Raw genomic sequence first — 57,671 nt, forward strand, 5'->3', positions numbered from 1 at the left:
GTATCCATTCCTCATGTCGGTGTATTCGGGGTCTTCCAATTGTTCCTGCTCCATCTGCTCATCCAGCTCACTTTCCAGCATATTCTGGATCGTTCCTCCAAGCAGATCCTTCAGGGCATTTTGAATATCTTCTGCACTTTGAATGTCATACTCTTGCAGAAGTTGTCTTATGATATTCTGCTTTCCTTCACTCATCCCAGGTGTTTTTCTCGGTCTTCCCATAATTTAAAAGCCTCCTGTGTTTTATTCTATCACAGAAGGCTTTTACAGAAAATTTCTCGCAGTCTCATACCTGGTTTTAAATGCTATTGCCTGTTGTCAAAGGCAGGGTTGAAAGCATAATAATTTTTTGAATCAAGATTTTCCTGGACAACCCCCAAAGTCTCTCCGAATCTCTGGAAGTGAACTATCTCTCTTTCACGCAGAAACTTGATGGGATCTTTAACATCCGGATCATCGGCCAATCTTAAAATATTATCATAGGTTGTTCTTGCTTTTTGTTCTGCAGCCAAATCTTCCATAAGATCGGTTATGGGATCACCCTTGGACTGGAAATAAGTAGCGGTAAAGGGTGTGCCTGATGCGGCTACCGGATATAATGCAAGCGTATGGTCAACAAAATATGTGTCAAAGCCGCTGCTTTTGATTTCTTCTATGGTTAAATCCTTCGTAAGCTGGTAAATTATTGCGGATATTATTTCCATATGAGCTAATTCTTCGGTGCCTATATCTGTCAACACACCTTTGGCTTCCTTATAGGGCATGGTGTATCTTTGACTAAGATAGCGGAGGGATGCTGCAAGCTCTCCATCAGGCCCGCCGGTTTTCAGTTTTTTCTAGTTAGTGGCACAATGAAGGCAAGAATTTATGACCGGGCAATATAAAATGGGCTTTATATTGCCAAGCCCATTTCCTTGCTGCGCTCTGAGTGAAATCAGAAGCTATAGTGGGTTGAATGCCGTGGGGCATTATTACGAAACGACTGACAATCACTTATGTCATGCATTCCGGTAATGTTATGCATGCAGTCCATACTGCGCATGCTGTACATGCCGTGCATTCCATCCATACCATCCATCTGCTCATAGAATATAGTCAATGGGTCATCTTTTTCACAGCAGAATAAGACCTCTTTGGGAAAAGAACTCAGCATTATAGAAACTCCTTTTATACAGATTTATATTATATACTATGTAGAGAGTTGAATGTAGTTACCTATAATATAAATTATGTAAACAAGGATAATGAAGGACATGCAAATCCAACAATATTTTGCAAGCCTTTAAAATTAATAGAAATATATTACTTTACATATTACGCAGGGTATACAGATATATTTCAGTAGAAAACAAAAGGAAAACATAATGAGTCCATAATAATGGGGGGGAATCAGAAAAGTTTTACTTGAAAAAGCATGCAAGCATGTAAAAAATGTCCTATATAATACCGTAATTTGGTAATTTACAAGGTCAAATCTATGCGTTATGATGTAAGCATACATGTGACTGGTGTATATATCAAACCCGCCGGGAGAAAATAACTCCGGCATGGCGGCACTGGATTATTTCACTTTATATACTCTCTTTCGATGCAGTAGCATATTCTGTTTTACAACCATCCACATATTTTTGAAAGATTATTTACCCGAAAACTGAACCGGGTACCGAAAGCTTTGGACAGGCTAAAGATAAAAAAGCTTAATTGATTCTACGTGAAACTTCCGCTCAACAGGACTGTTGTTTTCTGTGGAGTTATGGTATTTAATGCTTTGGCTGATAATTCAATAGGTTTATGTAAATATTTATTGTTTTGTTCACAAGCTTATGATATTTTTCGTTTGCATTTTTGCATGCTTAAAGTTCGGGCTTATACTTCAATATTTTAACAATAAAGCCATAATGTTACAATTATGAGCATTTAATTATATGTATGATTTTTATGCTTGTACATGGCCTTTATTAAATAAGTCTTGTTGGGGGAGGTGTATGCTGGTTGTGTGAGCAAAATAGCAGCGGGTAGCTTAATGGGAAGGGAGTTAAAGCGAAATTCACTAAATATTCAAGTAGTATGTAGGTAAGAGATTATGAAAATTTAAACATTTTAGGAGGAGTATTATGTTTAAGAAAAAATTATTTGGATTATTTTTGGCAGTTTCAATGAGTTTAACTAGCTTGTTTGCTTTGCCATCATACGCAGCTACCGATTACTGGCAGAATTGGACTGATGGTGGTGGAACAGTACGAGCTACCAATGGATCTGGCGGAAATTTCAGCGTTACCTGGCAAAACTGTGGAAACTTTGTTGTTGGTAAAGGTTGGGGTTCAGGAAATGCATCAAGAGTGTGTAACTACAATGCCGGCCAATTTGCACCATCCGGTAATGGATATTTGACTTTCTATGGATGGACTAGAAACGCTCTTATAGAATATTATATTGTTGACAGTTGGGGTACTTACAGACCTACAGGAACATATAAGGGTTCTGTATCCAGCGATGGCGGCACTTATGATATATACACAACTCAAAGAGTTAATGCGCCTTCTATTGACGGAACAAAGACTTTCACTCAGTACTGGAGTGTAAGACAGTCAAAGAGAGCAACAGGAAGCAATGTAGCAATTACATTCAGCAACCATGTTAATGCATGGAAAAGCAAGGGAATGAATCTTGGAAGCAGTTGGTCATACCAGGCATTGTGTGTTGAAGGTTACCAGAGCAGCGGAAGCGCTAACGTAACTGTTTGGTAATAAGCGCCTGCAGGCAGGAGTCTGACGGGGTAAGCCCGTGCAGGAATAGTTGATAAGTCTTTAATCATTAAATATTATAAGATTTGCCGTTTCATAGCAGGCAATCTTATGGAATTCACAAAAATCTTACCTACATACTACTTGAATATTGAATTCAGATAGGATAGGTCAACGAAAGAACGTATCATATCCTATCTGAATAGCAACAGTCTCAATGTATGAGGCCGTTTCCGTGAGGAAAACGGCCTTCAGCAATGCAGAGACGATTTTATGCCAATGCTGGCCTATTACTTTTTAAGAATAGAGGAGACATATAAATGAAAAAAATTTTAATTTTACTTATAATTGCAGCTATGCTTGCGGTCAGTGCCTGTTCTCAGGAAGAAAAGGCCGATGGTAACTTTATATTGGTCAAAGGCGGGGCTTTTGTAAACAAAAAGTCCAATCTATACGGACAAAAAGTAAAAGTATCTGATTTCTATATGGGCAAATATGAGGTGACTCAGAAAGAGTGGAGTGCGGTGATGGGAAATAACCCCTCTGAATTCAAGGGAGATAACCAGCCGGTTGAAATGGTAAGCTGGTATGATTGCATTGAATACTGCAATAAACGGAGCGCCAAGGAGGGGCTTGAACCCTACTACATAATCGACAAGGACAATAAAGATCCCAATAATGTTAATGAAAGTGATGAAATAAAATGGACCGTAACCTTCAACCCGGGAGCTGACGGCTATCGTCTCCCCACAGAGGCCGAATGGGAATACGCCGCCGGAGGAGGCCAGAAGAGCCGGAGCTATACATACAGCGGCGGTGACAAAGCTGACGAGGTTGCATGGTATTGGAGAAATTCCGGAGACAAATATTTAACAGGAGACTGGAGTTGGCCGAATATTGAAGGCAACAAAAATAAAACAAAAGCTGTAGGTGAAAAAAAGCCCAACGAATTAGGTTTGTATGATATGTCGGGCAATGTAAGGGAATGGTGCTGGGACTGGTATGGAGATGAATTAAACGGCAGCAGCGGAGCTGTCAGGGTTTGGAGGGGCGGCGGCTGGCTGGGGGACGATCAGGCTTGTGAGTCAATCTACCGCGGCAACTATGAAGCATACAGCAAGGGCTACGATCAGGGCTTTAGAGTGTGCCACAACTAGACTGTATATGGTTTTTATAATTATTAAGAATAAAGCAGAAGAATATAAATCAAATAATATAAATCAGATAATATAAATCACATAAAAGTGGTGCCGCCTACAGCTTGTATATGTAGACGGCACCACTTTTGTGTGCCGCCAAATCCAAAATAATTCTTATTGTAGTGCTAGTTTTTGACTATTGAAAAGCTGTCGACTTTTGTCATGGTATCTGTTCTGTAAGTATCAAATGACAGGTTGCTGCCATTTATACTTATATATGAGAAGGTAGGAACTTCAAGCTGTGATCTGACAGCAGCATAGCTTGCCGGAGTTGTGTTTATTCCGTAATATTTGCTTCCAGATGCGGAATTCAGTGTAAAGTAGACAGTACCTGAAGGATTTGACAGAGCTCCGTTTGAATCATATGTCTGGGACAATTGGGGTACGTTGCCTTTCATAACATGGGTCCTGGTGTAGGAATGGTCATGTCCTGTAATTACAATATCTACGCCGGAATTGTCGAATGTGGGATAAAGTGCATTTCTGAGATTTATTATTGAAGACTCTAAAGCGTGACTACCGGAACCGTAAATATCATGATGGAACATTACTATTTTCCACTTTACACCTGGGCTGGCTTCAACGGCTTTCTTTACAAAGGCCTGATGAGTGCTTCCACTGCTGTTGTTTGTATTGAGCACCATGAAAAGTGTATTGCCATAAGTGAAGTAATAATCTGCAGAACCTGGTGAAGTAATTCCATAGCTGCTTGAAAGGTTTGGAAGATTAAAATGATAACCGTAATTTGAAGCGCCGTTATCATGGTTGCCCAGAGCTGGTGCGACAGGGAGGCTGGTTAGCGCCGGCGGTGAAAAAAAGCCGTTGTATTGGGCTTCGCTGTTATTGGTATTGACCTCGTCTCCCACTGTCATAATAAAGGAGGCGTTGGAAAATCGGGCAGCGGATTTTGTTATGGTGTCATTCCAGCCTGAAGTATCCGCAGACAGACTGCCTGCCCCGATCTGAGGGTCCCCGAATGCAAGGAAACCAAACTGTGTACTGGAACCCACAGAATAGAAATAATTGGAACTCCAGTTTCCATTACCATCTCCAAGGCGGTATACATATTCTGAAGACGGATATAGAGAAGTGATGGTTGCTTTGTTGCTGTAATAGCCGGAGGCCGCAGTATTGGATTTGCAGTAGAAGGTACTTGCCGAATCAACGGGGAAATCGGAACCTGACATTGAGGCTTTTGGCGCAATTTGTACAAGGCTTGAAGTTTTTGATGCGGAGTACCAGGAAAGATTCAGTTCCGATATATCCTTCCCCGGAGTCAATGCGATGTTTTGTGCGTTATAAGCTGCTGCCCGGGCTGGTAGCAAGGTCAGCAAGATGACTAAAACTACCGTTAGTGAAGTAATACGATATAATTTGGCATTCTTTTTCATTAATCCATCCTCCTGTAATTAAATAGTAAAAATGTAAATATAAGAAAATTATAAGTATAATATAGTTTGTGTATATTATACTGCTATTAATTACATGTAAATTCATTGTAAGCTTGCAGAATTATAAATCACATTTTTTTTATGCCGCTCATATTATCTTTATATGAGGTGAAAATATGGCTAAAGAGGATGTATTGGGTGAAGCAGTTGAGATGCTCATAAGAAAGGTGCTGGAACAATCTGTGCAAAAAAGCGCTGGTGCCGTTAGTGTTTCTGGTAATTCTTTGAAAGGGGAAAAGGTCGATGGATTATCTTCCGCCACTGGTACAAGCAAATAATCTTGAAGAATACAGTGATGTAAGAGAAACTTTAAAGGAAACCAATCTGAACGTGGGCGGATATATCAGAATTTCAACAAAAAAGGATAGCCAGTTGACATCTGTTGAAAATCAAAAAAAATACATAGCTGAGTGGGCAGGTATAAATAAATATAAAATAGCCGACTTTTATATCGATGTTAAAACCGGGGCCTACAGCTACCTGAGAAATGAAATGTCCAGGCTGAAAAATGACATTTCCCAAGGCAGGATCAAAGGAGTTGTGTGCAAGGAGATTTCAAGAACTTCACGTGATATTATGGATATTATTGAATTAAAAAGAAGCCTTGCTGCGCAAGGGGCTTTTTTTATTTCAATTAAAGAGGGTTATGACAGCCGGACCGATGACGATGAATTTTTACTGGTAATCCATGCGGGCCTTGCACAAAAGGAAAGAAAGACAACCAGTTCCAGGGTTAAAATCACACAGATGATTAAGGCAAATGAAGGAAAAACCAATGTTTCAAAACCCGCTCTTGGCTATAAACTGTCACGGGATGGCCAGCATTTGGATGTAAACACCGACACGTCAGAGGTTTATAGCTTGATTGTAAATAAGTTTCTTGAGGGCTGGGGCAGACTGAAAATATGCAAGCTGCTGAATTCCATGGGAGTCAAAACAAGCCGGGGAGGTGATAATTGGACAACCAATGCGGTGATGAATATTCTGACCAATCCGGTATATCTGGGAATAAGCATGTATAATGTTACGTTAACCGTCAGAGATGGCGCGGGAAGGGCGAAAAGAATGGTAAGGCCCCGAGAACAGTGGATAGTACGCGAAAATACCCATCCGGCCCTAATATCCGTTGAAAAGTTTGAACGTATTCAGCAAATTATTCAGGGAAGAAGAGAAAAAGAAAAAAAGGAATGGAGCTGCACCAGAAAATATTTACTCTCAGGGTTGCTTTACTGTTCCTCCTGCGGAAACAAGCTGTTTGGAGGCAAAATACCAAAAAATAATGCCAGGAACAAAGCAAAGGCGGACAGGACGGATGAAGACTATTACTTTTATTATTTTGACAGGAAGATTGACGGTATGTGCAAAAACAAAATATCGCATTTCAGGATGGACAGGGTAGACAATATGATAATTAAGGCCATACAGGAATTATTTCTTAAAGATAATATGATAGATGAAATAGTCCTGCGTAAAAGGTATATTTATGATTTAAATCTTGAAAAAGAAAAAAGAGAATGTGAGATTTTAAAAGACAGGCTTGAAAACATAAATTCAGCAGTAAAAAAACAGCAGTTGGCTTTCGAAGCAGAGGCAATTACCCTGGAGGAGTATGGAAGCAGATTAAGTGAACTGAGGACGCAAAAATGCGGACTGAACAGCAGGCTTCGTGAGCTTGAGCGAAAACTTCAGACAGCGGACAGCAAAGAGGAGCCTTACCTTGAAATAAGGGAGAAAGTCAAGAGCCTTATTCATAATATTGGCAATATGGATTATGAATTCAAGGAAGAGCTGGTTAGAAAATTAATAAAAAGAATTACAATATGTGATGACTATAATTTGACATTTCAATATACCTTTGAGGAATAGGCTCAATATGTTGTTAGAATCAGCCAATAGCAGCCGGGACGTGTTGAAGGACAGGCTGTAACTGGAAAAACATGAAATCCGGTCCACCCAGTTGAGATATTATAACCTTTGCCAGTTTGGCATTTGGACGTGCTATTTTAACCGGATACTGCAATTTCTTTTCATAAACCCACATTTATCATCCCTCACTTCCTGTTTCCCACGGCCACGGATTGTCAATCCATTGCCATGAAGATAAGTCATTATCCATATGATCCATAGTAATGGGACCAAATCTTCTGGTGTATTCTGATACCGCCTGGTGCTTTAATTCCCTGTATTGTTTGAAATATGCCAGAGCCGTACGATCGTTGGGATGCGTATCGAGGAACAGGCCGACTTCTACAAGTGCAAATTCGTAGGCCTGTACAAGCATCAACATCTTGTCACGGTCAGACAGCTTAAGCATAGCGTTGGCATTTGAATCTGACAAATTGCTTAAATTACTGGAATTGTCCAAATTACTGTTCAAATTGCTGTTCAGATTACTGTTCATGTGACTTTTTACGTTGCCACTCAAATTATTATTCACAACCTTTTACCTCCTCCAAAGAAGGGTTTATCCAGGCTGGGGAATAATGTACCCCTATTGAGACCGCCGAGGACTTCATAGGGTGTTTCCCATTCCTGCTCAGGAACATATGCCATGCCAACAACCATATTGCTGCATTTTGATTTTCGCTCATACGAATCACTGTATTCACTATATAGATTGTCTATTTCCGTCATATATTTCTCCTTTCCTAATCGTTATATGCTTATATATTCAGGATATGAGTTTTAAATATGTGGGGTTACATAAAATTTGAGATATTTATATTATTCATAATTAAATTCTGAATTTATTTGTTTTACTGAAAAATATATTTATTGCTTTTCACATGTTATGATATAATTATTTACAAAAAGGGGGGAATCAATTGGAAGAAAAAGTATATGAACTTTTAAATCGGATGTATTCCGATTTGTCTGAAAAAATTGGAAGTTTGAATGGAAAGGTCGAAAACATCGAAGGTAAGATTGAAAATATCGATGGTAAGGTCGAAAACATCGAAGGTAAGATTGAAAATATCGATGGTAAGGTCGAAAACATCGAAGGTAAGATTGAAAATATCGATGGTAAGGTCGAAAACATCGAAGGCAAGATTGAAAACATCGAAGGCAAGATTGAAAATATCGATGGCAAGGTACAAAATATCGAAGGCAGACTTGATAGTATGGAAGGCAGGCTCGGGAACATTGAAACTGAGGTGGCCGACCTGAAAAAAGTTGTACTCCGGATTGAAACCGATCACGGCAATAAGCTAAATGCTCTGTTTGACGGATATAAACAACATTCCGACAGATTAGACCGTATCGAGGCTCAGGTTTCCAGACAGGAAGAGTTTATTATTAAACGTGTAAAGTAAGCCATTTAATTCTTTTTTGTTTCTATTAGAGGTATATTATGGTAGTATAAACATATTGATCCTATTTTCTGACAGTAAAAGCTGGTGGGAGACTATATTATGAACCATATGAAATCTCTTCTTATCTATACTATTTCTCATTTTTCCATTGATCTGGCATGCTTTTATTTTCTTGCAGGTACTTTTTCACACAGTATTGGATATTCCAGACTTGCAATCGGTTTTCTTTTATATAATACAGTTGCCTTTGGAACTCAAACGTTCATTGGATATGCTGCGGATAGGGCGTCTTTTGAACATTGGAAAATTGCAATATCAGGCTGTGTAATGACTGCCATCGGCCTGAGGTTATCTTTTGTTCCATGGCCGGCATTGCTTGTATGTGCAGCAGGAAATGCTCTCTTTCATGTTGGAGGAGGCATAAATTCACTTGTCTATTCAGACGGCAGGATGGCGCGAAGCGGTATATTTGTATCTTCAGGAGCTGTGGGAGTTGTGCTGGGAGTACTGGCAGCCGGAGCAAATATTCCCCCTTTTCTGTTAATAGCAATACTGTTGCTATGCGGTGCGCTGGTATACCTGTTCTGCCGGAAGGAAAAAGACTGCCGTATATCAGCCCATCCAAGCACTGATTGTTACCTGTCCTCAATTACAGGTAATATAAGGGCCGTGATATTTTTATGTCTTATTTCCATTGTCATACGCTCCTTCACCGGTATGAATCTATCCATAAGCTGGAAAACAAGTACTTTTCTGACGGTTTTACCGGGACTGTGCGCCTTCGGCGGCAAATTTGCCGGCGGGCTTCTAGCAGACAGATTTGGTGCCCGAACAGTGGGGACAATGTCTCTGATAATATCCATTCCCCTGCTGTGTTGCTTCAGCAGCAATGTACTCTTGTGCAGCGCAGGATTATTTATGTTTAATATTACCATGCCGTTAACATTATGGGGAGTGGCTTCCAGGCTTCCAAACCAGCCCGGGTTTGCATTCGGATTAACTACACTTGCTCTGTTGGCAGGCAGTGTTCCCATATTTTTTCATAGACTTGATGGGAAATACAGTATTTTCATTCTTGCAGTACTTATGACAATATCGGCATTTTGCGTATTTCTCAGTCTGGGACCCTATAAAAAGCTTGATGACAGGAGGAACTCTGAATTTCTTAAAGGTTAAAAAGAATTAATATAGTAAAGGTGGAGGATTGATTATGTTTGAAAAAATGATTATATGCCAGCAAAACAGGCTGCTTGATGTGGCAGGAGGGGGGCTTCTGCTGGCTTTGGCCGCAGGAATTCCTTTGCTGCTGGTTATACTTGTAATTGCTGCTGTTATTATAGCAGTGGTCCTGATAAACAAATCAGCCGGGAAGGATAACAAAAATGCAAAGGTACATTTGACGCAAAAGGATCATGAGGACAATAAAGACTCGCAAATCAAAAAGAAAACTGAAGCAGAACAATGATATACATTTATTTTATTCTGGCTTTAGTATTGTCAATGTCTGTAGAATGCTTTACCGCGTTTTTACTGTACAGGTCAAGAAAATTGGCATACTGCATTTTTTTATGCAATCTATTGACCAATCCTCCGCTGAATCTTATTACTCTGCTAGTCCAAAAGGCTTGCGGCCATCAATGGTATCCTGGCTCATTGATGGCCGGAGAACTGGCTGTGGTAATCATAGAAGGATTTGTAATTAAAAAGCTATATGCCTTTGATGTAAAAAAAGCGCTGGTGCTATCCTTCATACTGAATACAGCTTCCTTTATAACAGGCTTGCTGATTTTATACCTTATGAATCAGCACAACAGTTTCCTCTAAAATATTTATGAAGGACTGGCATCTTTTGGTAACAGGGTTCATAGATTAGAAAGGTACACTATTTTTGAGTTGTGAAAAACCCTGTTCTTTGTGACTCAAAACCAATAGGGGGTGCCTTGCTTGATAGATATACTATTTTCAGCAATCTCTGACGGTCTAAACAACTTATTCCTCATGCTAGGCTACGTTTCAAATGTTAATTCCTTTCCTCAGCCCTTGAATTCTGAGGAGGAACAGTACTACGTGGAGGCTTACAGAAACGGAAATGAGGAAGCAAGAAATATCTTAATCGAAAGAAACCTGAGACTTGTAGCACATATTGTAAAAAAATACGGTTCCTGCGGTAGTGACAGTGATGATCTTATCTCCATTGGCACTATCGGCCTGATTAAAGCTATATCCACATTCAATATGGACAAAGGAACAAGACTGGCTACTTATGCTGCCAGGTGTATAGAAAATGCTATTACTCCATAACGGAAACAGTGTATTTATTGTGAACCCGGCCGGATAAAAGCCTGTTGCCAAAAATAATAAATGAATTTGTACCTGCCATACCGGCATATATTTAACCAGCAGGTAGTCTTAAGGAGAGCTGTCGTATGAAGGCAAGGAATTATACCTTGTATACCCATTATCCCGATTCCACTGAAGAGGTCAATACGCTGAGGGGCTTGCTGGGCATGGAATACTTGAAACTGATAAAAAGTTTTTTGAAAAATCTGGATATAAGCAGCAGTCAGAAAAAAGAGATAGCAATATTGATTTATGCAAGGATAAAAAGCAAATAATACAACTCCTAAAAATACAATTCTAAAATATTATAATTCAATAATACAAATCAACACAAAAGATTGTAAAATCTGTAATAATCAGCGGGCTGCCCCAATATTACTAAAGTATGAGCTTAGTAATTTGGGGTTTTTATGAAGGTAGCCATTTATTCTCGCAAAAGCAGGTATACAGGTCAGGGTGAAAGTGTTGAAAATCAGATCAATATGTGCAAGGAACACGGGATAAAATATCTGGATTGCAAAGAGGAGGATTTTTTAATATACGAGGACGAGGGGTTCTCAGGAGGGAATACCGATAGGCCCAGATTTCAGCAGATGCTCAGGGATGCAGGAAATAAGAGATTTGAAACTATTATTTGCTACAGGCTGGACCGGGTCAGCAGAAACGTATCGGATTTTTCTCATTTGATTGACCGGCTGGAAAAGCTGGGGGTCAGTTTTGTCTCTGTAAAGGAGCAGTTTGATACCACAAAACCTATGGGCAGGGCTATGATGTATATAGCCTCTGTTTTTTCACAGCTTGAAAGGGAGACAATAGCTGAAAGAATCAGAGATAACATGCTGCAATTGTCTAAAACCGGAAGATGGCTCGGGGGTACGACTCCCACCGGCTTTGTTTCTGAAATGGTATGCAGCAGGGAGGCAGACGGACGGGTGTCAAGAAGCTATAAACTTGTGGTTGTGCCCGAAGAGGCCCACATAGTCCGTCTGATATTCAGCAAGTACCAGGACTTCAAATCCATCACCAGGGTGGAGAAATATCTGGCCCAGAACCGAATCAATACCAGGAACGGAGCCGTATTTGGGAGATTTTCCATCAGGTTCATTCTTTCTAATCCGGTATATGCCATAGCTGATAAAACGCTGTATGAATATCTCAGCACAAACAATTATGAGATTTATTCCCATAAAGAGGAGTTTAACGGTGTAAGTGGTCTTATGGGTTATAACAAAACCAGGCAGAACGGCAATACCTCTGAAAGATACAGAAAGAGCAGCGAATGGATACTGGCTGTGGGACAGCATGAGGGCATTGTACCCGGTGAGGTGTGGATTGAGGCTCAGGAGCTGCTTATGAGGAACAGATCAAAGGCCTACAGGAAAGTCAAGAGCAGCACCGCCCTGCTGTCTGGTGTTTTAAGGTGCGCAGCCTGCGGCAGCTTGATGAGGCCTAAAGCAAGTACAAGACTTACCTCAAATGGCCAGCCGGTATTTTATTATATATGCGAACTCAAGGAAAAAAGCCGTAAGGCTCAGTGCCATATGGCAAATGCCAATGGCAATATGGTGGATGGCCTGGCCATTGGTGAACTGGAGCATATAATTGAGAAATACCCTCCCATTATTGATGAAAGGTGTCTTGGAGAAATGAAAAGCTGGTTCGGCGGTGATACTGGAAAAGATGAACTGCATCTGATGGAAGAAAAGCTTTTCAACACCGATTTTGAAATAAAGAATCTCATAAGAGTTCTGGCAAAAAAGGAAAATCCGGATATTGAAAAGTCTATTCTGGAGCAGTTGGGAAATCTTAATCTGCAAAAACAGACGTACATTGACGCCATTGAAAACCTGCTCTTACAAAGAGCGGAGAACCAGGCATATGCCAAAGCTCCGGAAATGTATGTGGGAAGCCTGTTTCCTCCTGGGCACATAATATGGGAACAAATGGGGGTGGATGCAAAACGGTCCATACTGAAAAGTCTGATAAACCGCCTGGAATGGGATGGCAGCGGGCTTAAGCTGTATTTGAATACAAAAGGCTGAAAATGTTGTTTGTTTCCGCATTGAAGGCATAGCAAATGAGATTCTAATGCAAATCCGAGCATCTAAAAAAATACAGAACGAAGTTTCCCTGCAGGATCCCATCGGTATCGACAAGGAGGGCAACGAGATAACCTTGATAGACCTGATCAGCAATGACTCCGAATCGGTAGTGGATGAAGTCGAACTGAAAATGCAGGTAAAGCGGTTGTACAGCAAAATGAAGGGTACACTTAAAAACCGGGAGAAGGTTGTTCTGGAGTTGAGGTACGGTTTACTGAACGGAACGAGTAAAACCCAGCGTGAAATAGCTAAAATGCTTGGGATTTCAAGATCGTATGTGTCAAGGATTGAGAAAAAGGCAATAAAGAAGTTGAGCAAGGAACTTAAACCTGAGGGCTGCCATTGATGGCAGCCTTTTCAGATGGGAAATAAGCTTTAAACGGTTGAAAAGGTTGTAAAAATCCACTCTCTTTTCACTTAATTATAGATAAAAACATTATGACTATTAAGTACTGACTGCTTTCATCCCCGGGGAGAATGAGCTTCCCCAGGATGAAGTGAGTTTTTAAGGGGTGGATTACTCATGGAGAAAATGCTTGTAAATGAAAAAAACGAAACAGCTTCAAAAGGTGCCGGCAAGAACCGCCAGAATGCCGTAGCCGGACAAAAGCCAGGCAGCAATGCCCTACAGGTTAAAAAAATTGTAGACAGGCTCTTATCTGCTCCTGAGACTGTTTCAGGTGAAGATTTTTTATTGGTACAGGCCGCATTGGGATACGGCAAGGCTAAAAGTCTTCTGGAAGAAGGAAAGCAGAGGAAAAAGCAATTGAGACACAATGAGGGTATGACTGGTAATAACACCGGCCTTCCCGAAAAATTGAAGGAGGGAGTTGAAAGCCTGTCCGGGTTTGATTTGAGTGAGGTGAGGGTGACCTATAACTCGCCAAAACCCATGCAGGTGGGAGCTGCCGCATACACCAGGGGCATGGAAATCCATGTGTCTCCCGGACAGGAGCAGTCGTTGCCCCATGAAGCCTGGCATGTGGTGCAGCAGGCACAGGGAAGGGTCAAGCCTACAGCTCAAATGAACGGCATGGATATAAATAATGATCCGGGGTTGGAAGCAGAAGCAAGCAGCAAAGGGGAACAGGCGGAAAGACAGGAGAAAAGCACCGGCAGCAGCAAGCTCATAAAACCAAATATTGGTGCTTCAATACCGGTGCAGATGAACTGGAAATGTAAAAGCTGCGGTAGAAAGGTCAAGGATGAAAGCCTGTCTGTATGTCCATATTGCAAAGCTGTCCGGCAGCCTAAGATTACGGAACGGCCTGAATTTGAAAAGAAAAGAGTGGCAGAGGTAATGGGAAGCCTTCCGGATGACACCAAAATACACCTTACAATAGCAACTGAGCAACAAATTGCAGAAGGCGGACTTAAAGCCGGCAGCTATTGGTTCCAATTGGGGGAGGTTAAAAGTTACACCGTCAGGCATTTGCAGGAAGCAGGCATTAAAGCCCAGGCAATGGGCTATACAAAAACCGGTAGGCCAAACCTGGCTAAAGGCTTTATCTATGTACTCAGCAGTGAAATGAATATCCCGTCCTGCCCTGATGAAACAAATGGCTGCGGCAAGGAGTATAAATGCGACGGTGCTATAAATAATGTCAAGCACTATGTTCCGCTTGTATAAAAACTTAACAGCAACGGTTTCCATCCTGGTTGAATTATGGTAACATCTAGATAGTATTAATTTAACCTGTAGTGCTAATTTAAAATATGGCAACAATGGTAAAATGCTATTCACTCCCGGACAAGCTTCAAATAAATGCTTGTATATAACGCTTTTGGCGAAATTGTAATACCTTTCGGCATGCTTTTTTAGCCGTCGCAGCAACTCAGCCATCCAGGCCTCGGGTGCTGCTTAAATTGACATCCTGTCAATTTAACTGCCAAAGCAGCATGCTGAAAGCCTGCAATTTCAGCAAAAGCTTCTAATCATACGGCGCATTTCTTTAAAGTCGTCCTCACGTGAATTGCAAACTTGCCTCTTAATGACTTTATTAACTGGCACAACGGGTTAATTTAGATTAAAAAAATAGAGGATGAAAAAATGAAGCTTGGAGAGGTTTGCATAGAGACAAATGATGTAATAAAGCTGGCTGACTTTTACAGAGGGATTCTGAATATTTCATCTGAGTGCAGGGATGCGGTACATCAGTTCATAATAGCAGATGGGGTGTCATTAACCGTTTACAATAATGGATTCATAAAAAACAATCTGAACCAGAATATCAGCCTTGCATTTACAGTAGAGGACGTGGACAGGGAATATGAAAGGCTGCTGGAACTGGGGATACATATAATTGATGCCCCGAGGCTGCAGCCCTGGGGTGCAAAAAACATGCATTTTTGTGATCCTGACGGGAACCATATATACTTCAGAAGTCTTGTTAAATGATGTTTACATGGGATTTGAAACTTATAAAGGTAAGACGGTTCAACCAGTTTGTGAAGCTTCAATATGGCGTAAAGCAGTAATTATTACGGAATAAATCCATGGGACCATTGCCGTAAAGACCCCGGGAAGCCGGAAGCTTCCCAAATACTTTGGAATACTTAAGAATTATCAGCATATGGCAGGCTATTTATTTAAAACAGTTGCAGTGCAGGTTTTTATTGTTTGAGGATATTGGATTATAGTTTTAAAATAATGAAATGCATACTTAATATATACATCCATTGCAGTTTATTAACAGTATCATATGCAACTAAAGAATAAAGGCCGTGATATATTTGTTTTCAAAAAAAGAATTAGTACGACTTTTCTTTCCTGCATTTATTGAACAATTCCTTTCAACAGCCATAGGAGTAGTCAATACTATGATGGTTAGCGGGTTGGGGGCTTTTGCTGTTTCAGCGGTAGGCATCGTCGACTCCATTAATTTTGTTGCAATGAATCTTTTTCTTTCAGTTGCCACAGGAGCTACGGTTGTTATAGCCCAGCATCTTGGAGCAGGAGAAAGGAAAAAAGCATCAGACACCGCAGCACAGTCAATTGTATCCGTCTTCATACTTTCTGCCTTAACCGGATTGGGACTTTTTATTTTTGGAAAGCAGATTATCGGATTCATGTTCGGTGGGGCTGAGGCGGCTGTCAAGTCGGCTGCCTGGACATATATGGTATGTTCGGCCATATCATACCCCTTGTTGGGACTGTTCAACGTGTTTACCGGAATATTTCGTGCAAATAATAATTTTATTGCATCTATGATATCCATAGTCATGTCAAACCTTGTCAATCTTGCCGTAGGAGCTGTTTGCATATTCTGGCTTGACCTGGGGGTTTTAGGCGCCGGTATCGGACTGGTTTCCGCCAGGCTGATTGGTGCGGCAATATTGTTCTTTCATTTGATGAGAAGCCCGAAAATACATATAAAAACAGCATCCTTCAAAGTTTCTTCAGGAATAATGAAGCCGGTTTTGTACATCGGTGTTCCCGCGGGACTGGACAGCCTGGTATTCAACGGAGGAAAGCTGTTGGTACAGTCCATTGTGGCCTCACTTGGAACGGCAGCTCTGGCGGCAAACAGTATAGCCGGATCACTTAATTCCATTATCAATATTCCGGGTGGAGCTGTTTCCATAGTTGCAGTATCTATAATAGGTTACTATGCAGGGTCGGGAGATAAAGAGGAGCTCAGGAAGATGATAAACAAACTTACCCTGTATGCCATGGTGCTGCTGGGAGGTGTCTCGCTTATATTCCTGCCGTTTGCATCCCATATTCTCAAGCTTTATCAGCCTGCGGACCAGGTCTTGACCATGTCACTGCATATAACGTATCTGACTCTGGCCTGCATACCGGTATTCTGGCCGGCGGCCTTCATAATGCCTGCTTGTCTCAGGAGCACCGGAGATGTTGTGTATGTAACCACCGTGTCAATGTTGAGCATGTGGCTTGTGAGAGTATTTTTGGGATATGTGCTGGTAAGGTATACCGGACTGGGTATTATGGGAATATGGATAGCCTGGTGCTTTGACTGGGTAACCAGAGGAGTTCCGTTCTATATAAGGGTATTTCGCAGGAAATATGAGAAATATTTGCCTGCATCGGAGGAATCTTCAGCAGCGGGATAATACCCCGTTCATATACCCGCAGGTAAGGCAAAAAATAAAAATCCTGAAAATAAAATTAAATCATTGCTAAAAATATTTCTATATGGTATACTAGCAAACGAAAAAATACACACGCATTTCGATTTTGTTAAAGTGTCAGTAAGTGCTGACTTGACAGGGTGCGGAGGTATTAACTTTAACGGAGGTGTTTTTATATGGCAGTTATTTCAATGAAACAACTTTTGGAGGCAGGTGTTCACTTCGGTCACCAGACAAGAAGATGGAACCCAAAGATGGCTGAATACATTTTTACAGAACGTAATGGTATTTACATCATTGACCTTCAGAAAACAGTAAAGAAAGTAGACGACGCTTACTTCTTCATCAGAGAAGTGGCAATGAACGGGCAGGACGTGCTTTTCGTAGGAACAAAGAAGCAGGCTCAGGATTCCATTAAAGAAGAAGCTGACAGAAGCGGTCAGTTCTTTGTAAACAACAGATGGTTGGGTGGCATGCTCACCAACTTCAAAACTATTCGTAAGAGAATAGACAGATTGAACCAGTTAAATGCTATGGAAGCTGACGGAACTTTTGAAGTTCTTCCTAAGAAAGAAGTTATCAAGCTTAAGAAGGAAATGGAAGATCTGGAAAAGAACCTTGGCGGTATCAAGAACATGAAAAAAATTCCCGGCGCAATGTTCGTTGTTGACCCACGCAAGGAAAGAAATGCGATTCTTGAAGCGAAGAAGCTTGGTATTCCGGTTGTAGCCATAGTTGATACAAACTGTGATCCTGACGAGGTTGATTTTGTAATTCCCGGTAATGATGATGCTATAAGAGCTGTTAAGCTTATCGCTGCTAAAATTGCAGATGCCATTATCGAAGGACGCCAGGGCGAGCAGCTCGCACCTGAAGCTGCTGAAACAGTTGTGGTTGAAGAAGCAGTGGAAGTTGCTCAATAATAAACCATGAAAACCATATATTGCCGGATTTTGTTCATAGCACAATCCGGCAGTTAACTTAATATTTTACCATTACTAAAAAATTAATGACACGGCGATAAATAAAAATTTATCCCATTTACAGCTTGGGATAATTATTTGTCCATGTCGGAAATGGAGATAAAAATGATTACTGCAGAAATGGTAAGACAGCTCCGTGAAAGAACCGGAGCGGGAATGATGGACTGTAAAAAAGCTCTCACCGAGACAAATGGTGATGAGGAAAAGGCAGTTGAGTATTTAAGAGAAAAGGGAATAGCCAAGGCCGCCAGCAAAGCTGGAAGAATAGCTGCTGAAGGCTTGGTTGAAGCTTATATACATGGCGGCGGAAGAATCGGTGTTCTTGTAGAAGTAAATATTGAAACTGATTTCGCTGCAAAGAATGAAGAATTCAAGCAGTTGGTAAAGGACATTGCAATGCAGATAGCTGCCAGCAAGCCTGAATTTGTCAGAAGAGAAGAAGTTCCGGTTTCCTTATTGGAAAACGAAAAAGAGGTATTGAGAGCACAGGCCAGAAATGAAGGCAAGCCTGAAAAAATCATTGAAAAGATGGTTGAAGGCAGAATTGATAAATTCTACGGCGAAAAGTGCTTGATGGAGCAGGCTTTCATTAAAGATCCTGATATAACGGTAGATCAGCTCGTTAAGGAAAAGATAGCTCACATCGGTGAAAATATAACAGTTAGAAGATTTGTAAGATTTGAAAGAGGCGAAGGAATAGAAAAGAAGGAAGAAAACTTCGCTGATGAAGTATTGAAACAAATAGGCGGTTAATAATAAAGGGGGCTGTTGCAAAACAAAATATCTTATTTGTTTTGTAACAGCCTTCTTTGGGAACATATATTGTTGTATGTTCCTTTTATTAGGGCCTTTTCTCAGCAAATTCACAAGAACAGGGATATTTTTTTGAAATTGGTTATTGATGCGGTTGAATTACATACAGGTTAAATTATTTTAGTTGACGGAGGAAAACCATGTCTGAATTAAAATATAAGAGAATAATGTTGAAGATCAGTGGAGAAGCTTTATCAGGAGAAAAAGGCAGTGGAATCGATACTGATACTGTAAATGAAATATGTGACAGGATTCTTGAAGTACACAAACTGGGAGTTGAAATAGCAATCGTGGTAGGCGGAGGAAACTTCTGGAGAGGCAGAAGCGGAAAAGGCATGGATAGGACAACTGCGGACCACATGGGGATGCTGGCCACTGTCATAAACTCTTTGGGGCTTCAGGATGCTCTGGAATCCAGAGACATTCAGGTAAGGGTACAGACTGCCATTGAAATGAGGCAGATTGCTGAACCTTATGTGAGAAGAAAGGCTGTCAGACATCTGGAAAAGAAAAGAATTGTAATATTTGCCTGCGGCATGGGGAATCCATATTTCTCAACCGATACTGCCGCAGCTTTAAGGGCTGCTGAAATTGATGCCGAAGCAATACTTATGGCAAAGAATGTTGATGGCATCTATGATTCCGACCCGTCAAAAAATCCCGGTGCTATAAAATATGAAAGACTCAGCTATCAGGAGTATTTGAACAAAGGGCTGTGCGCCATAGATTTGACAGCGGCTTCTTTCTGCAAGGACAATGGGATTCCCACCCTTGTATTCGGCCTTAATGATCCTGATAATATTATAAGAGCCGTAAAGGGTGAAGAGATTGGTACCACAATATATTGAAATCCAATGTAATTAATTGTATTATATATAGTGAACAAATAAATATGCCGGGTGCATTGGCTGAATTTATTTGTTCCGCAAATATTTTTAAAATATTCTCAAGTAGTTGGCAACGAATTTTTTAGGAGGATTTTTATGGACAAAGAGCTTTATAGACCTATTGAAGAAAAAATGAAAAAAACCATAAATGTGTTTAGGGACACTCTTTCAGGCATTAGGGCCGGAAGAGCAAATCCCCAGATACTGGATAAAATTTCAATTGATTACTACGGTGCACCTACTCCCATTCAACAGGTTGCCACTGTGTCGGTACCGGAAGCAAGAGTTATTCTGATACAGCCATGGGAAGCCAAGCTCCTCAAAGATATAGAAAAGGAAATACAGAAATCTGATATGGGAATCAACCCTAACAATGACGGTAAGGTTATTCGTCTTGTTTTCCCTGCGCTCACTGAAGAAAGACGCAGAGATTTGACAAAAACAGTAAAAAAGGAAGGCGAAGATGCAAAGGTTGCCATCAGATCTATCAGAAGAGATTCCATAGAGCAGATGAAAGCCAAAAAAAAGAACAATGAAATAACTGAGGATGATTTAAAGGATGCTGAAAAGGATATTCAGAATCTTACAGATAAATTTATTGCAGAAATAGACCATATTATTGAGGCCAAGGACAAGGAAATCATGGAAGTATGAGCCGGCTGACAGGTTATACGCTGGGAGATGCTGTCCGGCAGGCGGAAAAGGATGGCTTTGAAATTGAAAAAATCACTGTCACTGCTCCGCCGAAAATGCAGAGCCAGGAATATGATGATACCTTCAGGGTGCTTCGTGTTACAGTCTCGGAAAATAAACTCAGCATATTAGTATGTAAACCCCTCTAATAGAGGGGTTATTTTAACAAATACGGTATTTGAAAAAAAGTTCTGGATTGGTTATTGCGGTTGAGATACATATTTGGTACGGTTTGTTTTATGCTTGGGTGCGGGCACAGTGGCAGGTAAGTATGCGGATGGAGGTCGATATGGGTCTTTGGACTAGAATTACCCGGTTGTTCAGGCGGCCGGAAATTGCAAAAGGGGATTTTTCAACGATTCCTGAGCACATAGCAATTATTCCCGACGGAAATGGAAGATGGGCAAAAAAAAGAGGCCTGCCCCGGAGTGTTGGTCACAGGGAAGGTTCTATGGCACTTAAAAAAGTAGTTATTTATTGCTCTGACATAGGGGTTAAGTATTTATCGGTATTTGCCTTTTCCACGGAAAATTGGAAAAGGCCCAAAAGTGAAGTGGATGCTCTTATGGACCTGCTGGTTGAATTTTTGAGAAACGCCGAGAAGGAACTTGACGGCAGCAATGTGCGCATAAAGGTAATAGGAGATACCCTGGGCCTTCCGGCAGAGTTGCAGCAGGAGATATTGAGGGTTGAGAAGCTGACCGGTGTTAATGACGGTCTGAATTTAATCATTTGTCTTAACTATGGAGGCAGGATTGAACTTTTAGATGCGGTTAAAAAAATAGCCCATAAGGTTAAAGAGGGAAAGCTGGAAGTTGAGGATATTGATGAGAAGCAATTGGAAAACTGCCTGTATACGGCAGGAATACCTGAACCGGACCTGCTTATCAGAACCAGCGGCGAACAGAGAATCAGCAACTATCTGCTCTGGCAGTGTGCCTATACAGAGTTTTGGTTTACACCCGAACTCTGGCCTGATGTAAATGGAAGCCATATTGCTGAAGCATTAAAAGCTTTTGAACTGAGAAACAGAAGGTTTGGCGGGATTAGTCAATAAATTTCCCATAAAATATTCCGTCCTTGAGAATTTGTTCAGGCGGGCAGGACACGGAGGTATGATGTTAAAAACAAGAGTTATCAGTGCATTGGTAGGTTTGGCTCTGCTTATAGCCGTATTGTATATGGGGTCTGTGGTATTGGGTGTAATTGTAAGTATCATAGCCGCAATCGGGCTGTATGAGTTTTATAATTCCGCAGCAAAGCTGAAGACTGTTCAGCCCATCAAAATTGTGGGTTATTTATCAATAATTCCCCTTTTGCTCCTGGGCCTGGAAGAGTTGGGCTGGTATAAGCTGGATTTAGGTGTGCTTACGGGAATTTCCGCTTGTATTATAATTTTTCTGAGTATGACTTTTATTGTATTTGGGCATAAGAAGTATAATATTGTAGATGCTTGCATTACAGCTTTTGGTATAGCTTATGTACCTTTCCTCATGAGTTTTTTGATTCTTATAAGAAACATGGACCACGGAATGCTGCTCATCTGGTTGATATTCATCGGCGCCTGGGGCACTGATACCATGGCTTATACCTGCGGCAGGCTGTTCGGGAAAAGAAAGATCATTCCTGAAATCAGTCCCAAGAAGACGGTAGCCGGAGCTGTTGGAGGTACTTTAGGCTGCGCATTGCTTATGCTCCTGTTCGGTTTTATAACTCAGACGTATTTTGATTTGAAGCTGTCCTATCCGGCACTTGTTTTGCTGGGCATTTTCTGCGGATTCATTTCACAGATAGGTGACTGGTCGGCGTCTGCGGTTAAAAGGTATGTCGATGTTAAAGATTATGGCAGCATCATGCCGGGCCACGGAGGGGTGCTGGACAGATTTGACAGCATACTGTTTGTAGCTCCGGTAGTCTATTATGTTTTGGTACTGTTTTTATAATACATGAAATCTGGCGGCTGGAACATATTTTATGATACCGGGCCTGGAGGTAAAATGGCAAAGGTTATTTCAATTCTGGGATCAACTGGTTCCATTGGCGTTCAAACTTTGGACGTGGCAAGAAATCTTGGAATAAAGGTTGCAGCAATGTCTGCAAATTCAAATATAGATTTACTGGAAAAACAGGTTCATGAGTTCAAACCCCAGTTGGTTTCAGTGGCGGATGAAAAACTTGCCGCCGAGCTTAAAAACAGGCTTGCAGGAATTAAGGTCCAGGTCCTGTGGGGACTTGAAGGAATGCTTCGCACAGTGGATATTCAGGGGTCTGACACTGTAGTTACCTCTGTTGTCGGAACAGCCGGACTGATACCTACAATGCATGCAATAAAAAACAGGAAAAACATAGCCCTGGCAAACAAGGAAACCCTTGTAACCGCAGGACAACTGGTTATGCAGGAGGCGGGAGTTCAGGGTGTCAGAATATTTCCCGTGGACAGCGAGCACTCTGCAATATACCAGTGTCTTATGGGCAACGATGAAAAACAGGTTGAAAAAATAATTTTGACTGCTTCAGGAGGGCCTTTCAGGGGCAGAACTCTTGAAGAACTCCGGGATATCACTCCTGCTCAGGCTCTTAAGCATCCCAACTGGAGTATGGGCAGCAAGATAACCATTGATTCGGCTACACTAATGAACAAAGGACTGGAAGTGATAGAAGCAAAATGGCTGTTTGACAAAGGTCTTGATAAAATTCAGGTGCTTGTGCATCCTCAAAGTATAATTCATTCCATGATTGAATATATTGACGGCTCGGTAATGGCGCAATTAGGTTCTCCCGATATGAGAATTCCTATCCAGTTTGCTCTCACCTTTCCTGACAGGCAGCCCAATAATTTTCCAAAGCTGGATTTGCTTAAAACTTCACAGCTTACTTTTGAAAAACCTGATGTAGAAACCTTCAGGTGCCTGCAATTGGCATTTGATGCCTTAAAGGAAGGCGGAACCATGCCTGCGGCAATGAATGCTGCAAACGAAACAGCCGTGGCGGCATTTTTGAAAAACAGAATATCATTTACCGGCATCCCGGATATAATAGAAAGGGTAATGCTGGCACATACAGTGAATATTTGTCCATGCCTGGACGATATAATAGAAATAGACGGCTGGGCGAGAAGGCAGGCCGAAAAGGAAATCAAAGGACAGACTGATATCCTTTAAAACAGAAATGGAGGAATTTATGGGTATAGTACTTGCAATATTGGCTCTAAGCTTTTTGATAATAGTTCACGAACTTGGACATTTTATGGTGGCAAAGGCTTTCAAGGTGAAAGTAAATGAATTTTCACTATTTATGGGGCCCAAGCTGTTTTCCTTTAAAAAAGGCGAGACCTTGTATTCTCTCAGACTTATACCTCTTGGAGGCTACGTGAAAATGGAAGGTGAGGAAGAGGCCTCCGAGGACGACAGGGCATACAACAGAAAGCCCATAGGTGTCAGAGCGGCAATAATAGCCGCCGGCCCAATAATGAACATACTGACTGCGCTGATATTTGCTTTTATTATAATATCCCAGACAGGCTATTACACAACCCAGATAAAGGCCATCCAGCCCGGCTCTGTGGCGGCAGCCAAGGAACTGCAGGTTGGTGACAGACTTTTGAAATATAACGGCAAGACAATATATAACGTAAATGATCTTGGTATATTTTCCTATCCTTTGACAGATGAGAGCATCCAACTGGAATATGAGCGCAACGGTGAAACAAGGACTGTGGAGCTTAAGCCGGACAGACAGAGTTATATACTTGGCTTTACTCCCCTGGATGATGAACTGGAAGGTGCAAAATCCAATGTTGTTGAGGCTGTGTCACCTAAATCACCGGCTGCACAGGCGGGTTTGAAGGAGGGCGACAGGATTGTGGGACTCAATGGGACAGAGGTCGGCACCAGAAAGGACATCCGTGAAATTCTGCAGCAGAATAAGGATAAGTCCGTTCGCATAGAGGTTGAGAGGGCAGGGAAGGAACTGGAATTAAAGCCGGTGGTTCCAATGAAGAGTAAAAATTCGGAATTTTCTGCCATTGGCATCCTTGACTTTGAACATGTAAAGGGAGGAATAGGAAACACTGTAAAGGAAGCCGTAAAATACAACATATTCATTTCCAGGTCAATATACTATTCCCTGGGCTGGCTGTTTACAGGAACGGTTCCTGCAAGTGACCTTATGGGGCCTGTGGGAATAACCACCACAATCAGCAACGAGGTTGCTTCAAGTGCTTCGGCTATGGAAACGGTTATACGGCTGCTGACTATTACAACCATGATCAGTATCAACCTGGGACTTGTAAATCTTATCCCGTTCCCTGCCCTTGACGGAAGCAAGCTGGTGCTGCTGCTCATAGAGGGTATCAGGAAGAAGCCGCTCAATCCTGAAAAGGAAGCCTTGATAACAATGGTTGGAATGGTTATTTTGATAATGCTTATGATTTATGCCACCTTCAATGACATATTAAGATTGGGAAGAGGCTAGCTGGCAGGTTTCATAAAGTCAATTGCCGGTGAAACTCCACCCTGCTTGGAGGCTTTGGCCTCACCCAGGCCGATGAGCTTAAGCCCATGGCAGTTGACCTTGACGGGAGAAGAACATAATGGAGAATTATATAGAAAGAAAACAAACAAAGAAAATAAAAGTGGGAGATATCTTTTTGGGAGGAGATTCTCCTATTTCTGTTCAATCAATGACAAATACTGATACCAGGGATGTTAAGGCGACGGTTGAGCAGATAAAAAGGCTTGAGGAGGAAGGCTGCCGGATAATCCGGGTTGCTGTTCCGGATATACAGTCCGCCGAGGCAATTTCTGAAATAAAAAAAGGCATTAAAATACCTCTGGTTGCAGATATTCACTTTGACTACAGGCTGGCCCTGGAGTGTATGAAAAACGGCGCGGACAAAATACGTCTCAATCCCGGGAACATTGGCGGTCAGGACAGGATCCGGCTGGTAGCCCGTATGGCCAAGGAGCGTCAAATACCTATTCGCATTGGTGTAAACTCCGGTTCTGTGGAAAAGAGCATAATTGAAAAATATGGTGGGGTAACTCCACAGGGGATGGTTGAAAGTGCCTTGAATCATGCGGCTTTGCTGGAGGCTGCTGACTTCGGAGATATTGCGGTCTCAATAAAGGCTTCAAGTGTCCCCATGACTATAGCCGCATACAGGCTGCTTTCAAAGGAAACTTCATATCCTCTGCATGTGGGTGTCACAGAGGCCGGAACCATTTACAAGGGGACCATAAAGTCTTCTGTGGGAATAGGCTGCCTGCTGGCTGAGGGAATAGGAGACACCATAAGAGTGTCGTTGACAGGTGACCCTGTGGAAGAAGTGCGTGCGGGCAAGCAAATACTTAAGTCTCTTGGTCTGCTGAGGGAGGGTGTGGAGGTAGTATCCTGCCCCACCTGCGGAAGAACAAGAGTTGATCTTATAGGAATTGTAAATGAAATAGAGCCTGTTCTGGACAAGCTGGACAAGGATATAAAAGTGGCTATAATGGGCTGTGCCGTCAACGGCCCAGGCGAGGCCAAGGATGCAGACATAGGTATTGCAGGCGGCGTAAATGAAGTCCTCCTTTTTAAAAAGGGGCAGATAATTAAAAAAATTCCCCAGGAAAAAGCAGTACAAGAGCTGATTGAGGAAATAGGCAAGCTGTAGAAGCTTCAAGCATACTGCGGATTTCTCTCAGGATGTTTTGGGGGGACCGTCTCCAACAGCTTTATGGAGGCTTATCCAGGTTACCTGGCACAATGTAAATTTATAAAACTCATATGGAGCACTCCAAAAGGGAAGGTGCAGCCTTTTATGTACAAAACCGCATTTAAGTGTCCAAATTGTTCAAAAGCCCTGAAGCAAGGCATGAAACAGTACTTTTGTCCAAATGGGCATAATTTCGATATCGCAAGGAAGGGATATGTGAACCTTCTGCTTTCAAGCCACATCGGGGCAGGGACTCCCGGTGACAGCAAAGATATGCTTCTGTGCAGGAGAAATTTTCTGGACAGGGGTTTTTACGAGGAATTTTCCAATGGAATCAATGCTCTTATAAAACTTCCTGAGAATGAACTTGAAAATCCTTCCGCAACCGCAGGAAATAGCGGGAATAGCTTGGACTGTAGCATCAATATACTGGATGCCGGCTGCGGAGAAGGCTATTACATAAGCAGGCTTAAAAAAGCTTTGGCGTGCCGGTGTGAAAACAGAGGGATAAATTATTACGGAACCGATGTATCCAGGGATGCAATAAACTATGCTGCAAGCAGGGACAAGCATATACGCTTTGCGGTTGCAAGCAGCTATCACCTGCCGTTTACAGGCAGTACACTGGATTATATACTGTGTATATTTGCACCCAGGGATGACGAGGAATTCAAGCGCGTACTCAAACCTTCGGGCAAACTGCTGGTGGCAGTGCCGGGAGCCCGTCATCTTTACGGCTTGAAGCAGTTAATATATGAGGCTCCTGAGGCAATAGGACAGAAGGGAACTGTTGGAGGCGGCTTTAAACTTTTAGAGGAGATAAATATCCGGTATGAAATAGAACTGACGGACAGGCAGGACATATTTAACCTCTTCAACATGACTCCATACAGCAGGCATGCCGGGCTTGAGGCTGTTGAAAAGCTGGACGGGCTTGAAACTGAAGTGGATTTTTCCATTCTTCTGTATGAAAGACCTTAACCCAAATATTATCTTAATTTCGATTTGTCAAATACTTTTAAAAGCAAGTTGGGGTTTTATATGTTAAAATAAGAATTGATTATAAAATCAGCTTGCTGTTAATTAGCCACTATAAATATAAATTTTTTTATTTTGGTTCATACTGGTACGCATAAAATGTTTTTTCAAGGAAATAAATCATAAAATGAGGTTTTTACATATGGATGGTTCAGCAAATACAATTAAGCTTTTTCAAGATTTATTCCCTGGGATGGTGGATTTTAACGGGGAATTTTCTGTTTTCAGAGAACTTGGCGTCAGCAGGATGAAGGTTTTCATAAAATCCAACAGGCTTGAAATACATACTTCCGGACCTGCACTGATCGGCCCCGCGCTTGTGTCAAAGCTGGAGAGCCACCTGTCCCGGTGTCTTGGAGCAGAAAGCATCGTCATAAAGGTAAAGTGTACCGGCGAATACTCCATAGAAGACTTTTTCAAGTCACAGTGGAATGAAATAATACTCATGCTCAGCGGCAAGGTTGCAGTATGCAGAGGAATACTTGCGGGCAGCACCTGCCAGTTTAGCGAGGGCAAGGTTTTTATAAGGCTTGCCACAAAGGGTGCTCAGATACTTAAGGCACAAAACTGCCATGACATTATAGAGCAATATATCGAGGACACCATTTCAAAAAGGATAAAGGTGGAATTCCAGGATTTGCAGGTTGATTCCTCCATAATGGAAGAATATGTGGCACAGAAGGAAAAAAACGAGGCCAGTGTTGTAAGCTCCGCTATAACTGCAATTCCTTCCGAGGCAAAAGCTAAAAGTACTTCCGAGAGCCGGGGAGGATTTGCAGGAGAGAGTCCGGCTGGCGGCATTATTGCAGGCAAACCGTTTACAGACAGCATTATGAGAATTTCGGAAGTGACTCCCGATTCAGGAAAGGTAGCTATTGCAGGAGAGGTATTCAGAACCGAATCCAGGGAAATCAGAGGCGGAAAATATATATACATATTCGATGTTACCGATTATACAAGCTCTGTAACAGTTAAGATGTTTGTTGATAAAAAGGAGTTTTCAAATATATCCCAGCGCATTGTTGAGGGAGTATGCCTCAGAATAAGGGGAGACGCCCAATATGACAAGTTCTCAAAGGAATTGGCAGTAATGGCCTTCGACATTGCTGAAACAGAGAAGGAAATCAGGCACGATGATGCTGAAAACAAAAGGGTGGAGCTTCATCTGCACACACAGATGAGCTCTATGGACGGTGTGACTCCTGTCAAGGAGCTTGTAAAAAGAGCCGCCAAATGGGGGCATAAGGCCATAGCAGTGACCGACCACGGTGTGGTGCAGGCTTATCCTGATGCCTACGGTACTTCAAAAAAGCTGGGAATAAAGATTATTTACGGGCTTGAATGCTACCTGCTGGACGACAATGTGCCAATTGTATATAATCCTGGTGCACACACGCTGGAAGACGAATTTGTAGTTTTTGATATAGAGACCACAGGCTTGAATTCACATACCGACAGAATTACCGAAATCGGAGCAGTGAAGCTTAAGGGCGGTCAGATTATTGACAGGTTCAGTGCCTTTGTCAACCCCGGCATACCCATACCCAGCATGATTGTCAAGCTCACAGGCATTACAGATGAAATGGTAAGAGAGGCTCCCCCCATTGAGCAGGTACTCACTGACTTTATGGAATTTATCCAGGGGACTGTTCTGGTTGCCCACAATGCAAATTTTGACGTGGGCTTTATCAGGCAAAATGCAAGGATTATTGGTGAGAAAGTTAAAAATCCGTACATAGACACCCTTGAACTGTGCAGAAAAATGTTTCCGGAGCTTGGAAAGTACAAGCTTAACATAGTTGCAAAGCATCTGAAGATAGAGCTGGAAAATCATCACAGAGCGGTGGATGATTCCATGGCTACTGCCAGGATATTCCTGCACTGCATGAACCTTTTGAAGGAAAAGGGCTGCAATACAATAAAGGACATTGAGAATGCCTTTGGTTATGAGGTGAACGTTAAGGCCGCCTCTAGCCATGCCATCATACTGGTGAAAAATTCGGTGGGCCTGAAAAACCTATATAAAATAGTATCTCAATCCCACTTGAAATATTTCTATAAAAAGCCCAGAGTGCCCAAGAAGCTGCTGATGGAATACAGGGAAGGTCTTATACTGGGAAGTGCTTGTGAAGCCGGTGAGCTGTACAAGGCCATACTGAACAGCAAAAGCGAGGACGAAATATCAAAGATTGTAAGGTTTTATGATTATCTTGAAATACAGCCGCTGGGAAATAACCAGTTCCTTGTAAACAACGGAAGAGTATCCTCTCAGGAGGAATTGAAGAAAATAAACAAAAAAATTGTCAAGCTTGGGGAGCGTCATCAGAAGCCCGTAGTTGCAACCTGTGACGTTCACTTTATGGACCCCAGGGACGAGGTGTTCAGACGGATACTTATGGCAGGCCGGGGGTTTACCGACGCAGACAACCAGGCTCCCCTCTATTTCAGAACCACTGAGGAAATGCTGGAGGAGTTTGCCTACCTGGGGCCGGAAAAGTCACGGGAGGTTGTAATTGACAATACCAACCTGATTGCCGACATGATTGAAAATATTGCGCCGGTGCTGGAGGGGACTTTTCCGCCTAAAATAGAGGGGGCCGAGCATGATATTGAAGAAATGGCCATGTCCAGGGCAAAGGAGATATACGGAGAAAACTTGCCGGAAGTGGTTCAGCAGAGGCTTGAAAAGGAGCTTAATTCAATTATAAAGAACGGCTTCGCCGTAATGTATCTCATAGCCCAAAAGCTTGTTTCAAAATCCGTGGGAGATGGCTATCTGGTCGGCTCCAGAGGTTCGGTAGGTTCTTCCTTTGTGGCGAACATGTCAGGAATAACGGAGGTAAACTCCCTCCAGCCCCACTATATATGCGAGAGCTGCAAGCACTCCGAGTTTATACTTGACGGCTCCTATGACTGCGGCTTCGACCTGCCGGACAAGGTGTGCCCTGTATGCGGCAATAATCTTAAAAAGGACGGCTATGATATTCCCTTTGAAACCTTTTTGGGTTTTGACGGGGACAAGGAGCCTGATATAGACCTTAATTTCTCAGGAGAGTACCAGCCGGTGGCCCACAAGTACACAGAGGAGCTTTTTGGGGAAGGCTATGTTTTCAGAGCAGGTACCATAGCCTCCGTAGCAGAAAAGACAGCATACGGCTATGTGAAGAACTATCTTGACGAGAAGGGAATCATAGTCACCAATGCAGAAATAAACAGGCTGGTAAAAGGCTGTACAGGCATCAAGAGAACCACAGGCCAGCATCCCGGAGGTATAATGATAGTTCCCAAGGATAAGGAGATATTTGATTTTTCACCTATTCAAAGACCTGCAGATGACACCTCCTCTGAAATTGTGACCACGCACTTTGACTATCACTTCCTGCACGGAAGCATACTAAAGCTGGACATTCTGGGACACGACGACCCTACGGTTATCAGGATGTTGGAAGACCTGACCGGCGTGGATGCCACAGCCATCCAGATAGGTGAAGCCAGGACCATGAGCCTTTTCAACAGCACCGAGGCACTGGGTGTGAAGCCGGAGGACATCGGCAGTGAAACAGGAACCTTTGCCATACCGGAATTCGGCACAAAATTTGTCAGGCAGATGCTGGTTGATACAAAACCCAGGACCTTCTCAGAGCTTATCAGAATATCAGGACTGTCTCACGGTACCGACGTCTGGCTTAACAATGCCCAGGATCTGATCAGGGACGGAATAACAACACTGTCTAAAAGCATCTGCTGCCGTGACGATATAATGATTTATCTCATGCACGCCGGACTTCCTCCGAAAACTGCGTTTAAAATCATGGAGGATGTAAGAAAAGGCAAGGGTGTCAAGGAAGAATATGAAGCTGTCATGAAGGAAAACAAGGTTCCGGACTGGTACATAAAGTCCTGCAAGACCATAAAGTACATGTTTCCAAAGGCCCATGCCGCAGCTTATGTAATGATGGCCTTCCGTATAGCCTGGTTCAAGGTATATCATCCTGAAGCCTTTTACGCTACTTACTTTACAGTCAGGGCAGATGACTTTGATGCTGAAATGATGGCCCAGGGACAGGAAAAGGTTAAAAATAAAATCAGGGAATATGAGATGAAGGGAAATAATATTACCACAAAGGAAAAGAACGTACTGACCATTCTGGAAGTTGCCAATGAAATGTATGCCAGAGGGATAAAGTTCCTTCCAATAGATTTATATTTGTCTGAGGCAAAGAAGTTTAAAATAGAGGAGGGTTCAATAAGACCGCCTCTCAATGCACTCCAGGGCCTTGGTGGAGCGGCAGCCCTTAATATCGTTGAGTCCAGAAAAGACGGGGAATTTCTCTCTATAGACGAGCTGAGGACAAAGGCAAAAATAAGCAAATCCGTTATTGAAATACTGGAAAGAAACAATTGTCTGAGGGGTTTGCCTGAAAGCAATCAGTTGTGCTTATTTTAAACCAGATGGGCATATAATTATTATTTTTTAAAGACTTTGTTCAAAATGGTAATAAATTGTTGATAATTTGAAATAATAATGATATAATACACAAGGATAGAGGTTTAATAGACTTGACTGCCAAGAGTGGGTAATCCCACTCTTTGTTGTTTATCAGACCAGATAGCGGCCGGATAAAATACACAGGCCGGTCAGGTACCCGGAGCAGAGCATGTTGAAAAGTCAGTTAATTTAACTATATGATTGACTTGGTAAAGGGCACATTTTGTGCCCCCGTTTTTGTTGTGCGGAGCTTTTTTCTGCGTGGCTGCCGGCTTAAACCTGACTTACTGGAGGACGAGTATAAATGAAGAGAAACATACCGCAGGATATCATGGAACTGGCGGCACCTGTAGTTGAAGCGCTGAATTATGAGTTGGTTGATGTGGAATTTATAAAAGAAGGTGCCAACTGGTATTTGAGAATATACATTGATAAGCCCGGCGGCATAAGCATTGATGATTGCCAGGCGGTCAGCGAACAAATGAGCGGAATACTTGACAAAAAAGATCCCATTGAACAAAGCTATTATTTGGAAGTTTCCTCACCCGGCCTTGAAAGGCCCTTGAAAACCGAGAGGGATTTTGTTAAATATAAGGGCGAGCTGGTTGAAGTCAAGGTTTTTCAGCCTATTGACGGCAAAAAGGTGTTTGAAGGTCAACTGGTGGGCTTAATCGAAAATAAAATTGTAATAAGCGATGCTGGAAATGATATAGAATTTGACAGGGAAAAGGTTGCAATAGTAAAAAGGGCCATTAAATTTTAAATTTTAATTTAGTAATGGGAGGTTGACGTAATGAGCGCTGAGTTAATACTTGCACTTGAACAGTTGGAAAAGGAAAAGGGTATTAAAAAGGAAATTATAATTGAGGCTATTGAAGCCGCGCTTATTTCTGCATATAAGAAGAACTTTGGTTCTGCCATGAACGTAAAGGTAAATATAGATAGAATTACCGGTGATGTTAAAGTTTTCGGACTCAGAAAAGTTGCCGAAGTTCCGGATATGGATCAAATGGATATTTCAGTGGATGAAGCTGCAAAATTGAATCCTACCCTTGCGGTGGGTGATATCGCCGAAATGGAGGTTACTCCCAGGTCTTTCGGAAGAATAGCCGCCCAGACAGCAAAACAGGTAGTTGTTCAGAAGCTCAGAGAGGCTGAAAGAGGAATAATATACGATGAATTCTATAACAAGGAAAGCGATATAGTAACAGGCATTATTCAAAGAATAGAAAAGAGAAATGTCATAGTTGACCTTGGTAAAACCGAAGCCGTACTTGCACCTACAGAACAGACTCCGGGAGAAGAGTACCGCTTCAATGAAAGGCTCAAGTCTTATATTGTGGAAGTTAAGAAAACCACCAAGGGTCCTCAGATAATGATTTCCAGAACTCATCCCGGTCTTGTAAAAAGACTCTTTGAGCTTGAGGTTCCGGAAATTCACGAGGGTGTTGTGGAAATAAAAAGTATTTCCCGTGAACCGGGTTCCAGAACGAAAATAGCAGTATTTTCCAGAGATGAAAATGTTGATCCGGTTGGAGCCTGCGTAGGCCAGAAGGGAACCAGAGTTCAGGCCATAGTTGATGAACTCAGGGGCGAAAAGATAGATATCATAAAATGGAGCAATGACCCCAAGGAATATATTTCCAGCAGCTTAAGCCCTGCCAAGGTTGTGAGGGTTGACGCCAATGAAGAGGAAAAGGCTGCGCGTGTTATAGTACCTGACTATCAGCTTTCACTGGCAATTGGTAAGGAAGGCCAGAATGCCAGACTTGCTGCCAAGTTAACCGGTTGGAAAATTGACATAAAGAGTGAATCGCAGTTAAGACAGGCAATAGAGAGACAGCTTTTTGATGACAGCATCAGTACAGGTGACTTTATGGATTTTGATGTTGAAGAGCAAAATGATACTTACGACGGTGACCAGGATGAGGATGTTTTCATAGATTGATAGGTAATGATTTCCCGCTGGTGTCTGTAATACATTAACTGTCGGAGTATCGGTAGCAATTGACTATAGGAAGGTGTGGATGGATGAAGCAAAAAAAGATTCCATTGCGTATGTGCCTTGGCTGTAAGGAAATGAAGCCAAAAAGGGAATTAATACGTGTGGTAAGAAATAATGAGGGAGAAATCAGTATTGATCTAATTGGTAAAAAGCCCGGCAGAGGTGCTTACATCTGCAGAAGTGCCGGTTGTCTGGAACAGGCTATCAAAGCCAAGAGACTGGATAAGGCTTTTGAAACAACCATAGACAGCGAGGTATACGAAAACTTAAAATGCCAATTGGAGGGAAACGATGGATAGGATTTATTCCTTATTGGGCCTTGCTAAAAAAGCCGGTCAGTTGCTATCCGGGGATGAAACTTGTGAAAGAGCCATAAAATCCGGTAAGTCAGTGCTGGTAATTGTAGCAGAGGATGCTTCTGAAAACACGAAGGACAAATTTAAGAGTATGTGCGTTTTCCGGGATATATCCTATAGGGTATATGGCGAAAAGCTGGAACTTGGCAGATGCACCGGAAAAGAAATACGCTCTGTTATTTCGATTCAGTCAAAGGACTTTAAAAATGGCCTTCTTAAGCTAATAGATAATCAAATAAACGAATCCGGGGGTGAAGGTATTGGATAAAGCAAGGATATACGAGCTAGCCAAAGAACTTAATACTACAAGTAAGAGGTTAATGGAAAAGCTTGCTGAGATAAATATAAATGTTAAAAATCATATGAGCCTTCTTGAACCTCATGAATTAGATGCACTTTATAAGCATATTGGTGTAATAAAACATGATGACAAGAAGGATGAGGATAAGAGAGCCGGTTCTGCGGACACTTCTCATTCAGCCGACAAAAAGAAGGACGTTAAAAAGGATATGAAAAGTGCTCCAAGAATCATCAGAACCACAGAGATAGTCATTGACAGCAAGGGCGAAGCCGGAAGCACAGAGCATGGGGGATACGTCAAGAAGGAAACTAATCAAGGCCATGCAAAGCCCAGCTATGTTAAAACCGAGTCCAGTACATCGGGACTTAGACCAGGTTATGTAAGAGATAATATCCATGACATGAAGAATAAACCTGTTGCCAGGACAGACAGGTCTTCGGAACTTCAGAAGAATCCAATCAAGACTTCAGTTGCTCAGCATGATGATTCTTCAGCGTCAAGGCAAAATGTAAAACCTGAGGTCATTAAAAAAGAGGAAAATATTGTGGCGGATAAGACTATTCAAACTGATGTGAGTATATCAAAAAATATCAATTCAAATGATACAGCAAATAAGGAAAATTTAGCTGAAAGAGTGGATATGAAACCAAACGCAGTTACTGAACCTAAGGAAGCGGTTGCAGCGAAAGATGCAGCTCCGGCTTCAAGGAATGAAAGTATGGGAAACAAGGTTGAAGAAGTCATCCGGCCCGAAGCAAAGGCTTCTGAGGAAACCCCGGGCAAAATTCAGGGAGAAAAGCCGCAGGGTGACAGACCGCAGGGGGATAGGCCACAGGGACAATATAACAGACCACAGGGTGACAGACCCCAGGGCCAGTACAACAGGCCACAGGGTGACAGACCCCAGGGCCAGTACAACAGGCCGCAGGGTGACAGACCCCAGGGCCAGTACAACAGGCCGCAGGGTGACAGACCCCAGGGCCAGTACAACAGGCCGCAGGGTGACAGACCCCAGGGCCAGTACAACAGGCCGCAGGGCGACAGACCCCAGGGCCAGTACAACAGGCCGCAGGGCGACAGACCCCAAGGCCAGTACAACAGGCCGCAGGGCGACAGACCCCAGGGCCAGTACAACAGGCCGCAGGGTGACAGACCCCAGGGCCAGTACAACAGGCCGCAGGGCGACAGACCCCAGGGGCAGTACAACAGGCCGCAGGGTGACAGACCCCAGGGCCAGTATAATAGAGGTGACAGGCCACAAGGTCAATATAACAGACCACAGGGCGACAGGCCACAAGGCCAGTACAACAGGCCGCAGGGTGACAGACCCCAGGGCCAGTATAACAGAGGCGACAGGCCACAAGGCCAATACAACAGGCCGCAGGGCGACAGACCTCAAGGTCAGTATAACAACAGACAACAAGGTTTGGATATTCCAAAGCCTGATGTTTCGGTTGCCCAGGATCAGTTTGACTCCTTGAGAAATGAAGCCAGAAGAGAATTCCAGAGTAAGGATATAGATAAGAACGTCAAGAGAGAAGAAAAGCAAAAGAAGGAGTCACCAAAGACTACTACTGACAAGAAGCAGAGATTTAAACCTCAGAAGATAGTTATTGAGAAGAAAGGTGTTTCAGAAATTCTTGATGAAAATTACATCTTTGACGAGTTCTACAGTGATGATGGGAAGAAAAAGAGGCTGCCCAGGAACAGAAAGAATGAAAAGCTGCAGGAAAAATACATTCCGCCTAAGGCAGTGCTTACCTCAATAACAATACCCGAATCTTTGACAGTTAAAGAGTTGGCAGAGTCATTAAAGAAAACCTCAACGGAAATTATTAAGAAGTTGATGAATTATGGAGTTATGGCTACATTAAACAACGAGGTTGATTTTGAGACTGCAACAATTATCGCAGAAGAGTTCGGGGTAAAGACTGAAAAGGCTGTACAGGTCAGTGAGGAGGATATACTCTTTGATGATGCTGAAACAGTTGACGAATCAAAATTACAGACAAGACCTCCGGTGGTAGTTGTAATGGGTCATGTAGACCATGGTAAAACCTCATTACTTGATGCTATCAGAAGTGCTCATGTCATTGACAGCGAAGCCGGCGGAATAACCCAGCATATTGGAGCTTATACTGTTAAAGCAAATGACAAGCTTATTACCTTCCTGGATACACCTGGGCATGAAGCCTTCACGGCAATGCGTGCCAGAGGTGCTCAGGTAACGGATATTGCCATACTGGTTGTTGCAGCCGATGATGGTGTAATGCCTCAGACAATAGAAGCTATAAACCACGCGAAAGCAGCTAATGTCTCAATAATTGTTGCCATCAACAAGATTGATAAGCCAGGTGCAAACCCAGACAAGGTTAAGCAGGAGCTTACAGAGTATGGCATAGTTGCGGAAGAATGGGGCGGAGATGCAATAATGGTGCCTGTTTCCGCAAAGAAGAGAGAAAATATCGATCAATTGCTGGAAATGGTGCTCTTAGCTGCCGACATGCTTGAATTAAAGGCAGATCCGGACAGACAGGCAAAAGGAACAATCATCGAAGCCAAGCTGGATAAGGAGAGAGGCCCTGTTGCTACTGTGCTTGTTCAAAGAGGTACCTTGAAAATTGGAGATTCCATGCTGGCAGGTTCGGCCTTTGGTAGAATCAAAGCCATGAACAGTGATAAAGGTGTTTCCATAAAGAGTGCCGGACCTTCCATGCCGGTTGAAATCCTTGGTATGAATGAAGTACCGGAGGCAGGAGAGGTATTCTATGCAGTTACCGATGAAAAGGTAGCCAAACAGTTGGTTGAAAAGAGAAAGTTCAGACTGAAGGAACAACAATACAAGTCAAGTGCCAAGGTAACTCTGGAAGATTTGTTCACCCAGATTAAAGAAGGTAAGGTTAAAGATTTGAATATAATCATCAAGGCAGATGTTCAAGGTTCTGTGGAAGCAGTGAAGCAATCCCTTGAAAAACTCAGCAATGATGAAGTGCGAGTCAGGACAATACACGGTGCGGTTGGTGCAATTACCGAATCGGATGTAACTCTGGCACAGGTTTCAAGTGCAATCATTATCGGCTTTAATGTAAGGCCGGGAGCGAATGTTACTGAGGCCGCAAAGAATGCAGAAGTTGATATGAGGTTGTACAGTGTAATTTACAAGGCAATCGAAGACGTTCAGGCTGCTATGAAGGGTATGCTTGAGCCCACCTATAAAGAAGTTGTACTTGGCCATATAGAAATAAGGCAGATATTCAAGGTTTCAGGCATTGGGACCATTGGAGGTGCCTATGTAACAGATGGCAAGGTGCAGAGGAATTCCGAAGTCAGAGTTGTAAGAGAAGGTATCGTAATTCATGAGGGCAAGCTGGCATCCCTGAAGAGATTCAAGGATGATGTAAAGGAAGTTGTTGCCGGCTATGAATGCGGTGTTTCCGTCGAACGCTTCAACGATATTAAAGAATTAGACGTTATCGAAGCCTTTGTAATGGAAGAAGTAAAAAGATAAAACGGAATTTGTTCGAATAGGTTGAAGTGGATTGAATTCCAATTCAACCTATTCGTATATGTCAAGAAAATTACATGCTTGAATGAAACTGCATTGGCAATACTATTTATGTGTGGGTAAGCTTTAAAATAAACAATAGTTTTGCTTTTATTGAAAATATGGAGGATAGAATTTATGGCTGATAGAATAGTCAGGATTTCTGAGGAAGTTAAGAAGGAAATAAGCAGCATAATTCAAAATGATCTTAAGGACCCCAGGCTTCCAAACATGGTAAGCATAATATCCTGTAATGTTACCAAGGATCTGAGGTATGCGAAGGTATATATAAGTGTCCTGGGCAATGATGAACAGAAGAAAAATGCCATAAGCGCGCTAAAGAGCGCGGCAGGGTTTATCAGGCGGGAGCTTGGACACAGGCTGCAGCTCAGGTATACTCCGGAGATACATTTTGAACTTGATACGTCTATTGAGCACGGAATATATATAAACAAGTTATTGGATGATGCGAAGAAGGAACTAAACGATTAGTGGGGGGGATCGAGGCTGGATGGATAGAGAAATAGTCAAACTTTTGTCGGAGGCTGGGGGAGTTGCAATATTTCCTCATGTTTCTGCTGATGGAGATGCAATAGGTTCTTCTCTGGCACTTGCAATGGCGCTAAAAAAGGCAGGCAAAGATGTAGTTGTGTATGTGGAGGAAAACATTCCGGCAGTGTACAGGTTTTTGCCGGGAACAGAACTCACCCGTTTTTATGATTCTTCAGACGAGGCCATGGATATTAATCTGGCACTGGACACTGGAGACGTTGGCAGGCTGGGAACCCGCGGAGAAGCTTTTTTTAAGGCTCCCTGCACTGTAAACATTGACCATCATGTGACAAACACCAAATTTGCACTGCTCAACTACGTGGATGAAACATCTGCCTCCACAGGTGAGATAGTGTATATCTTGCTCAAAAAATTGAAGCTCCATATTGATACAGATATGGCCACCTGTCTGTACACCGCAGTAGCTACAGACACAGGAGGCTTCAAATACAGCAATACAACGGCTGAAACCCACAGGATAGCCTCCGAACTGGTATCAGCCGGCATAGATATCGGAGAGCTTTCTCAAAGAATTTTTGACAATACCACTTACCCAAAGCTCAGGCTTACTCAAAAAGCCATTGAACTATTGGAGTTTTATGAAAATAACAGACTGGCTGTAGTTACCTTTTCCAGGGCTGATTTGCTGGCTACGGGAGCCTCCGATGAAGATTGTGACGGAATTGTCAACATAGGAAGGTCTGTTGAGGGCGTGGAGGTATCTCTTCTGGTAAAGGAAAAAAATGCTGAGGAGGTAAGGGTAAATCTGCGTTCCAAAACCTATGTGGATGTGTCCGAAGTGGCGGCGGCTTTCGGTGGCGGAGGCCACAAAAGGGCTGCCGGGTGCACTGTGAACGGTACATTGCAGCAGGTACGGGAGCAATTGATCGAGGCTGTGAAAGACCGTCTGTAAGGACCGTATTGCTTCTGAAATACGGCATAATATTTACATTGCAGTTTTGCTAATGGAAAGGTTGATATATAAACCAATATGAACGGAATTATAAATGTTCTGAAACCGGCAGGCATGACATCCTTTGATGTAGTAGGGTATCTGCGGAAAGTTGCAGGTCAGAAAAAGATCGGACACACCGGAACTCTTGACCCGTCCGCCGTTGGAGTTTTACCCATTTGTCTGGGAAATGCCACTGGGGCTATAGAATTTATGATGGAGAAAGACAAGGTATACCGTGCTGAACTCACACTTGGTTATGCCACAGATACACAGGATGCTTCAGGAAATGTCATATACACGGGAAGTGTGGAGCCAGACCATGCCGCCATTGAAGCTGCCATAGGCAGCTTTACAGGGGAGCTGGAACAGCTTCCTCCAATGTATTCCGCTATAAAGATAAATGGAAGAAAGCTGTATGAACTTGCAAGAAAGGGCGAAACAGTAGAGCGCCAGCCAAGAAAAATAAGAGTATTTGATATAAAAATCTTAAGAATCTGGGAGCAGCCGGATGAGTTTGGCCATGACCGGGAGCACTCCGGCAGATTGCCCGGAAAAATGCTGAAAAAAGCGCTTTTTGAGGTGCACTGTTCCAAGGGAACCTACATCAGGACACTTTGCCACGATATAGGAGAAAAGCTTGGATGCGGCGGGCATATGTCCTTTCTCGTAAGAACCAGGGCAGGCAGGTATGGCTTGGACACTGCGCTGACTCTGGAGGAGATAAGGGAACTGTCAGACCGCAGGCGGTTGGAAGAAAGTCTTATACCTGTTGAAACGGTATTCGAAGATTTTGACAGTATCCGGCTTGACGAAAGAGAAACCTTCAAATACTCCAATGGTGTGTGGCTGCAACTGGATGTCTTAAATGGAAAATCTGATGATAGCAGCCCTTATATCAGGGTATATGATAACATGGGGACTTTCCTGGGCATAGGTGAAATGTTCGGCAGCCCGCGGGGAACCTGTCTGAAATCCAGGAAGTTTTTTACTAATTAGGGCTTATACTAAAGGGTGCTGAAGGCCGCAGGCCGGTATTCACCCTTTGGACCCAATACGAGGAGAATATTTTTATGCAGGTTATCCATACTACAGACAGCAGTAATTGTTTTACATCAAAAACAGGTGTAGGTCTTGGCAATTTTGACGGCCTGCATATCGGACATATGGCCCTTATCAATACATTGATAAGGGAATCGCAGCTAAATAACCTGAGTTCGATCGTCTATACCTTTACCAAGCATCCTGAAAATATTTTAAGGAAAAAGCTTATTACGCCCTTGTTGCTGACCGAGCAGAAAAAGATTGATTTGCTGGATGAGATACATCTGGATTACCTGTATTTCGACGAGTTTAATGAAGACTTTTCCAGACTGTCACCTGAGGATTTTGTAAAAAAGATTTTGATAGACAAGTTGAACATAAAGCTGGCAGTGGCCGGCTATGATTACAGGTTTGGCTATATGGGGCAGGGGGACATTCCGTTTTTAAAGGAACTGGGACAGAAATACGGTTTCAGGGTAGTGGTCATTCCTGCCATAAAGTGCGATGACGAGGTTATAAGCAGCACGAGGATAAGAAATTGCATCATTAATGGTGAGCTGGAAACAGCGTACAAGCTCCTGGGAAGAAACTACTCGATTACTGCGGAGGTTGTAAGCGGCAGAAGAATAGGGAATACCATAGGTTTTCCTACGGCCAATATCCACCCTGAGAGGTTTCTGGTGCTTCCGGCAAACGGCGTCTATATTACCAAAACCCTGCTGGACGGCAAACTGTACAACAGCATGACAAATGTGGGCTATAATCCCACCTTTGAGGATGTTAAGGAAAAAACAGTGGAGACGCACATTATTGATTTTAATCAGGATATATACGGGAAAAAAATAGAAGTGTTCTTTTTGAAAAAACTGAGAGACGAAAAGAAATTTGAGTCCGTGGAGCTGCTTAAGGAACAGATTTCAAAGGATATGAACTCTGCCAGGAAGTACCTGGAAATTGAAGAGGCAGCCTCGGATTGTACTTGAAAGGCGATATATGAATCGATACAGGATTTTAATCACAGGCATAGTTCAGGGAGTTGGTTTCAGACCCTTTATATTCAACCTGGCTAAAAGCATGGGCTTGAAAGGCTGGGTTGGCAATAGCGACAGCAGTGTGGTTATTGAAATTGATGCCGGCGAACCTGAGTTTTCCAGGTTTATTGAAACTATAAAAACAAGTTCACCGGTATTATCAAGAATTGAAGCTGTATGCTATGAAGTATTGCCTGCTCTGGGATTTCAGGACTTTGTCATAGAACAAAGCCGTGCAGTCTCAAAGGGGCAAATTTTTATTTCGCCGGATGTTTGTACCTGCGGTGATTGTGTTAATGAACTCAAAGACCCGCACAACAGAAGATATGACTACCCTTTTATCAATTGCACCAATTGCGGGCCCAGATTCACCATCATCAGGGACATACCCTACGACAGGGATAAGACCACAATGGACAGGTTTTTAATGTGCCGGTTCTGCAGTGCTGAATACAAGAATCCCGGCGACCGGAGGTATCATGCACAGCCGGTGTCCTGCACTGCCTGCGGACCGGTATTAAACATACTGGATGAAAGCGGGAAAGAGCTGCTTTCTCAAGTGGACGCCGGGAGTGGTGCATGCCTGGAATACCTGGCTGAAACAGTTAAATCGGGTAAAATTGCAGCCATTAAAGGTATCGGAGGTTATCATCTGGCCTGTGATGCCTTGAGGGAGGGCGCGGTTAAAAGGTTGAGAAGCAGAAAACACAGGGATGATAAGCCGTTTGCCTTAATGATGAAGGATATCAGTGTTGTAGAAAAATACTGCCATATATGTGATAAGGAAAGGGAACTGCTGAAATCACCAGCCGCTCCTATTGTACTGCTCAGAAAACGGGAAGGAGCGGTACTTCCGGCAGAGGTAGCACAGCTTAACAGGCATCTGGGTGTTATGCTGCCATATACCCCCATTCATCATATACTATTTGAAAAGGAAGGCTTTCCGGAGGTGCTGGTAATGACCAGCGGGAATCTGAGCAGTGAGCCGATCTTTTACAGGGATGAGGAAGCTGTAGCCGGACTGGCAGGAATTGCAGATGCCTTTTTGACAAATGACCGTGATATTTATATTAGAACAGACGATTCGGTAACGAGAGTGTTCAGGGACAAGGAGTATATTATCAGAAGGTCAAGGGGTTATGTTCCAATGCCTGTCAAACTGGAGGTTCATAAAATGCTGGGTGTGAATCCCGGCATTGAGATTCCGTCTGTGCTGGCCTGCGGCGGTGAATTGAAGAATGTATTCTGTATTAATAAAGGAAATATGTTTTACCTTAGCCAGCATATAGGCGACCTTGAAAACGAAAGTACCAACAGGTCCTTTGTCCACGCAGTGGAGCACTTTAAGAAATTGCTGGACATAGACCCGGGACACATAGCCTTTGATTTGCACCCAGGTTACTTTTCCAGCCAATACGGGCTGCAGCACAAGATTCAAAACAAGACAGGTGTACAGCATCATAAGGCACATATAGCGGCAGGCATGGCTGAAAACGGATTGTCGGGAGAGGTTATCGGTGTTTCCTTTGACGGCACCGGCTATGGAGAAGACGGCTGCATATGGGGGGGAGAATTCTTCACGGGGGGCTATTTCGGAATGGAACGTGCCGGCAGCCTGCAATATGTAATGATGCCCGGAAGTGATTCGGCTGTACGGCATCCCTGGAAAATGGCGCTGGGGCATCTTTATTCCGCAGGACTGCAAAGCAAGGCATTGGGGCAGGACAGTCCTTCTCTTTTGAAGGGCATCAGGCCGGAAGACATTGCTTTCACAATAAGGATGCTGGAGCGGAAGCTGAACTGCCCTGAAACCTCCAGTATGGGAAGGCTTTTTGATGCAGTCTCGGCCATACTCGGAATTAAGACCGACATCAGCTATGAAGGGCAGGCGGCTGTGGAGCTGGAATACTATGCTTCGGACATGGCTGCAAAGCCCTATGAAGTTGTTCTGGAAACCGGCCCTGCAGGAAGCTTTACAGTCAGAACAGACGCCATAATCACACAACTGGTTCAGGAACTGGAAGCCGGCAAAAGTCTGGAGTCCGTGGCTTCCAGCTTCCATGCAACTGTAGCCCGGATTGTACTTAAGGGCTGTCTGGAAATCAGGAACATACGAAAACTTAACAGAGTAGTGCTCAGCGGAGGCGTCTTTCAGAACCTGACCCTGCTGGCTATGAGCACTGAGCTTTTGGAAAACGGCGGATTTGAGGTTCATATGCATTCGCAGGTTCCTGCAAACGACGGAGGAATTGCGCTGGGACAGGCAATAATGGCTATAGCGTGCAGTACTGCCAAGAGTTGAGATTGAAATATGCCGGAAATATGTTTATACTTTTATAGTGAATAGAAATATCATTTATCAGGAGGTTTATTATGTGTCTGGGATTACCTGCAAAGGTTGTAAATATTGATGGAAGCAATGCGGAAGTTGAAATGATGGGAGTAATGAATAAAATATCCATTGAACTGCTGGAAAATGTAAAGGAAGGGGACTACGTGCTGGTTCACGCCGGCTGTGCCATACAGATTGTAGATCAGGAAGAAGCAGCAAAAACCCTTGAAATTTTTAATGAAATAAGGGAGTTGGGCATAAAATAGCGTTATCCTCTGAGCGGCTTTGCAAGATGCCGTGAGCGGCCTGCAGACCATGAAAAGCAAGCCTGCAGGCCCAAATTAGCAGTGTTTAAAATTTGCTTTGACAAATGGAGGTAAGATGACAAATTATATAGATGAATTCCGAGACAAGGCAGTGATACAAAAAATTGTAGACTGCCTTAACGCATATTCGGGACCCAAGTTAAAAATAATGGAAGTCTGCGGTACGCACACAATGGCAATTTCCCGTTACGGGCTCAGGTCACTGCTGCCAAAGAGCATAGAACTGCTGTCCGGCCCCGGCTGCCCCGTATGTGTCACACCCACCGGCTATATTGATACTGCAACAGAACTGGCGGACAATAGAGATATTATAATAACAACCTTTGGAGACCTTATGAGAATACCGGGCAACAACAGCACCTTGCTGCTTAAAAAGGCAAAAGGCAGCAATGTACAGATGGTGTATTCTCCTCTCAATTCACTGGAAACAGCAAAAGCAAATCCACATAAGGAAGTGGTATTTTTATCTGTGGGTTTTGAGACTACTACCCCGGTTATTGCACTATCCGTTTTAAAAGCCAGAGAGGAAGGTATAAAAAACTTTTCTGTCCTGACTGCAAACAAGACCATGCCCGAAGCCGTAAAAACCCTGGCAGAGGATAGGGAGCTTGCCCTTGACGGTTTTATTTATCCCGGACATGTTTCTGCCATAATTGGAACAGACTTTTTTTCATATGTCGCGTATAATATGGAAAAGGCCGGTGTTATTGCGGGTTTTGAGCCTTTGGATATTTTGTATTCCATAAATATTTTACTTAAAAATATTTCAGAGGGCAAAAACGTCCTTGAGAATGCTTACTCCAGAATAGTAGCAAAAGAGGGCAATATAAAGGCCCAACAAAAAATGTACCAGGTTTTTGAGCCGGTGGATGCTGTGTGGAGAGGTATAGGCTTGATTCCAGGTTCAGGTCTGGGTCTCAGAAAAGAGTATGAGAATTATGATACCATGAAGAAATTTGATATAAAGCCCAAGGATAGTCCTGAGCCAAAAGGCTGTTTGTGCGGAGAGGTTTTGAAAGGTAAAAAGAAACCTTTGGACTGCAAGCTTTTTAAAACCAGGTGCACCCCGGAAAGTCCCGTGGGAGCCTGCATGGTTTCGGCGGAGGGAACCTGTGCGGCATATTACAAATATGGGGATTAATATTTGAATTAAATTTTGTAAAAACACAAGGAGGCAATCTCAACAAATGGACAATATAATTACTCTGGCCCACGGCAGCGGAGGTTCAGCCACACTGGACCTCATAGAAAATGTATTCAGGAAATATTTCAAAAATGATATACTTTCTGCCGGAGATGATTCGGCAAGACTTGATATAGGAAATGCAAAAAACATTGTTTTTACTACAGACAGCTTTGTTGTAACACCTGTTTTTTTTAAGGGGGGAAATATCGGAAAACTGGCAGTATGCGGCACAGTAAATGATCTTGCCACCAGTGGAGCCATCCCCATGTATCTTAGCTGCGGCTTCATTATTGAAGAGGGCTTCAGTATGGAGGAGCTTGAAAAGATAGTGGAGGCAATGAGTGTCACGGCGGCTGAGTGCGGAGTCCAAATCGTTACCGGAGATACCAAGGTGGTTCAGAAGGGTGCGGCAGACAAGATTTTTATAAATACTTCTGGAATCGGTATCTTGCCTGAAGGTATAAATATTTCCGGGAGAAATGCCAAAGCCGGTGACCGGATCATAGTATCAGGAACAATTGGTGACCATGGCAGTTGTATACTCCTGGAAAGAGAGAATATGGGCTTTCAGGCAGAGATAAAAAGCGACTGTGCACCCCTGGCAGGACTGGTAAGGGCTTTGCTGGAGGGGGGAGTAGAGGTTCACGTTCTCAGGGACCCCACAAGAGGCGGAGTTGCTACCACCTTGAATGAAATTGCCGCACAGAGCAATGTAACCATTCAGATAAATGAAGAGTCGCTGCCCGTAAAAAGAGAAGTTCAGGGAGTGTGTGAGCTTTTGGGCATGGACCCGTTATATATGGCAAATGAGGGAAAGCTTTTAATATTCGTTCCCGGGAAGCAGGCTGATATGGCTTTGAAAATTCTCAGGGAAAACAGATATGGTGAAAATGCCTCTATAATAGGAGAGGTCATGGAAGGCCGGGAGCCAAAGGTTGTGCTCCGGGCTTTAAGCGGAGGCTTGAGGATAATGAAGCTGCTGACAGGTGATCAGTTGCCCAGAATATGTTAAACAGTTAACAAAACTCTATTTTAAAAAGTTGAGTTAAATATATAAAACTTGTGAAAGGAGGAAAAAAGCTTTGATTATATCCATGAAAGATTTGGGTAAGACCTATAAAAACGGCCATATCGAAGTTGAAGCTCTTAAGAATGCCAATATAAACATCAGCAAAGAAGAATTTGTTGCAATAATGGGACCTTCCGGCTCAGGTAAATCCACCCTGATGAATATTATAGGCTGCCTTGACAGGTCTACCAGGGGCGAGTATTGGCTGGATGGAGTTAATATATCTTCATTGGACGAGGGAGAGCTTGCCAAAATAAGGAATCTCAAAATTGGATTTGTATTTCAATCCTTTAATTTACTGCCACGAATTACTGCTTTACAGAATGTTGAACTTCCCATGATTTATGCCGGTATAGGCAGCCGTGAAAGACGGAAAAAAGCCACAGCCGCACTTGAACGTGTGGGCCTGGGAGAGAGAATGCACCATAAGCCCAATGAAATGTCCGGCGGACAGAAGCAGAGGGTGGCCATTGCAAGAGCGCTGGTAAATTCGCCTTCAATAATCCTTGCGGATGAACCTACCGGAAATCTGGACAGTACGTCAAGCGAGGAGATTATGGCTGTATTTCAGGATTTGAACAGAGAGGGTGTAACAATTGTACTTGTTACCCACGAGCCTGATATTGCCGATCATACAAAAAGAGTGCTCAGATTCAGAGACGGTTACCTGAAATCCGACGAGCTTGTAAAAAATCCGCTTGATGCAAGGGACGTACTTGCCAGGTTTGCAATGGAAGAAGCAAAATAAAAGCTAAGGCTTTTTAAATTTTTTTTATAATTACAATGTCAAATTTTTCTTATAGAGGAGACTTTTATGAATGATAATTTAGTGTCTGCGGCTCAGGAAAATGTATTGCCGAAGCTGAATGTATTTCAGAGAATTATTTATACTGTGACTTCCCCGGAAAAGTTAATGCTTGATTTGGAACGAAAGCCCAGGGTCTTGCTGGGAATACTCTTGACCATACTTACTCCCATGCTTACAATGTTTGCAGCCTTTCCCATGTTCAAGGAATACATGAGGGGAACACTTGAGGCCACCGGAGCATATGCAGAGCTGGTGAGCCAGATGTCGGCGGAGCAGGTGGAGAGTGTGCTGGTGGGTTCCGCCATTTCAACTCCTGTTTTTGCCGGTATTGGTGCAGGTATAGTATTGCTGGTGGAAGCCTTGGTCATATGGCTTGTACTAAAGATATTCAAGGGTCAGGCCAGGTTCAAGCAGATATTGTCGGTGCTGGGCTATGCCGCTGTAATATCTGTTCTTGCGGCTATTGTATCAATTATTGCCATCAATGTCACCGGAGCATATACAGATGTGACCTATACCAGCCTGGCCTCCCTTTTGCCCGAAATGAAGGGGACCTTCGCCTTTGGCTTTGCAAGGACTATTGACGTATTCGGCATATGGGCATTTGTTGTAAGTACTATCGGTATTGCCACTGTAAGCAAGATTGATAAAAAGAAGGTTTATGTGATTATGGCTTGCATATTCATCATTTTGGCCGTATACATGGGCTACAATGAGGTTAAGGCTGCCAGCCTGTTGAATTAGTACATATTGGGGGTAAAAATAGACAATGAAAAAGAAATTAGTTATTGGTATATGCGTTGGTGTGCTGGTCATTGCACTGGTGGTGGCCGGAATTGCAAAGAATGCCGGGTCTGCCGGAACAGGACCTGTATTTTCGGTAAGCGCCGCAGAGATTAAAAAAGACGATATCAGCTCTTTTATTTCAGCAAACGGTACAGTTGCCGAAGTTGAAAAGTCGGAGGTATATCTGGACACTCCTATAAAGGTTACAAAACTGCTGATAAAGCAAAATGATGTGGTAAAAAAGGGACAGCAGCTTGCGGAATTTGATATGGAATCCTTAAATATGGAGCTTGAACAGCAAAAACTCCAGATGAAGACTCAGGAACTTATGTTAAAGAAGCTCAAGCTCACTGATACAACCGTGAGTGTGGCGTCCTCCCAGAATTCTGTGAAGGTGGCTGAAAACAGTGTGGCCTCCGCCCAGAGGACCTATGACATTGCTTTAAAGGACAGAGACGACACCAAGGCGTTATATGATATGGGGGATAAATCCAAGAGTGAGCTGGACAGGGCTGAAAATGCCCTGAAGGATGCCGAGGCAGCATTGAAAAATGCCAAGCTCAGCCTGGAATCCCAAAAAGAGGCCTTTAATTCCGCCAACAAAACAAATAATCAAAATGCAAGTTCAAAGCAGATAGACATTGAGTCCCAGCAGGTTGCAATACAGACTACCCAACTTGCAATAAAACAGCTTGAAAGCAGGGTTAAAAAATATCAGGAGGCTATGTATGCCGCTATGGACGGAATAGCTTCAAAGGTCAATGTTACCGAGGGTTCCTTCACACCAGGCGGACAGCCCGTATTTACGGTAGTTGATCCAAACAAGCTTGAGGTTATGCTGAATATAAACGAATATAATGCAAAGATTATAAAGCCTGGCCAGTCGGTGGATATTACCGGTGACTCCATACCTGAAAAAGAAAAGATAACCGGAAAGGTAAAAACTGTTTCACCTGTGGCAAACACTAATATGAATAGTTCAGGAAGCCAGGAAACGGTTATACAGGTGGTTGTCAGCATAGATAGTGTAAATGATGCCATAAAGCCGGGTATAACTGTAAATTGCGACATCAAGACAGTAGATATGAAAAATATACTGACATTGCAGCTTGACATGCTCAGTCCCGATAAAGACGGCAACAATTTTGTCTATGTCATAAGCAAAGACAAGCAGACCATGAAAAAGGTTGCCGTAGAATTAGGAACCACCTCTGATATGAAGGCTGAGCTTAAAACCGGAGATATTAAAGAGGGCGACCTTGTTATAATGAATCCAAAGACCACATATAAGGACGGGGCCAGAGTTAAATTATCGGAAGGTTAAAGGACGAGGTAAACAGCTAATGAATATTATTGAGAGCTTTAAGCAGGCGTTATCCAGTCTTCGGGCCAATAAGCTCCGTTCCATATTGACAATGATAGGTATAGTGATGGGTGTGTTTTCAGTTATAACCATTGTGGCTATCGGAAATGCAACCCAGAGTTATATGGATAACGAATTTGCAAAAATCGGGGCTAATGTTTTAGCCGTATCATACAAATCGGGCAATCTGAACTCCAATGACATCTTGAAGAATGACGACCTGAAAGCCATTGCAAAGGTTGAGGAAATAAAAAATGTCGGTACTTCCATGGGACGGTCCGGCACCATAAGGCTGGGTGACAAAACCAGAAATGCCAGCGTCACCGGTGTTTCCTCCCAGTATAAGGATATTATGCCCACTGACATGGCCCAGGGCAGGATGATCAATGACATTGACAACACTATGAGGTCAAACGTGGTAGTTATTGCTGAGGATTTTGCCAAGGCGAATTTTAAGGATGAGGACCCCATAGGACAAAAGCTGAGGGTTAAGTTGGGCTCAGGCAGTTCGCTCAATTTAACCGTTATAGGTGTCACCAAAAAGGAAGACTCTATTTTCGGAGATATGATGTCCTATGAAAACCAGACGGTGGCTCTTACTATTCCCTTGACCACCCTTCAGTCCTATTATCCCTGGGCTGATCAACTGAACTACATGTATGCGACAGTTCAGGAAAGGGATAAGGAGTCGCTGAAAAAGATAGCTGCAAAGGTTATCAGGATTCTTGAACAAAAGCATGGCAACAAGGATAAATACTATGTTGAATTCTTGTCCGATGTGCAGGAACAGCTTAATTCTGTGCTGGGAATAGTCTCCTCTGTATTGCTGGTGGTAGCGGTCATTACCCTGGTGGTTGGGGGTATAGGCATAGTCAATATTCTTTTGGTTTCGGTTACGGAACGTATCAGGGAAATCGGTGTCAGAAAGGCCCTTGGTGCCCGCAAGAAAGACATTGTATTCCAGTTTATAACCGAATCCATCATACTCACCGGCTTAAGCGGCAGCGTGGGAATTCTTCTCGGCATCCTGGCAGGCTTTGTTATATCCTCTGCCATAAAAATACCTCCAACCGTGGATGTTACCGTGGTAATACTGGCCTTCTTCGGCTCAGTGGCACTTGGACTGCTGTTTGGAGTATATCCTGCCAAAAGGGCTGCAGACCTTGATCCGATTGAATCCTTGAGATACGAATAAGCATATTGGATATGAAAAAAATATTATTATATGAAAAAATCCTATGCCGGGCCACGGCAACTACCAAAGTCAATTACGGTTAAAAGCCTTCACTTTCAAGTGAATATCATCTTCAGTGTGAAAATTGCTTTTAAGCCGACTTCGAGCGCAGTTTGGGTTTGAAAAAGTTATTTTACTTTAAGGGGCTTCAGCCTCAAACCCAAACTAGCGGATTTCAGTCGATAGTAATTGACTTTGCAATCAATGGAAAGCAGTATTTCAGGTAATACATTGATTGCAAGTCAGTGCGGCAGGCACAGCACAGCTTGTGCCCGGGTGTAAGCCATGCACGGAAACACTGCTTTGACACTTTTAAAGCACCTGTAAACCAGGTGCTTTTTTACCATTTTCTGCAGGCATCTATAAGCTTTCCTGCTGCAAGCCCTGCCAGAAAGGTTCCTCCGAGAATTCCAACGGCTGCTGTAGTGGAAAGTGTAAATTCTGCATCGTTAATTTCAGAGGTGGAAGCGGTGGCGCTTTTTCTGGATGGACGCACATATTTTCTATTTTTATGATTCATAAATACCTCCTTGAAAATCGGAATTTATATTTATCAAAGAATAGTATTTGTGTTTATATTGAATATATACGGATTTTTTTATTATACTATATATGTATGCTTATTTTTTGAAATTATGGAAGTAAAGTCTATTAAAATAATGTTGGCACAGACAAGGCTGCTGTCTTGTCAAATGCCGGAAGTGGAGATGAAAATGACAGACACAGAAAAATCCCGGGAGAATCTGAACAAGCTTTTTGAGGTTAATGGGATAAACATTTTTAATATAAAATCCGACAGATTTAAGACAAACACCATAAGTATCTTCTTTCAGGATAATTTGAATGAAAACTCGGCTGCCATGAATGCACTCTTTCCATCGGTTTTGAGAAGAGGCACACAGAACCTTCCAACGCTCAAAGACATTAACCTGTACCTGGAAGAACTGTATGGTGCGGTATTTGACTGCGGTATTGCCAAAAAAGGCGAGCGGCAGATAATTCATTTCTTTTTCGAGTACCTGTCCGATAAGTATGCAAATGATGAAAACCGCAATTTTGAGGGTGCTCTGGAATTTTTGCTGGATATGGTTTACAGGCCCTTCCTGAAGGAGGGGGTCTTCCATACGGAGTACGTGGAGCAGGAAAAAACAAACCTGAAAATGCTGATACAGAGCAGGACAAATGACAAGGTTCAATATTCCATGGACAGATGTTATGAACTCATGTGTCAGGAGGAACCTTTCGGATTATATGAGTACGGTACCCTTGAGCAGATTGAAAAAATAACGCCTGGAGAATTATATAAGCATTACAGGGATAAGGTTGCAACCCTGCCGGCTGACATATTTATAACCGGTCAATTGGAGGACAGTGATATTGAGTTTTTAAAGGCCAAGATCAGCAGTATAGAAAGAGGTGTTGCCAAAGGTCTTACGTCAGGCATTGTAAAAAAATACGTGGATACGGTTAAATATTTTGAAGACAGGATGGATGTTACACAGGGAAAGCTTTCTATGGGCTTCAGGACCAATATAACCCCCAAGGAAGACGATTATTATGCCCTGATGGTTTACAGCGGAATCCTGGGAGGAGGCATGCATTCCAAGCTGTTTCAAAATGTCAGGGAAAAGGCAGGGCTGGCCTATTACGTGTTTACCGGATTGGAAAAATTCAAGGGTCTGATGATTATAGGCAGCGGTATTGACATAAAGCAGAAGGATCGTGCAAAAGAATTAATACTGGAGCAACTGGAGGCCATCAAGGACGGGAGGATATCCGACTATGAGTTTGAATCCACAATCAAGTCCCTGGAGACGGGAATATATTCTTTGAAGGACAGTCAACTGCAGGTGGTGGACTTTAACCTGAGCCAGCTTATTGCACAGACTCATGATACCTTTGAAGGCATACTGGCAAAGATAAAAAAGGTGACAAAGAAGGATGTCATAAACGTAACTAAGAAAATTCAGCTTGATACTGTTTATTTTTTGACGTCAAAGGCTTCAGAAGCGGATTCAGAAGCGGTATGAGGTGTTACCGGACCAATAAAGGAGCTATGAATGGGTCGCTTTCAGGCGGCGGATTGGAGAACAGGAATATATGAGATATGAGACTCTGGAATATAAAAAGTATGATGAGGTTATGTACAGGTATGAACACAGCAGCGGCTTAAACTGCATTGTGATTCCCAAAAAAGGCTATTACAAGAAATATGCCACTTTCTCAACCCAATATGGTTCGGTGGATAATAAATTTATTATTCCCGGGGAGTCTGAGACCACAAAAGTACCCGACGGCATTGCACATTTTCTGGAACATAAGCTGTTTGAACAAAAGGACGGAAGCGTGATGGATAAGTTTGCGGCGCTGGGTTCAAGGCCAAATGCATTTACCAGCTTTAATCAGACCGCATATCTTTTTTCCTGCACAGACCTTTTCAAGGAAAATTTCGGACTGCTTTTGAATTTTGTACAAAATCCGTTTATTACCGAAGAAAGCGTTGAAAAGGAAAAGGGCATAATAGGCCAGGAAATAAATATGTACAGGGATGACCCGGGGTGGAGGGTAACCTTCAATCTTCTGGACGCTTTTTACGAGAAACATCCTGTAAAGAAGGATATAGCAGGCTCAATCGAAAGCATCAGCAAAATAACAAGGGATACCCTGTATAAATGCTACGAAACCTTCTACCATCCTTCAAACATGGTTATAACGGTAGTGGGTGATGTTGATTGTGAAGCGGTGTTTGAACAGGTGGAGCAAAGTATAGAAGCCAAGGAAAACCACGGCGAGATAAAGCGTATTTATCCTGAGGAAGGTGTCGGGCTTCACAAGGCATATGTGGAGCAAAACATGCCGGTTTCAACGCCGTTATTCTATATGGGCTTCAAGGATGAAAACTATAAGCTTTCCGGCACTGAACTCATAAGGTATGAACTGGCGGTAAAACTTTTGATTTCAATGCTCATAGGAAGAAGCTCCGAACTTTACGGCCAGCTTTATGAGAAGGGTTTGATAAATTCCAGCTTTGAAACTGACTTTTCAATTGAAAAAAGTTATGCATATTCAATGCTGGGAGGAGAATCCGTGGACCCGGAAGCGGTGAAGGACTGTTTTATCAGGGAAATCAAAAAACAGCGCAACGACGGCTTGAGAGCCGATACCTTTGAGAGGTTGCTCAAGGCTTCCAAGGGCAGGTATCTTCGAATGATGAATTCCGTGGAGAGCATCTCCAGGAGCTTTATAAATTTATATTTCAAAGGTATTACAATGTTTGATTATTTAGAGGTTTATGATACAATGAGTTTTGATTATATCAACGAAGTATTTGATAAACACTTTGATGTGGATCGTATGGCTTTATCTGTAGTCAAGGAGTTAAAAGACAGGTGATTTTGCTGAAGGCTTGCTTTTGCTTTGAAAACAGAAAACAGGTATTTTGCGGAGGTTGTCATGAATGAAAGAATAGCAGTCAGTTTCCCCGGACTGGGGCTGAATTTTGATGTTCCAAGGGTTGCTTTCAGCATATTTAATATGCCCATATACTGGTATGGAATTATTATAGCTCTGGCATTTTTTGTTTGTGTGCTTTGGGCTATGCGTGACAGCAAAAAGTTTGGTCTGGTGCCGGAAACGGTAATTGACCTTATGCTTTTTGCTGCACCTGTTGCAATAATATGTGCCCGCCTGTACTTTGTAATATTCAGTTGGGAAAATTACAAATATGACCCCATTCAGATTTTAAATCTGAGAAACGGCGGGCTGGCTGTTTTGGGAGGAATAATCGGAGCGGTCATTACAGGATATTTTGTAGCAAGGTACAAAAAAATTCCCACCTTTAAGTTTTTTGATTTTGCCATACCCTATGTAGCGCTTGGACAAGCAATAGGACGCTGGGGTAATTTTTTCAACCAGGAGGCCTTCGGGACAAATACCTCTCTTCCATGGGGTATGACCAGCCCGGCAGTCAAGTCCTACCTGCAAAATCTCAATAACACTGGTATGAACATCAATCCCGATATGCCGGTGCATCCTACATTTTTATATGAGTCCTTATGGGACATTGGAGTTTTTGTCCTTTTAATGTGGATGAGAAAAAGGAAAAAGTTTGACGGAGAGGTTTTCTGCCTGTATTTTATAACTTATGGCATAGGAAGGGCAGTAATCGAGGGGCTTCGGACAGACAGCCTCATGCTTGGGAATCTGAGGGTTTCACAGCTCCTGTCGGTGATATTCTTTATAGCGTTTACCGTATTTGTAATATATAAAAGAGCAAGGCTCAGAAACAATCTGGAAGAGGTTGAAATTGGACAAAGCGGTTATGCCGGTATTCTCAAGATAATGGAGGAAGAGGAAGCACAGGCACAAGAGTCCGGTTTGACTTCTCAGGAAACCGGGAAAAAGTTGGAGGAAGCCGGGGCGGAGATTCCGGAGGAACCCGGAGAGCCGGCAGCAGAATCCGAAACAGAGAGGGAGTCAGAGCCGCAGCAGCAAGCTGAAGAAGAAATACAGGATAAATAATGTGGAAACAGTAGCTTTTACGCAGTATTCTTGTTTGATGTTAGGAATGGTGAAGAATGTATTTTGTTGAGAAGTCAAAACCTGCAAATCCATATAAAAGATTCGATTACCTGTTATTCAGCCTTGTAATGCTTCTGGCCGCAATCGGGCTGGTTGTTTTCAGCAGCGCGGTCAAGGACAGGACAAGCTTGCTAAAGCCTCAGATACTGGCATTGATTATGGGTATAGCACTGTGCCTCATACTAAGTGCCATAGACTATAAAGACCTCAAGGTGCTGAGCCTCTTTATTTTCTTTGGAGCCATGGGATTGATGGTCCTGGTGCTGTTTTTCGGAAAAGGAGAGGACCTTGGAAATAAAAACTGGATAAATATTGCGGGTATGAGCGTGCAGCCTTCGGAATATGCCAAGATTGCCTACATAATACTTGCTTCGGTATTTCTGGAACGTATAAAGGACAGTCAGGAAAAAAACAAATCGGATATTATTAAGTTTCTGGCATATACTTGCGTGGCCATAGGTTTTGTACTTCTGCAAAAGGACCTTGGAACCGCAATGGTTTTTGCATTTATGTTTTTCCTGTTTATTTATATGGCAGGTATTCCTTACAGATACATATTCATACTATTGGGTGCAGCAGGTTTGTCACTGCCCTTTATCTGGGTGTATGTGCTCAACGACAAGAGGAAGGACAGAATACTGACCTTTATTTCTCCGGAGAGAGACCCCCAGGGCGGAGGCTATAACGTAATCAAATCCAAGCTTGCCATAGGCTCGGGGCAGTTGTTCGGCCAGGGCTACGGAAGCGGACTGCAGACCCAGAGCGGCAGCGTGCCTGTAAATGAGTCGGATTTCATATTTTCCGTGGTGGGGGAGGAACTGGGCTTTATTGGTGGCTGTATTATAATACTGCTGGGCCTTGTGATTTTGCTCAGAATAATATATATTTCAAAGAACTCAAGTGATACCTATGGTTCCTTTTTATGTGTGGGTGTGGCCGGCATGATGGGGTTTAATTTTATAGAGAACATAGGTATGAGCATTGGTTTGCTTCCTGTTACGGGGCTTCCGTTGCCCTTTGTCAGTCAGGGTGGGACTGCAATGCTTGCAAATTTTACGGCTGTGGGTATAGTACTAAGTGTGTCTCTGCGGCGTAAACGGGGAAATTTTAATTCCTCACAATAGCTTTTAATAGTTCTGAAGTCCTATAAAAGGCGGGTTTTTCAACCCGTCTTTTATTTTTTTTCAAAAAAACATTGATAAAATTGCTGATTTGAAATAAAATATCCATATAAGTGGTAGGAAGTGGTGTAAAGTGGAGCAAAGAGCCAAGCTTATTATTAAAAAATGAAATTAAATGAGATTGTTTTATTAATTGGCTTGGAAATGCGAGGTGTGAAAATTTGTTTTATGGAGAGTACCTGCATACGGTTGACCCAAAAGGACGAGTTATTGTCCCCTCGAAGTTCAGGGAGGGCCTGGGTGAAAAGTTCATATTAACCAAGGGGCTGGACAACTGTTTGTTTGCATATTCAGCCGAGGAATGGACAAGCCTTGAAAACAAATTGAAGACACTTCCGTTTACCGATAAGGATGTACGGGCATTCATAAGATTTTTCTTCTCTGGAGCTACCGAATGCGAGGTTGATAAACAGGGAAGGATACTCATTCCACAAAATCTGCGGGAATACGCGGTACTTGAAAAGGACATAGCTGTCATAGGCGTTTCTTCGAGAGTCGAGATTTGGAATAAGGCTACTTGGGAAAACTATAGCAGTGATGATAATATGAGTGCTGACAAGATAGCAGAAAAAATGTCATTGCTGGGAATATAAAAATCTTGTGTACATGCCTGGAGGCAAACGATGGAATTTAAACATAAATCCGTATTGCTTGACGAATGCATCGAATATTTGAATATAAAGCCGGAGGGCATATATTTAGACGGTACCATCGGCGGAGCGGGCCACTCCTCACGGATATACGGGAGGCTGGGGCCTGCAGGCTGCCTGGTAGGATTGGACCAGGATGCCTTTGCCATAGAAACTTCAAGCCGAAGGCTTGAGGAAATTCGTTCGGAGGCAGATTTCAAGCTGGTGAACACCAACTTCAGGAATATTGCCGACACTTGCAGACAGCTTGAAATTAACCAGTTGGACGGGATCCTGCTTGATTTGGGAGTATCTTCACATCAGCTTGATGAGGCTTCAAGAGGCTTCAGCTACCAGCATGACGCACCGCTTGATATGAGGATGGACAGAAACTCAAAACTATCGGCCTTTGATGTAATCAACGGCTATAAGGAACAGGACATATACAGGATTATAAGGGATTATGGAGAGGAAAAATGGGCTTCCCGCATAGCAAAGTTTATCGCAGAGGCCCGTGAGAAAAAGCAGGTGGAGACCACCTATGAGCT

56 protein-coding genes and 2 pseudogenes (1 of these 58 running past the window's edge) are annotated in these 57,671 nt (G+C 42.8%); 50 read left to right on the forward strand and 8 right to left on the reverse strand.

The features are described from left to right. The 3 genes and pseudogenes from CLHUN_RS00005 to CLHUN_RS00015 all read right to left on the reverse strand — a co-directional run. Positions 1-222: pseudogene (locus tag CLHUN_RS00005) on the reverse strand (IS256 family transposase); the annotation flags it as partial. A gap of 83 nt (positions 223-305) precedes the next feature. Further along, positions 306-830, reverse strand: a complete 525-nt coding sequence (locus CLHUN_RS00010; protein ID WP_080062514.1) for a manganese catalase family protein — start codon at positions 828-830, stop codon at positions 306-308. Positions 831-934: 104 nt separating this feature from the next. Then, entirely contained in the window at positions 935-1,153 is a 219-nt protein-coding gene (locus tag CLHUN_RS00015; RefSeq protein WP_080062515.1) for a hypothetical protein, read from the reverse strand. Between the two features lie 961 nt (positions 1,154-2,114). On the opposite strand from CLHUN_RS00015, the gene CLHUN_RS00020 reads away from it, so the two are divergent. Continuing rightward, complete coding sequence (locus CLHUN_RS00020; RefSeq protein WP_080062516.1) at positions 2,115-2,747, forward strand: glycoside hydrolase family 11 protein; 633 nt, start codon at positions 2,115-2,117, stop codon at positions 2,745-2,747. Between the two features lie 317 nt (positions 2,748-3,064). Continuing rightward, the gene (locus CLHUN_RS00025) at positions 3,065-3,901 is read left to right on the forward strand and encodes a formylglycine-generating enzyme family protein (RefSeq protein ID WP_080062517.1); all 837 of its coding nucleotides are present in this window, start codon (positions 3,065-3,067) and stop codon (positions 3,899-3,901) included. A 167-nt stretch (positions 3,902-4,068) separates the two neighbouring features. Here the strand turns inward: CLHUN_RS00025 and CLHUN_RS00030 are convergent, their stop codons facing one another. Further along, positions 4,069-5,334, reverse strand: coding sequence for a purple acid phosphatase family protein (locus CLHUN_RS00030; protein ID WP_080062518.1), 1,266 nt, complete (start codon positions 5,332-5,334; stop codon positions 4,069-4,071). A 176-nt stretch (positions 5,335-5,510) separates the two neighbouring features. Here CLHUN_RS00030 and CLHUN_RS21940 point away from each other — a divergent pair, with 176 nt between their 5' ends. Next, on the forward strand, positions 5,511-5,672 hold the full coding sequence (locus CLHUN_RS21940) for a hypothetical protein (protein WP_165755601.1): 162 nt from the start codon (positions 5,511-5,513) through the stop codon (positions 5,670-5,672). Next, positions 5,638-7,260 (forward strand): recombinase family protein, encoded by a 1,623-nt coding sequence (locus tag CLHUN_RS00035; protein WP_080062519.1) that lies wholly within the window; start codon positions 5,638-5,640, stop codon positions 7,258-7,260. Before CLHUN_RS21940 ends, CLHUN_RS00035 begins: the two co-directional genes overlap by 35 nt. 76 nt (positions 7,261-7,336) lie before the next feature. Here the strand turns inward: CLHUN_RS00035 and CLHUN_RS22435 are convergent. The 3 genes and pseudogenes from CLHUN_RS22435 to CLHUN_RS00050 all read right to left on the reverse strand — a co-directional run. Beyond that, a pseudogene (locus tag CLHUN_RS22435) lies at positions 7,337-7,435 on the reverse strand (manganese catalase family protein); the annotation flags it as partial. Positions 7,436-7,438: 3 nt separating this feature from the next. Next, positions 7,439-7,831: a spore coat protein CotJB gene (locus CLHUN_RS00045; RefSeq protein ID WP_242656395.1), complete on the reverse strand. Its 393-nt coding sequence runs from the start codon at positions 7,829-7,831 to the stop codon at positions 7,439-7,441. Next, positions 7,828-8,028, reverse strand: a complete 201-nt coding sequence (locus tag CLHUN_RS00050; RefSeq protein WP_242656396.1) for a spore coat associated protein CotJA — start codon at positions 8,026-8,028, stop codon at positions 7,828-7,830. The genes CLHUN_RS00045 and CLHUN_RS00050 overlap by 4 nt, the downstream gene beginning before the upstream one ends. A gap of 191 nt (positions 8,029-8,219) precedes the next feature. Here CLHUN_RS00050 and CLHUN_RS00055 point away from each other — a divergent pair, with 191 nt between their 5' ends. The 40 genes from CLHUN_RS00055 to CLHUN_RS00250 all read left to right on the forward strand — a co-directional run bounded on the left by CLHUN_RS00055 (position 8,220) and on the right by CLHUN_RS00250 (position 50,693). Then, entirely contained in the window at positions 8,220-8,708 is a 489-nt protein-coding gene (locus tag CLHUN_RS00055) for a DUF1664 domain-containing protein (protein WP_080062521.1), read from the forward strand. A gap of 99 nt (positions 8,709-8,807) precedes the next feature. After that, positions 8,808-9,884: an MFS transporter gene (locus CLHUN_RS00060; protein ID WP_080062522.1), complete on the forward strand. Its 1,077-nt coding sequence runs from the start codon at positions 8,808-8,810 to the stop codon at positions 9,882-9,884. Positions 9,885-9,918: 34 nt separating this feature from the next. Beyond that, positions 9,919-10,173 (forward strand): hypothetical protein, encoded by a 255-nt coding sequence (locus tag CLHUN_RS00065; RefSeq protein WP_080062523.1) that lies wholly within the window; start codon positions 9,919-9,921, stop codon positions 10,171-10,173. Next, a complete protein-coding gene (locus CLHUN_RS00070) occupies positions 10,170-10,532 on the forward strand; it encodes a hypothetical protein (protein WP_080062524.1) in 363 nt (120 codons plus the stop codon). Before CLHUN_RS00065 ends, CLHUN_RS00070 begins: the two co-directional genes overlap by 4 nt. Positions 10,533-10,652: 120 nt before the next feature. Then, positions 10,653-11,009: a sigma-70 family RNA polymerase sigma factor gene (locus tag CLHUN_RS00075; protein ID WP_080062525.1), complete on the forward strand. Its 357-nt coding sequence runs from the start codon at positions 10,653-10,655 to the stop codon at positions 11,007-11,009. A 125-nt stretch (positions 11,010-11,134) separates the two neighbouring features. Beyond that, the gene (locus tag CLHUN_RS00080; RefSeq protein WP_080062526.1) at positions 11,135-11,323 is read left to right on the forward strand and encodes a hypothetical protein; all 189 of its coding nucleotides are present in this window, start codon (positions 11,135-11,137) and stop codon (positions 11,321-11,323) included. 135 nt (positions 11,324-11,458) lie between these two features. Continuing rightward, complete coding sequence (locus tag CLHUN_RS00085) at positions 11,459-13,090, forward strand: recombinase family protein (protein ID WP_080062527.1); 1,632 nt, start codon at positions 11,459-11,461, stop codon at positions 13,088-13,090. Positions 13,091-13,118: 28 nt separating this feature from the next. Beyond that, positions 13,119-13,496, forward strand: a complete 378-nt coding sequence (locus CLHUN_RS00090) for a sigma-70 family RNA polymerase sigma factor (RefSeq protein ID WP_479692012.1) — start codon at positions 13,119-13,121, stop codon at positions 13,494-13,496. A 177-nt stretch (positions 13,497-13,673) separates the two neighbouring features. Next, positions 13,674-14,780: an eCIS core domain-containing protein gene (locus CLHUN_RS00095; protein ID WP_080062529.1), complete on the forward strand. Its 1,107-nt coding sequence runs from the start codon at positions 13,674-13,676 to the stop codon at positions 14,778-14,780. Positions 14,781-15,200: 420 nt separating this feature from the next. Beyond that, positions 15,201-15,548 (forward strand): VOC family protein, encoded by a 348-nt coding sequence (locus CLHUN_RS00100; protein WP_080062530.1) that lies wholly within the window; start codon positions 15,201-15,203, stop codon positions 15,546-15,548. Between the two features lie 422 nt (positions 15,549-15,970). Further along, complete coding sequence (locus CLHUN_RS00105; protein WP_242656397.1) at positions 15,971-17,227, forward strand: MATE family efflux transporter; 1,257 nt, start codon at positions 15,971-15,973, stop codon at positions 17,225-17,227. Positions 17,228-17,421: 194 nt separating this feature from the next. After that, positions 17,422-18,168 carry a 30S ribosomal protein S2 gene (gene rpsB, locus CLHUN_RS00110; RefSeq protein WP_080062531.1) on the forward strand — a complete coding sequence of 249 codons (747 nt, stop codon included), beginning with the start codon at positions 17,422-17,424 and terminating at the stop codon, positions 18,166-18,168. Positions 18,169-18,333: 165 nt separating this feature from the next. Then, positions 18,334-18,981 (forward strand): translation elongation factor Ts, encoded by a 648-nt coding sequence (tsf, locus tag CLHUN_RS00115; protein ID WP_080062532.1) that lies wholly within the window; start codon positions 18,334-18,336, stop codon positions 18,979-18,981. Between the two features lie 200 nt (positions 18,982-19,181). Then, positions 19,182-19,889, forward strand: coding sequence for a UMP kinase (gene pyrH, locus CLHUN_RS00120; protein ID WP_080062533.1), 708 nt, complete (start codon positions 19,182-19,184; stop codon positions 19,887-19,889). Between the two features lie 135 nt (positions 19,890-20,024). After that, on the forward strand, positions 20,025-20,582 hold the full coding sequence (gene frr / locus CLHUN_RS00125; protein ID WP_080062534.1) for a ribosome recycling factor: 558 nt from the start codon (positions 20,025-20,027) through the stop codon (positions 20,580-20,582). Next, on the forward strand, positions 20,579-20,770 hold the full coding sequence (locus CLHUN_RS00130) for a hypothetical protein (RefSeq protein WP_080062535.1): 192 nt from the start codon (positions 20,579-20,581) through the stop codon (positions 20,768-20,770). The genes frr and CLHUN_RS00130 overlap by 4 nt, the downstream gene beginning before the upstream one ends. A gap of 140 nt (positions 20,771-20,910) precedes the next feature. Continuing rightward, complete coding sequence (locus tag CLHUN_RS00135) at positions 20,911-21,678, forward strand: isoprenyl transferase (protein WP_080062536.1); 768 nt, start codon at positions 20,911-20,913, stop codon at positions 21,676-21,678. A 58-nt stretch (positions 21,679-21,736) separates the two neighbouring features. Further along, the gene (locus CLHUN_RS00140; RefSeq protein ID WP_242656398.1) at positions 21,737-22,564 is read left to right on the forward strand and encodes a phosphatidate cytidylyltransferase; all 828 of its coding nucleotides are present in this window, start codon (positions 21,737-21,739) and stop codon (positions 22,562-22,564) included. Between the two features lie 54 nt (positions 22,565-22,618). Further along, positions 22,619-23,782: a 1-deoxy-D-xylulose-5-phosphate reductoisomerase gene (locus CLHUN_RS00145; RefSeq protein ID WP_080062538.1), complete on the forward strand. Its 1,164-nt coding sequence runs from the start codon at positions 22,619-22,621 to the stop codon at positions 23,780-23,782. Positions 23,783-23,801: 19 nt separating this feature from the next. Continuing rightward, positions 23,802-25,094, forward strand: a complete 1,293-nt coding sequence (gene rseP, locus CLHUN_RS00150) for an RIP metalloprotease RseP (RefSeq protein ID WP_080062539.1) — start codon at positions 23,802-23,804, stop codon at positions 25,092-25,094. Between the two features lie 118 nt (positions 25,095-25,212). Next, on the forward strand, positions 25,213-26,274 hold the full coding sequence (gene ispG / locus CLHUN_RS00155) for a flavodoxin-dependent (E)-4-hydroxy-3-methylbut-2-enyl-diphosphate synthase (protein WP_080062540.1): 1,062 nt from the start codon (positions 25,213-25,215) through the stop codon (positions 26,272-26,274). A gap of 147 nt (positions 26,275-26,421) precedes the next feature. Beyond that, entirely contained in the window at positions 26,422-27,297 is an 876-nt protein-coding gene (locus tag CLHUN_RS00160) for a putative RNA methyltransferase (protein ID WP_080062784.1), read from the forward strand. A gap of 199 nt (positions 27,298-27,496) precedes the next feature. Then, on the forward strand, positions 27,497-31,801 hold the full coding sequence (locus CLHUN_RS00165; RefSeq protein ID WP_080062541.1) for a PolC-type DNA polymerase III: 4,305 nt from the start codon (positions 27,497-27,499) through the stop codon (positions 31,799-31,801). Between the two features lie 346 nt (positions 31,802-32,147). Next, positions 32,148-32,606 (forward strand): ribosome maturation factor RimP, encoded by a 459-nt coding sequence (gene rimP, locus CLHUN_RS00170; protein WP_080062542.1) that lies wholly within the window; start codon positions 32,148-32,150, stop codon positions 32,604-32,606. 30 nt (positions 32,607-32,636) lie between these two features. Continuing rightward, positions 32,637-33,791, forward strand: a complete 1,155-nt coding sequence (nusA, locus tag CLHUN_RS00175) for a transcription termination factor NusA (protein ID WP_080062543.1) — start codon at positions 32,637-32,639, stop codon at positions 33,789-33,791. 83 nt (positions 33,792-33,874) lie between these two features. After that, the gene (gene rnpM, locus CLHUN_RS00180) at positions 33,875-34,147 is read left to right on the forward strand and encodes an RNase P modulator RnpM (protein WP_080062544.1); all 273 of its coding nucleotides are present in this window, start codon (positions 33,875-33,877) and stop codon (positions 34,145-34,147) included. After that, the gene (locus CLHUN_RS00185) at positions 34,140-34,472 is read left to right on the forward strand and encodes a L7Ae/L30e/S12e/Gadd45 family ribosomal protein (RefSeq protein ID WP_080062545.1); all 333 of its coding nucleotides are present in this window, start codon (positions 34,140-34,142) and stop codon (positions 34,470-34,472) included. The genes rnpM and CLHUN_RS00185 overlap by 8 nt, the downstream gene beginning before the upstream one ends. Then, positions 34,465-38,013, forward strand: coding sequence for a translation initiation factor IF-2 (gene infB, locus CLHUN_RS00190; protein WP_080062546.1), 3,549 nt, complete (start codon positions 34,465-34,467; stop codon positions 38,011-38,013). The genes CLHUN_RS00185 and infB overlap by 8 nt, the downstream gene beginning before the upstream one ends. 174 nt (positions 38,014-38,187) lie before the next feature. Next, positions 38,188-38,541, forward strand: coding sequence for a 30S ribosome-binding factor RbfA (gene rbfA, locus CLHUN_RS00195; RefSeq protein WP_080062547.1), 354 nt, complete (start codon positions 38,188-38,190; stop codon positions 38,539-38,541). Positions 38,542-38,560: 19 nt separating this feature from the next. Next, positions 38,561-39,514 (forward strand): DHH family phosphoesterase, encoded by a 954-nt coding sequence (locus tag CLHUN_RS00200; protein WP_080062548.1) that lies wholly within the window; start codon positions 38,561-38,563, stop codon positions 39,512-39,514. A gap of 78 nt (positions 39,515-39,592) precedes the next feature. Next, on the forward strand, positions 39,593-40,552 hold the full coding sequence (gene truB / locus CLHUN_RS00205; protein WP_080062549.1) for a tRNA pseudouridine(55) synthase TruB: 960 nt from the start codon (positions 39,593-39,595) through the stop codon (positions 40,550-40,552). Between the two features lie 74 nt (positions 40,553-40,626). Then, on the forward strand, positions 40,627-41,580 hold the full coding sequence (locus CLHUN_RS00210) for a bifunctional riboflavin kinase/FAD synthetase (protein WP_080062550.1): 954 nt from the start codon (positions 40,627-40,629) through the stop codon (positions 41,578-41,580). A gap of 10 nt (positions 41,581-41,590) precedes the next feature. Further along, positions 41,591-43,930 carry a carbamoyltransferase HypF gene (gene hypF, locus CLHUN_RS00215; protein ID WP_080062551.1) on the forward strand — a complete coding sequence of 780 codons (2,340 nt, stop codon included), beginning with the start codon at positions 41,591-41,593 and terminating at the stop codon, positions 43,928-43,930. 71 nt (positions 43,931-44,001) lie between these two features. Further along, entirely contained in the window at positions 44,002-44,226 is a 225-nt protein-coding gene (locus CLHUN_RS00220) for a HypC/HybG/HupF family hydrogenase formation chaperone (RefSeq protein ID WP_080062552.1), read from the forward strand. Between the two features lie 115 nt (positions 44,227-44,341). Continuing rightward, positions 44,342-45,427 (forward strand): hydrogenase formation protein HypD, encoded by a 1,086-nt coding sequence (hypD, locus tag CLHUN_RS00225; protein ID WP_080062553.1) that lies wholly within the window; start codon positions 44,342-44,344, stop codon positions 45,425-45,427. Between the two features lie 46 nt (positions 45,428-45,473). Next, positions 45,474-46,484, forward strand: a complete 1,011-nt coding sequence (hypE, locus tag CLHUN_RS00230; RefSeq protein WP_080062554.1) for a hydrogenase expression/formation protein HypE — start codon at positions 45,474-45,476, stop codon at positions 46,482-46,484. A gap of 70 nt (positions 46,485-46,554) precedes the next feature. Further along, the gene (locus tag CLHUN_RS00235) at positions 46,555-47,289 is read left to right on the forward strand and encodes an ABC transporter ATP-binding protein (RefSeq protein ID WP_080062555.1); all 735 of its coding nucleotides are present in this window, start codon (positions 46,555-46,557) and stop codon (positions 47,287-47,289) included. A gap of 66 nt (positions 47,290-47,355) precedes the next feature. Beyond that, positions 47,356-48,093, forward strand: a complete 738-nt coding sequence (locus tag CLHUN_RS00240; RefSeq protein WP_080062556.1) for a Yip1 family protein — start codon at positions 47,356-47,358, stop codon at positions 48,091-48,093. Between the two features lie 25 nt (positions 48,094-48,118). After that, complete coding sequence (locus tag CLHUN_RS00245) at positions 48,119-49,459, forward strand: HlyD family secretion protein (protein ID WP_080062557.1); 1,341 nt, start codon at positions 48,119-48,121, stop codon at positions 49,457-49,459. Positions 49,460-49,478: 19 nt separating this feature from the next. Next, positions 49,479-50,693, forward strand: a complete 1,215-nt coding sequence (locus CLHUN_RS00250) for an ABC transporter permease (RefSeq protein WP_080062558.1) — start codon at positions 49,479-49,481, stop codon at positions 50,691-50,693. A gap of 379 nt (positions 50,694-51,072) precedes the next feature. On the opposite strand, the gene CLHUN_RS00255 is transcribed toward CLHUN_RS00250, so the two are convergent. Further along, positions 51,073-51,252, reverse strand: a complete 180-nt coding sequence (locus CLHUN_RS00255) for a hypothetical protein (RefSeq protein WP_080062559.1) — start codon at positions 51,250-51,252, stop codon at positions 51,073-51,075. A 193-nt stretch (positions 51,253-51,445) separates the two neighbouring features. Between CLHUN_RS00255 and yfmF the strand changes: the two genes are divergently transcribed. The 6 genes from yfmF to rsmH form a co-directional block, all read left to right on the forward strand. Further along, positions 51,446-52,762, forward strand: a complete 1,317-nt coding sequence (gene yfmF / locus CLHUN_RS00260) for an EF-P 5-aminopentanol modification-associated protein YfmF (protein ID WP_080062785.1) — start codon at positions 51,446-51,448, stop codon at positions 52,760-52,762. A gap of 70 nt (positions 52,763-52,832) precedes the next feature. Beyond that, on the forward strand, positions 52,833-54,125 hold the full coding sequence (yfmH, locus tag CLHUN_RS00265) for an EF-P 5-aminopentanol modification-associated protein YfmH (protein WP_080062560.1): 1,293 nt from the start codon (positions 52,833-52,835) through the stop codon (positions 54,123-54,125). A gap of 60 nt (positions 54,126-54,185) precedes the next feature. Next, the gene (gene lgt, locus CLHUN_RS00270) at positions 54,186-55,253 is read left to right on the forward strand and encodes a prolipoprotein diacylglyceryl transferase (protein WP_080062561.1); all 1,068 of its coding nucleotides are present in this window, start codon (positions 54,186-54,188) and stop codon (positions 55,251-55,253) included. 56 nt (positions 55,254-55,309) lie between these two features. Then, on the forward strand, positions 55,310-56,437 hold the full coding sequence (gene rodA, locus CLHUN_RS00275) for a rod shape-determining protein RodA (protein ID WP_080062562.1): 1,128 nt from the start codon (positions 55,310-55,312) through the stop codon (positions 56,435-56,437). Positions 56,438-56,655: 218 nt separating this feature from the next. Next, entirely contained in the window at positions 56,656-57,087 is a 432-nt protein-coding gene (gene mraZ / locus CLHUN_RS00280) for a division/cell wall cluster transcriptional repressor MraZ (protein WP_080062563.1), read from the forward strand. Between the two features lie 30 nt (positions 57,088-57,117). Continuing rightward, positions 57,118-57,671, forward strand: partial view of a 16S rRNA (cytosine(1402)-N(4))-methyltransferase RsmH gene (rsmH, locus tag CLHUN_RS00285; RefSeq protein ID WP_080062564.1) — the 5' portion only. Its footprint extends 388 nt past the window's final position; only the first 554 of its 942 coding nucleotides appear in the window; it begins with the start codon at positions 57,118-57,120; the stop codon falls past the right edge of the window.

The sequence above is a fragment of the Ruminiclostridium hungatei genome (assembly GCF_002051585.1).
Taxonomy (GTDB): Bacteria; Bacillota; Clostridia; order Acetivibrionales; family DSM-1351; genus Ruminiclostridium; species Ruminiclostridium hungatei.

Excerpts from the sequence above, each read along its gene's own strand:
- CLHUN_RS00015 (WP_080062515.1), bottom strand. The coding sequence starts at position 1,153 with ATGCTGAGTTCTTTTCCCAAAGAGGTCTTATTCTGCTGTGAAAAAGAT.
- CLHUN_RS00020 (WP_080062516.1), top strand. The coding sequence starts at position 2,115 with ATGTTTAAGAAAAAATTATTTGGATTATTTTTGGCAGTTTCAATGAGT.
- CLHUN_RS00025 (WP_080062517.1), top strand. The coding sequence starts at position 3,065 with ATGAAAAAAATTTTAATTTTACTTATAATTGCAGCTATGCTTGCGGTC.
- CLHUN_RS00030 (WP_080062518.1), bottom strand. The coding sequence starts at position 5,334 with ATGAAAAAGAATGCCAAATTATATCGTATTACTTCACTAACGGTAGTT.
- CLHUN_RS21940 (WP_165755601.1), top strand. The coding sequence starts at position 5,511 with ATGGCTAAAGAGGATGTATTGGGTGAAGCAGTTGAGATGCTCATAAGA.
- CLHUN_RS00035 (WP_080062519.1), top strand. The coding sequence starts at position 5,638 with ATGGATTATCTTCCGCCACTGGTACAAGCAAATAATCTTGAAGAATAC.
- CLHUN_RS00050 (WP_242656396.1), bottom strand. The coding sequence starts at position 8,028 with ATGACGGAAATAGACAATCTATATAGTGAATACAGTGATTCGTATGAG.
- CLHUN_RS00060 (WP_080062522.1), top strand. The coding sequence starts at position 8,808 with ATGAACCATATGAAATCTCTTCTTATCTATACTATTTCTCATTTTTCC.
- CLHUN_RS00065 (WP_080062523.1), top strand. The coding sequence starts at position 9,919 with ATGTTTGAAAAAATGATTATATGCCAGCAAAACAGGCTGCTTGATGTG.
- CLHUN_RS00070 (WP_080062524.1), top strand. The coding sequence starts at position 10,170 with ATGATATACATTTATTTTATTCTGGCTTTAGTATTGTCAATGTCTGTA.
- CLHUN_RS00080 (WP_080062526.1), top strand. The coding sequence starts at position 11,135 with ATGAAGGCAAGGAATTATACCTTGTATACCCATTATCCCGATTCCACT.
- CLHUN_RS00085 (WP_080062527.1), top strand. The coding sequence starts at position 11,459 with ATGAAGGTAGCCATTTATTCTCGCAAAAGCAGGTATACAGGTCAGGGT.
- CLHUN_RS00095 (WP_080062529.1), top strand. The coding sequence starts at position 13,674 with ATGGAGAAAATGCTTGTAAATGAAAAAAACGAAACAGCTTCAAAAGGT.
- CLHUN_RS00100 (WP_080062530.1), top strand. The coding sequence starts at position 15,201 with ATGAAGCTTGGAGAGGTTTGCATAGAGACAAATGATGTAATAAAGCTG.
- CLHUN_RS00105 (WP_242656397.1), top strand. The coding sequence starts at position 15,971 with ATGATGGTTAGCGGGTTGGGGGCTTTTGCTGTTTCAGCGGTAGGCATC.
- rpsB (WP_080062531.1), top strand. The coding sequence starts at position 17,422 with ATGGCAGTTATTTCAATGAAACAACTTTTGGAGGCAGGTGTTCACTTC.
- tsf (WP_080062532.1), top strand. The coding sequence starts at position 18,334 with ATGATTACTGCAGAAATGGTAAGACAGCTCCGTGAAAGAACCGGAGCG.
- pyrH (WP_080062533.1), top strand. The coding sequence starts at position 19,182 with ATGTCTGAATTAAAATATAAGAGAATAATGTTGAAGATCAGTGGAGAA.
- frr (WP_080062534.1), top strand. The coding sequence starts at position 20,025 with ATGGACAAAGAGCTTTATAGACCTATTGAAGAAAAAATGAAAAAAACC.
- CLHUN_RS00130 (WP_080062535.1), top strand. The coding sequence starts at position 20,579 with ATGAGCCGGCTGACAGGTTATACGCTGGGAGATGCTGTCCGGCAGGCG.
- CLHUN_RS00135 (WP_080062536.1), top strand. The coding sequence starts at position 20,911 with ATGGGTCTTTGGACTAGAATTACCCGGTTGTTCAGGCGGCCGGAAATT.
- CLHUN_RS00140 (WP_242656398.1), top strand. The coding sequence starts at position 21,737 with ATGATGTTAAAAACAAGAGTTATCAGTGCATTGGTAGGTTTGGCTCTG.
- CLHUN_RS00145 (WP_080062538.1), top strand. The coding sequence starts at position 22,619 with ATGGCAAAGGTTATTTCAATTCTGGGATCAACTGGTTCCATTGGCGTT.
- rseP (WP_080062539.1), top strand. The coding sequence starts at position 23,802 with ATGGGTATAGTACTTGCAATATTGGCTCTAAGCTTTTTGATAATAGTT.
- ispG (WP_080062540.1), top strand. The coding sequence starts at position 25,213 with ATGGAGAATTATATAGAAAGAAAACAAACAAAGAAAATAAAAGTGGGA.
- CLHUN_RS00160 (WP_080062784.1), top strand. The coding sequence starts at position 26,422 with ATGTACAAAACCGCATTTAAGTGTCCAAATTGTTCAAAAGCCCTGAAG.
- CLHUN_RS00165 (WP_080062541.1), top strand. The coding sequence starts at position 27,497 with ATGGATGGTTCAGCAAATACAATTAAGCTTTTTCAAGATTTATTCCCT.
- rimP (WP_080062542.1), top strand. The coding sequence starts at position 32,148 with ATGAAGAGAAACATACCGCAGGATATCATGGAACTGGCGGCACCTGTA.
- nusA (WP_080062543.1), top strand. The coding sequence starts at position 32,637 with ATGAGCGCTGAGTTAATACTTGCACTTGAACAGTTGGAAAAGGAAAAG.
- rnpM (WP_080062544.1), top strand. The coding sequence starts at position 33,875 with ATGAAGCAAAAAAAGATTCCATTGCGTATGTGCCTTGGCTGTAAGGAA.
- CLHUN_RS00185 (WP_080062545.1), top strand. The coding sequence starts at position 34,140 with ATGGATAGGATTTATTCCTTATTGGGCCTTGCTAAAAAAGCCGGTCAG.
- rbfA (WP_080062547.1), top strand. The coding sequence starts at position 38,188 with ATGGCTGATAGAATAGTCAGGATTTCTGAGGAAGTTAAGAAGGAAATA.
- CLHUN_RS00200 (WP_080062548.1), top strand. The coding sequence starts at position 38,561 with ATGGATAGAGAAATAGTCAAACTTTTGTCGGAGGCTGGGGGAGTTGCA.
- truB (WP_080062549.1), top strand. The coding sequence starts at position 39,593 with ATGAACGGAATTATAAATGTTCTGAAACCGGCAGGCATGACATCCTTT.
- CLHUN_RS00210 (WP_080062550.1), top strand. The coding sequence starts at position 40,627 with ATGCAGGTTATCCATACTACAGACAGCAGTAATTGTTTTACATCAAAA.
- hypF (WP_080062551.1), top strand. The coding sequence starts at position 41,591 with ATGAATCGATACAGGATTTTAATCACAGGCATAGTTCAGGGAGTTGGT.
- CLHUN_RS00220 (WP_080062552.1), top strand. The coding sequence starts at position 44,002 with ATGTGTCTGGGATTACCTGCAAAGGTTGTAAATATTGATGGAAGCAAT.
- hypD (WP_080062553.1), top strand. The coding sequence starts at position 44,342 with ATGACAAATTATATAGATGAATTCCGAGACAAGGCAGTGATACAAAAA.
- hypE (WP_080062554.1), top strand. The coding sequence starts at position 45,474 with ATGGACAATATAATTACTCTGGCCCACGGCAGCGGAGGTTCAGCCACA.
- CLHUN_RS00240 (WP_080062556.1), top strand. The coding sequence starts at position 47,356 with ATGAATGATAATTTAGTGTCTGCGGCTCAGGAAAATGTATTGCCGAAG.
- CLHUN_RS00245 (WP_080062557.1), top strand. The coding sequence starts at position 48,119 with ATGAAAAAGAAATTAGTTATTGGTATATGCGTTGGTGTGCTGGTCATT.
- CLHUN_RS00250 (WP_080062558.1), top strand. The coding sequence starts at position 49,479 with ATGAATATTATTGAGAGCTTTAAGCAGGCGTTATCCAGTCTTCGGGCC.
- CLHUN_RS00255 (WP_080062559.1), bottom strand. The coding sequence starts at position 51,252 with ATGAATCATAAAAATAGAAAATATGTGCGTCCATCCAGAAAAAGCGCC.
- yfmF (WP_080062785.1), top strand. The coding sequence starts at position 51,446 with ATGACAGACACAGAAAAATCCCGGGAGAATCTGAACAAGCTTTTTGAG.
- yfmH (WP_080062560.1), top strand. The coding sequence starts at position 52,833 with ATGAGATATGAGACTCTGGAATATAAAAAGTATGATGAGGTTATGTAC.
- lgt (WP_080062561.1), top strand. The coding sequence starts at position 54,186 with ATGAATGAAAGAATAGCAGTCAGTTTCCCCGGACTGGGGCTGAATTTT.
- rodA (WP_080062562.1), top strand. The coding sequence starts at position 55,310 with ATGTATTTTGTTGAGAAGTCAAAACCTGCAAATCCATATAAAAGATTC.